At 40.4% G+C, this 44,000-nt stretch carries 40 protein-coding genes; 22 read left to right on the top strand and 18 right to left on the bottom strand.

Annotation, left to right across the window (positions count from 1 at the left end; genetic code table 11):
• The 3 genes from LV83_RS21560 to LV83_RS20450 form a co-directional block, all read right to left on the bottom strand.
• A partial coding sequence (locus LV83_RS21560) for an IS1/IS1595 family N-terminal zinc-binding domain-containing protein (RefSeq protein WP_449353829.1) occupies positions 1–195 on the bottom strand: 195 nt, incomplete at its 3' end.
• Positions 196–497: 302 nt separating this feature from the next.
• Entirely contained in the window at positions 498–1,772 is a 1,275-nt protein-coding gene (gene serS / locus LV83_RS20455; protein ID WP_111613429.1) for a serine--tRNA ligase, read from the bottom strand.
• A gap of 39 nt (positions 1,773–1,811) precedes the next feature.
• Positions 1,812–2,579: a hypothetical protein gene (locus LV83_RS20450; protein ID WP_111613428.1), complete on the bottom strand. Its 768-nt coding sequence runs from the start codon at positions 2,577–2,579 to the stop codon at positions 1,812–1,814.
• Between the two features lie 74 nt (positions 2,580–2,653).
• Between LV83_RS20450 and LV83_RS20445 the strand changes: the two genes are divergently transcribed.
• The 10 genes from LV83_RS20445 to trxA all read left to right on the top strand — a co-directional run bounded on the left by LV83_RS20445 (position 2,654) and on the right by trxA (position 12,405).
• The gene (locus tag LV83_RS20445; RefSeq protein WP_111613427.1) at positions 2,654–3,631 is read left to right on the top strand and encodes an isopenicillin N synthase family dioxygenase; all 978 of its coding nucleotides are present in this window, start codon (positions 2,654–2,656) and stop codon (positions 3,629–3,631) included.
• A gap of 3 nt (positions 3,632–3,634) precedes the next feature.
• Complete coding sequence (chrA, locus tag LV83_RS20440) at positions 3,635–4,834, top strand: chromate efflux transporter (RefSeq protein ID WP_111613426.1); 1,200 nt, start codon at positions 3,635–3,637, stop codon at positions 4,832–4,834.
• A gap of 92 nt (positions 4,835–4,926) precedes the next feature.
• On the top strand, positions 4,927–5,592 hold the full coding sequence (locus LV83_RS20435; protein WP_111613425.1) for a CBS domain-containing protein: 666 nt from the start codon (positions 4,927–4,929) through the stop codon (positions 5,590–5,592).
• 3 nt (positions 5,593–5,595) lie between these two features.
• Positions 5,596–6,471, top strand: coding sequence for an NAD kinase (locus LV83_RS20430; protein WP_111613424.1), 876 nt, complete (start codon positions 5,596–5,598; stop codon positions 6,469–6,471).
• 104 nt (positions 6,472–6,575) lie between these two features.
• Complete coding sequence (gene porG / locus LV83_RS20425) at positions 6,576–7,325, top strand: type IX secretion system protein PorG (protein ID WP_111613423.1); 750 nt, start codon at positions 6,576–6,578, stop codon at positions 7,323–7,325.
• A gap of 35 nt (positions 7,326–7,360) precedes the next feature.
• Entirely contained in the window at positions 7,361–8,146 is a 786-nt protein-coding gene (locus LV83_RS20420; RefSeq protein ID WP_111613422.1) for an isoprenyl transferase, read from the top strand.
• Positions 8,147–8,153: 7 nt separating this feature from the next.
• Complete coding sequence (locus LV83_RS20415) at positions 8,154–10,850, top strand: BamA/OMP85 family outer membrane protein (RefSeq protein WP_111613421.1); 2,697 nt, start codon at positions 8,154–8,156, stop codon at positions 10,848–10,850.
• A gap of 92 nt (positions 10,851–10,942) precedes the next feature.
• The gene (locus LV83_RS20410) at positions 10,943–11,473 is read left to right on the top strand and encodes an OmpH family outer membrane protein (protein WP_111613420.1); all 531 of its coding nucleotides are present in this window, start codon (positions 10,943–10,945) and stop codon (positions 11,471–11,473) included.
• Positions 11,474–11,487: 14 nt separating this feature from the next.
• Positions 11,488–12,033, top strand: coding sequence for an OmpH family outer membrane protein (locus LV83_RS20405; protein WP_111613419.1), 546 nt, complete (start codon positions 11,488–11,490; stop codon positions 12,031–12,033).
• 66 nt (positions 12,034–12,099) lie between these two features.
• Complete coding sequence (gene trxA, locus LV83_RS20400) at positions 12,100–12,405, top strand: thioredoxin (protein WP_111613418.1); 306 nt, start codon at positions 12,100–12,102, stop codon at positions 12,403–12,405.
• 140 nt (positions 12,406–12,545) lie between these two features.
• On the opposite strand, the gene LV83_RS20395 is transcribed toward trxA, so the two are convergent.
• The 7 genes from LV83_RS20395 to accD all read right to left on the bottom strand — a co-directional run bounded on the left by LV83_RS20395 (position 12,546) and on the right by accD (position 19,469).
• The gene (locus tag LV83_RS20395) at positions 12,546–13,874 is read right to left on the bottom strand and encodes a pseudouridine synthase (protein ID WP_111613417.1); all 1,329 of its coding nucleotides are present in this window, start codon (positions 13,872–13,874) and stop codon (positions 12,546–12,548) included.
• A gap of 155 nt (positions 13,875–14,029) precedes the next feature.
• The gene (gene murQ, locus LV83_RS20390) at positions 14,030–14,842 is read right to left on the bottom strand and encodes an N-acetylmuramic acid 6-phosphate etherase (RefSeq protein WP_111613416.1); all 813 of its coding nucleotides are present in this window, start codon (positions 14,840–14,842) and stop codon (positions 14,030–14,032) included.
• Between the two features lie 45 nt (positions 14,843–14,887).
• Positions 14,888–15,730: an N-acetylglucosamine kinase gene (locus tag LV83_RS20385; protein WP_111613415.1), complete on the bottom strand. Its 843-nt coding sequence runs from the start codon at positions 15,728–15,730 to the stop codon at positions 14,888–14,890.
• Positions 15,731–15,958 (bottom strand): cytochrome b5 domain-containing protein, encoded by a 228-nt coding sequence (locus LV83_RS20380; protein WP_111613414.1) that lies wholly within the window; start codon positions 15,956–15,958, stop codon positions 15,731–15,733. It lies immediately after the preceding gene.
• On the bottom strand, positions 15,958–17,109 hold the full coding sequence (locus LV83_RS20375) for a formimidoylglutamase (RefSeq protein WP_111613413.1): 1,152 nt from the start codon (positions 17,107–17,109) through the stop codon (positions 15,958–15,960). Before LV83_RS20375 ends, LV83_RS20380 begins: the two co-directional genes overlap by 1 nt.
• A gap of 83 nt (positions 17,110–17,192) precedes the next feature.
• Complete coding sequence (nqrF, locus tag LV83_RS20370) at positions 17,193–18,494, bottom strand: NADH:ubiquinone reductase (Na(+)-transporting) subunit F (protein WP_111613412.1); 1,302 nt, start codon at positions 18,492–18,494, stop codon at positions 17,193–17,195.
• 132 nt (positions 18,495–18,626) lie between these two features.
• Positions 18,627–19,469: an acetyl-CoA carboxylase, carboxyltransferase subunit beta gene (accD, locus tag LV83_RS20365; RefSeq protein ID WP_111613411.1), complete on the bottom strand. Its 843-nt coding sequence runs from the start codon at positions 19,467–19,469 to the stop codon at positions 18,627–18,629.
• A gap of 225 nt (positions 19,470–19,694) precedes the next feature.
• Here accD and LV83_RS20360 point away from each other — a divergent pair, with 225 nt between their 5' ends.
• A complete protein-coding gene (locus LV83_RS20360) occupies positions 19,695–21,329 on the top strand; it encodes a carbon starvation CstA family protein (RefSeq protein WP_111613410.1) in 1,635 nt (544 codons plus the stop codon).
• Between the two features lie 10 nt (positions 21,330–21,339).
• On the opposite strand, the gene LV83_RS20355 is transcribed toward LV83_RS20360, so the two are convergent.
• From LV83_RS20355 to LV83_RS20330, 5 genes are all read right to left on the bottom strand, one after another.
• Positions 21,340–22,446, bottom strand: a complete 1,107-nt coding sequence (locus LV83_RS20355; RefSeq protein ID WP_111613409.1) for a hypothetical protein — start codon at positions 22,444–22,446, stop codon at positions 21,340–21,342.
• 142 nt (positions 22,447–22,588) lie between these two features.
• Positions 22,589–23,134 (bottom strand): hypothetical protein, encoded by a 546-nt coding sequence (locus tag LV83_RS20350; protein ID WP_245947117.1) that lies wholly within the window; start codon positions 23,132–23,134, stop codon positions 22,589–22,591.
• Positions 23,135–23,519: 385 nt separating this feature from the next.
• Complete coding sequence (gene infB / locus LV83_RS20340) at positions 23,520–26,402, bottom strand: translation initiation factor IF-2 (RefSeq protein ID WP_111613406.1); 2,883 nt, start codon at positions 26,400–26,402, stop codon at positions 23,520–23,522.
• Between the two features lie 62 nt (positions 26,403–26,464).
• A complete protein-coding gene (gene nusA / locus LV83_RS20335) occupies positions 26,465–27,709 on the bottom strand; it encodes a transcription termination factor NusA (RefSeq protein ID WP_111613405.1) in 1,245 nt (414 codons plus the stop codon).
• Between the two features lie 5 nt (positions 27,710–27,714).
• Complete coding sequence (locus tag LV83_RS20330) at positions 27,715–28,191, bottom strand: ribosome maturation factor RimP (RefSeq protein WP_111613404.1); 477 nt, start codon at positions 28,189–28,191, stop codon at positions 27,715–27,717.
• A gap of 318 nt (positions 28,192–28,509) precedes the next feature.
• Between LV83_RS20330 and LV83_RS20325 the strand changes: the two genes are divergently transcribed.
• Genes LV83_RS20325 through rodA form a run of 5 tightly spaced genes read left to right on the top strand, consistent with a single transcriptional unit; the run spans position 28,510 to position 33,969 of the window.
• Positions 28,510–29,538 (top strand): rod shape-determining protein, encoded by a 1,029-nt coding sequence (locus LV83_RS20325; RefSeq protein WP_111613403.1) that lies wholly within the window; start codon positions 28,510–28,512, stop codon positions 29,536–29,538.
• A 7-nt stretch (positions 29,539–29,545) separates the two neighbouring features.
• The gene (mreC, locus tag LV83_RS20320; RefSeq protein ID WP_111613402.1) at positions 29,546–30,382 is read left to right on the top strand and encodes a rod shape-determining protein MreC; all 837 of its coding nucleotides are present in this window, start codon (positions 29,546–29,548) and stop codon (positions 30,380–30,382) included.
• Complete coding sequence (locus LV83_RS20315) at positions 30,372–30,893, top strand: rod shape-determining protein MreD (RefSeq protein ID WP_111613401.1); 522 nt, start codon at positions 30,372–30,374, stop codon at positions 30,891–30,893. The genes mreC and LV83_RS20315 overlap by 11 nt, the downstream gene beginning before the upstream one ends.
• A complete protein-coding gene (gene mrdA, locus LV83_RS20310; RefSeq protein ID WP_111613400.1) occupies positions 30,893–32,695 on the top strand; it encodes a penicillin-binding protein 2 in 1,803 nt (600 codons plus the stop codon). Before LV83_RS20315 ends, mrdA begins: the two co-directional genes overlap by 1 nt.
• Positions 32,695–33,969 carry a rod shape-determining protein RodA gene (rodA, locus tag LV83_RS20305; protein ID WP_111613399.1) on the top strand — a complete coding sequence of 425 codons (1,275 nt, stop codon included), beginning with the start codon at positions 32,695–32,697 and terminating at the stop codon, positions 33,967–33,969. The genes mrdA and rodA overlap by 1 nt, the downstream gene beginning before the upstream one ends.
• Here rodA and LV83_RS20300 read toward each other — a convergent pair.
• The 3 genes from LV83_RS20300 to LV83_RS20290 all read right to left on the bottom strand — a co-directional run bounded on the left by LV83_RS20300 (position 33,966) and on the right by LV83_RS20290 (position 36,392).
• A complete protein-coding gene (locus LV83_RS20300) occupies positions 33,966–34,541 on the bottom strand; it encodes an HD domain-containing protein (RefSeq protein ID WP_111613398.1) in 576 nt (191 codons plus the stop codon). The genes rodA and LV83_RS20300 overlap by 4 nt on opposite strands.
• A gap of 20 nt (positions 34,542–34,561) precedes the next feature.
• Entirely contained in the window at positions 34,562–35,122 is a 561-nt protein-coding gene (locus LV83_RS20295) for a Pycsar system effector family protein (RefSeq protein WP_111613397.1), read from the bottom strand.
• A 151-nt stretch (positions 35,123–35,273) separates the two neighbouring features.
• Positions 35,274–36,392 (bottom strand): hypothetical protein, encoded by a 1,119-nt coding sequence (locus tag LV83_RS20290; RefSeq protein ID WP_111613396.1) that lies wholly within the window; start codon positions 36,390–36,392, stop codon positions 35,274–35,276.
• 33 nt (positions 36,393–36,425) lie between these two features.
• Here LV83_RS20290 and LV83_RS20285 point away from each other — a divergent pair, with 33 nt between their 5' ends.
• The 6 genes from LV83_RS20285 to LV83_RS20260 form a co-directional block, all read left to right on the top strand.
• On the top strand, positions 36,426–36,752 hold the full coding sequence (locus tag LV83_RS20285; protein ID WP_111613430.1) for a 2Fe-2S iron-sulfur cluster-binding protein: 327 nt from the start codon (positions 36,426–36,428) through the stop codon (positions 36,750–36,752).
• 8 nt (positions 36,753–36,760) lie between these two features.
• On the top strand, positions 36,761–37,345 hold the full coding sequence (locus tag LV83_RS20280; protein WP_111613395.1) for a thymidine kinase: 585 nt from the start codon (positions 36,761–36,763) through the stop codon (positions 37,343–37,345).
• A 97-nt stretch (positions 37,346–37,442) separates the two neighbouring features.
• Complete coding sequence (recO, locus tag LV83_RS20275) at positions 37,443–38,132, top strand: DNA repair protein RecO (RefSeq protein WP_111613394.1); 690 nt, start codon at positions 37,443–37,445, stop codon at positions 38,130–38,132.
• Positions 38,133–38,473: 341 nt separating this feature from the next.
• Entirely contained in the window at positions 38,474–40,267 is a 1,794-nt protein-coding gene (gene rho, locus LV83_RS20270; protein ID WP_111613393.1) for a transcription termination factor Rho, read from the top strand.
• A gap of 512 nt (positions 40,268–40,779) precedes the next feature.
• The gene (locus LV83_RS20265) at positions 40,780–42,408 is read left to right on the top strand and encodes an LVIVD repeat-containing protein (protein ID WP_111613392.1); all 1,629 of its coding nucleotides are present in this window, start codon (positions 40,780–40,782) and stop codon (positions 42,406–42,408) included.
• A 243-nt stretch (positions 42,409–42,651) separates the two neighbouring features.
• Positions 42,652–44,000: glycine-rich domain-containing protein (locus LV83_RS20260; RefSeq protein ID WP_449353835.1), on the top strand; the 1,349-nt coding region annotated here is incomplete at its 3' end.

The following is a 44,000-nucleotide window of genomic DNA, read 5'->3' as shown; positions in this document are numbered from 1 at the left end:
TTGAAGAGTATCTTTTGAAAGACCACTTTCACGACATAGAATCTTAAAAGTCTGCCGCTCAAGAACCCATTTTTTAAACCATACAAAACGGTTCCGAAGTGTCTGTTCTTTAGAGTTACGGGTGAAGAAAAGACCACAGTTTTTACATTTAAATCGCTGTTTTCCTGCCTGCTTCCCCCAGCGAATAACCTCCAAATTCCCGCAAGCCCAACATCTGTTTTTTTTGAGTTTTCATAGTACAAAAAAAGTTTACTGAAACCAGTTTCAGTAAACCTCTTGTATTTACCTGATAATCATTGATGTTATAAGGTTTTTACCAACTATTTTTCAGTATTATGCCTTTTTTATCATGGTTTATATTCTAAAAACGAAAAATAAGCTGGATAAGCGTTTGAGCCAGTCTCCATTAAATTCACAACTTTCTATAACAAATATGCAGTCGGGAGACTGCATTTAGAATGGTCCAAGTCGAAAGACTTGAACCAGCCATGCATTACTTACGAAATCTTATCAAATCCCAAATAAGGATGCAACACTTTCGGCATATTGATTCCTTCTGAAGTTTGATTATTTTCCAAGATGGAAGCTACAATTCTAGGTAACGCCAAAGCAGATCCATTTAAAGAGTGTGCTAACTGAGTTTTCTTATCGGCTCCTTTGAATCTCAGCTTCAGACGATTAGACTGATAAGTTTCAAAGTTAGAAACAGAACTTACTTCCAACCATCGCTCCTGCGCCGCAGAATATACTTCCATATCATAGGTAAGCGCAGAAGTGAAACCCATATCACCTCCACAAAGTCTCAAAACGCGATACGGCAATTCCAGCTTTTGCAAAAGACCTTGCACATACCTGCTCATATCTTCCAATGTCTCATAGGATTTATCAGGATGTGTGATCTGCACGATCTCCACTTTGTCAAACTGATGAAGTCTATTCAAGCCTCTCACATGAGCTCCCCAGCTACCAGCTTCTCTTCTGAAACACGGTGAATGCCCCACATTTTTGATTGGCAATTCGCTTTCAGAAAGAATCACATCACGGTAAATATTCGTGATTGGAACCTCTCCCGTCGGGATCAAATACAAATTATCAGCATCGGCAAAATACATCTGCCCTTCCTTATCCGGAAGCTGACCCGTACCAAAGCCTGAGTCTTCATTGACCAAAATCGGCGGCTGAATCTCCTCATATCCCTGTGCCAATGCTTCATCCAAAAAGAAATTGATCAGCGCTCGTTGAAGTCTTGCCCCTTTGCCTTTGTAGACAGGAAAACCTGCTCCAGTTATCTTGTTGCCGAGATCAAAATCAATGATGTCGTACTTTTTGATCAAGTCCCAGTGAGGAAGCCTGCCTTCATAAAGCGTAGGAATTGCTCCATTCTCCAATACAACTTCATTGTCCTCAGCTGATTTCCCAGCAGGAACTGAAGTATGAGGAACATTAGGAACGGTATAAAGTAAAGCGATCAAATCAGCTTCAGCTTTTGAATTTTGATCTTCAAGATCTTTGATCTGAATCTTCAGCTCAGCAGTTTTCTCTTTGATTTTAACTGCTTCTTCAGCTTTTCCCTCACGCATCAATGCCCCAATTTCTTTCGAAATCGCATTGGATTCGCTTTGTATCTGATCACGCTCTGCTTGGGTGGACTTTCTCAATTCATCCAACTCAACTGCCTGATTCAGTACAGCTTCTGCATTTGGGAAATTTCTTTTTTGAAGACCGGCTAGAACACCGGCATAGTTTTCTCGAATTTGATTAACTAAAAGCATCTTAAAATCTTTGAAATTGAAGCTTCAAAGATAAGCATGTTAGCGAACAATGATGTCTTTACTCACACTTGAAAATGGCCCATCAAGCTCTTTTCCATTTGAGCGAAGTAATTGCACTTTCACCTGATAAGTACCTGAAGGGAGATTTTCTATTCTTACAGGAGCCATGTGATCAATCTCATAGCTTAGGTCATTTAACTGAATAGCGACCTTCAGTCCGTCAAGTTTCATATCTCCACCAATAACCAGAAAATCAATAACTACTTCACTACCAGCCTGGTAAACCTGATCTGATCTAGGGTAATTCAATGCCAAATAAGGCTCAGCTGAATATGGAAAAGGTCTAGAGTCTCCAACTTGAAAATCTCTATCTACATAATTCCCGAAATTTTTCAATGCAAGACCTTCTTCATCCACCAAGTATGCGACCACACGGTAACTTCCTTCTGTAAGATCTCTTTGAAAAATAGGAGAATAAAACCCAACGGGATCGCCTCCATTTAAAATATTGAACAACTTAAACTCCTTCGTTTCATTTAAATCAAAAGGGAAGTTTTTGACATTAAATTCGAAAGGCACTTTTCCAGGCTTAAAAATCTGATTTCCTAAAGGTGTGTATAATTCAAGAATGGCATCTGGATAGGCCGCTTGGTCTTCGTATTGAAAGAATTTTACCTGAGGAGTAGTCACCTCGTCAGCACCTTGGCTTGTCGGCAGTTCTACTACTTCCTCATTAACTCTCTCTTTCTCGGAAGAACAAGCTGAGAAAAGACAAATGAATGAGAGTAAAGTCAGGATTTTATTCATACAGCGTGTAAATTGAGATTAAAGATATTTAATTTTGAAGATAAATTAGACGTTGAACTATAATACATAAGCATATGGACATCCTATTTGATGAGATACCAAGTTTAGATTTAGCTGATTTTACGACTGGCACGCCAGCTCAAAAAGCGGCATTTGTACAAAAGCTCGGTGAAGCTTACCAAAACATTGGCTTTGTAGCTATTAAGAACCATGGCTTATCTCAAGATCTACAAGATAGACTTTACGGATCTATCAAAGACTTCTTCAAACTTCCAGACGACATTAAAGCCAAGTATGAGAAACCGGAAATCGGATTTCAACGAGGCTATACAGGTAAGGGAAAAGAGCACGCTAAAGGCAGAAATACCGGAGACTTAAAGGAATTTTACCATGTAGGGCAAGAACTCAGCCGAATTCCTGACACCGACCCTATCAAATCTGAATATCCTCCAAACATCTGGCCTAGCGAGCTTCCTGAGTTTCAAAATGATGCAAATGAAGCCTATCGCACGCTTGAAAGTGCTGGAAAATCCATGCTTCAGGCAATTGCACTTTCATTGGACTTAGACGAAAATTACTTTGAAGACAAAGTCGCTTACGGAAATTCAATTCTGAGGCAAATCCATTATTTCCCTATTGAAAACCCTGATGAAGTACCAGCTGATGCTGTACGAGCAGCCGAACATGGAGACATCAACTTGATCACTTTATTGATGGGAGCAAGTGCGGATGGGCTTCAGGTGAAGCGTATGGATGGCAAGTGGATTCCAATCACAGCACTGCCTGACCAACTAGTAGTAAACGTTGGAGATATGCTGGAGCGGTTGACCAACAAGAAATTGAAATCTACCATCCACCGAGTAGTTAATCCACCACGAGAAAAAATGAATACAAGCAGGTATTCCATACCATTCTTTATGCACCCGCGATCAGAAATGGATCTTACTTGTTTGGAAAGCTGCGTAAATGCCGAACGTCCAAAACAGTTTGATGACGCGACTGCCGGAGAATTCTTGGAAGAAAGACTGCGCGAACTTGGACTGAGAAAATAAGGGATGTCGGTAAAGAAAGTTCGATACTATTTATTTTTGAAAGATACTATCACGCTTTCTCTTACGGCCTTTGGTGGACCTCAGGCTTTTCTTGCGATGCTACTTGAGCGTATGGTCAAGCGAAGAGCCTACATTCTGGAAGATGAGCTTTGGGAGCTAAACGCCTTGTGCAATATGCTGCCTGGCCCATCTTCCACTCAGTTGGTTTGTGCGATTGCCTACCGTGTTGGCGGTCCCAATCTAGCCTATCTAGCGCTGCTGGTTTGGATTTTACCGGCCACCCTTCTCATGATTTTTGCAGCAATGCTTATATATTTTCTTCAGGAAAATACCCCTGGGGCATTGAATTTTGCACGGTTTATTCAGCCTATGGCAATAGGGTTTATCATTTTTGCTGCGCAAAAAATAATTGGAAAAACAATAAAGACTACCGAAGCAATGGTGCTGGTTCTGATTTCAGCTTTCGTTTCATTCTTCTATAGTTCTCCCTACATTTTCCCTGTTCTGTTAATTATTGGAGGTCTAAGCACTTCTATAAAGTATAAGCAACAACCCAAGTTGGAGAAAGACGCTCCACTGAAAATTGAATGGGCTAATTTCTACCTGTGGGCTGGAGTCTTAATTGTTGCCGCTGGACTAGGTGCTATCACAAAATATCAACCCTTGATACTTTTCGAGAATTTCTATAGAAATGGAAGTTTGATCTTTGGAGGAGGCCAAGTGCTTGTACCTTATTTATACACAGAATTTGTTGATTTCAAACACTTCCTTAGTTCCGAGGAATTCCTTACAGGGTATGCCATTTCCCAAGGAATACCAGGACCGACGTTCAGTATTTCATCTTATGTCGGTGCTTTGTCAATGAAGGAATTTGGGACTCCTGGCTTTTTTATGGGAGGATTTATTGCGGCCGCTGGAATTTTCCTTCCGGGGATTTTCCTCATATTCTTTGTCATCAGATTTTGGGACCAGTTGAAAAAATACCGTCCAGTAAGAGCAGCACTGGAGGGAATAAACGCTGTTTCATGTGGAATGCTGATCGCAGCAGCCTACTTACTTTTTGAGCCTCTGGAGGCAAATGGACTGAATATTATTTTTATTCTTGCCACATATGTTTTGCTTCAATTCACTAAAATCTCATCGCCAGTTATCATTGCTGGAGGGGTTTTATTAGGGATTATTTACAATTATTTTCTTCTGTAACAGTGGAGAAAAGACTGGTTATTTCCTCAAAAAGGAACAAGAATAGGTGTTCGGTCGTTTTATAATCTAAATTCATTCCCTATCTTTCTTCTATGCACGCCTACGAATACATCAACAATCTGATCCCACCATTGAAGCTTTCTGACAAAACAGGAATGGCATTAGCATGGATGGAAGAAATCAGAACTGACGTACTTCCCATTATAGATAAAGGGATTTTTCTGGGCCTGATAAAAGAAGAAACCATTTTTGAAGTTAATAACCCGGAAACCTTAATCGCTGACATTCAGCCTTCCAATCCGCATTGCTGGGTTTATTCTGATAAACACATTTATGATGTACTGCGTGTCAGCTCAGAGCAAAACTCAAATATTGTAGCCGTTTTAGACAGAGAGTCAAATTACTTGGGAATTGTAACTATGGAAGATTCTATTTCTGCATTCGCAGATAGCCTTTCCATCAAATCACAAGGAAGTGTAGTAATCCTGTCACTTGCAATGACTGATTATAGTCTTGCTGAGATTTCTCGAATTATCGAATCTGAAAACACGAAAATCCTGAGTTCTTTTATCACGACTGATCCTTTAGATGATAGCAAAATTAAGCTCACGTTGAAACTAGATCAAACAGAGCTGAGACATATTAAGGCAACGCTTGAGCGATTTGGATATAAAATTATCGATCATTATCAGGAAGAATCTGGCGTAAGCAGCGAAGAAGACAGAATCGGTAACTTGTTAAGATTTTTAGATATTTAGGACATGAAAGTCGCCCTTCATGGCTTAGCTCTGAAAGCAGAATTATTTTCAGACGTTCAGTCACTTTTCAACGAACTCACCAAGCATCAATTCGAAATATTCGCCACCGAGCAATTTGACCGGCAACTGCGCATGCATGGTAATAAAGCATTGAATTATTGGGTCCTTGAAAGCCGCGAAGATATTGCGGCTATGGATTTTATGATTTCAATAGGTGGAGACGGCACTTTGCTTGATGCTGTTACCCAAGTTGGAGATCTTGAAGTCCCTATTTTAGGATTGAATACTGGCAGACTTGGCTTTTTGGCAACCGTAGCAACAGAGAAAATCTCTGATGCCATAGCAGATTTAGCTGCAGATAATTTCCAGTTGGAAACCAGAACCTTGATCTCCCTTGAGAGTCATCGGAAGTTATTTAATGGCTTAAATTTTGGCTTAAATGAATTTACCATTCATAAGCGGGACACCTCATCCATGATTACAGTTCATACGTATATTGATGGGAAGTATTTGAACAGTTATTGGGCGGATGGTCTGATAGTCTCTACTCCTACAGGATCTACTGGCTACTCACTAAGTTGCGGAGGGCCATTAATTTCACCTGAAGCAAAAAACCTAGTCATTACTCCAGTGAGTCCTCATAATCTAAATGTACGCCCCATCATTGTTTCTGATGAAAGTGAGATCAGTTTTGAAATAGAGGGAAGGGCCGAAAAATTCTTAATATCTTTGGACTCACGATCAACGTCAATCTCCTCGGAAGTGAAGCTTAGTGTGAAGAAGGAAAAGTTTTCAGCAAAATTGGTAAAGTTGCCTCATTATCATTTCTTTGACACATTAAGACAAAAGCTCAATTGGGGTTTTGACATGAGAAATTGAATCATTGTCTTTAAGACTTAGCCAATTTGAGCTTAACAATTATTAACCCGCTAAATACTGAGATGCGTTTTTTAAACGTTAGGTACTTCATATCTTGCAGCGTCTTGAAAAAAGTCAATTTTCAGATTATCAGTTACTTAGTTTTGTTTCTGCTATTTTCTTTTGGTTTTTCCCAAAAATCTATAGCTCAGAAATACGATATAGGTGGTGGAATTGGAGTAGCCGCATATAGTGGTGATATCATTCGGAAAATAGACCCAGGTCAATTAGGACTTCAAGGCACGTTGTTTGGCAAGAGAAATTTTGACAATGTGTGGTCATTGAGAGTTGCAGCGAGCGCGGCATTTCTTAATGCTGCAGATAGTATCAAACCTATTGATCGATTGGCAGAGGTCAGAGATGGAAGGTTTAGAGCTGGAGTATTGGAAGCTTCTGCAGTTTTGGAATTTAATTTCCTCGACTACTTAAGAACCAATTCAGAATTCCGCTTTTCTCCCTACGCCTTCTTTGGTATCGGATATGCTTACGCTTTCGCAAAAGGCAACACATATGCCTTTAATGTCTCATCAAAATATAATGTCGGAACTGTGGTTATCCCTTTTGGAGGGGGAATCAAATACAAATTAAATGACCGATGGACATTAGCAGCGGAATTAGGCTTTCGGCCAACTTTAACAGATTACTTAGACAAAATAGATAGTACAGAGCCAGTAATTCCTAGGTTTCCGGATCCCAATAATCCTGATGGCCCTTACGGAATCAATTTTGGCAATGCCTATGATAAGGATTGGTACTACTTCTTAGGCGTAACAATTAGCTATACTATCACGACTACCAAATGCTACGCATATTAATAAATCGCGCCCTAGGGCTAATATTTGGAAAAGAAATGGCATTTTTGTACCTCCAAAAAAGTAAGGAACCGGAGACGGCTGGAATGAAGGAAGTATCTGAAAATAACAACATCCCAAAGCATATTGCTATTATCATGGACGGCAATGGACGCTGGGCCACGAAAAAGGGCGCTATGCGGATATTTGGGCATAAAAATGCCACTAAGGCAGTTCGGGAAGCAATAGAAGGAGCAGATAGTTTGGGGGTTAAATACCTGACTTTATTCTCATTCTCTACAGAGAATTGGTCCAGACCAAAAGCTGAAGTCGATGGACTGATGGAGCTATTGGTAAAGACCATGTCCGATGAGATCCCTATGCTGATGAATGGCAACTTCAAATTAGAAAGTATTGGAGATGTAGATAGTTTACCACCATCAGCACATAAAACGCTGATGAGAGTAAAGGAAATCACCTCTAAAAATACGGGTCTCAAAGTGATCTTGGCATTAAGCTATAGTGGTCACTGGGAGCTCACTCATGCAGCCAAACACATTGCTCAAAAAGTCTCAGAAGGAAAATTGAATGTCGAGGACATTACTCAAAAAGTAATGGCTGAGCATTTGGAAACAACCGCCTATCCTGATCCAGAATTAATGATCAGAACTAGCGGGGAATACCGAATAAGCAATTTTCTACTTTGGCAATTGGCCTATACGGAGTTATACTTCACTCCTGTACTATGGCCGGATTTTAGAAGAGAGCATCTATTTGCTGCAGTCTCCGATTTCCAATCACGGGAAAGGAGATTTGGCAAAACGGGTGAGCAAGTTAAATCTTAAGTAATTCATGAAAAAAAGTTTACTGATTCTGTTTTGTCTGGTTTGGGCAAGTTCAGCAATGGCGCAAATACGTTTGGGCCAAAGTCGCTATGCCACAAGCAAGCCAATCGATATTTTGGAGCTGAATTACGCTAAGCCTCAAACCTATAGAATCGCAGAAATAAAAGCTGTGGGTCTTACCACTTTGGACGAGATCGCCATTCTTTCCTTATCCGGACTGAAAGTAGACGATGAAATCGAGGTGCCTGGAGACGCAATTTCTAATGCTCTTAAAAAGCTCTGGGGTCAAGGGATCATTGGAGATGTTAAAATCTTGGTGACCAAAATAGAAGGTGATGATATTTCATTACTCCTTGATTTGACTGAGCGCCCAAGATTCTCTAGAGTGGAGTTCACGGGGATGAACAAAACTCAGGAAAGTGAATTACGTGACAAAGTAAATATACGAGGTCGAGTAGTTAGAGACGATGTGTTGAATAACGCCAAAAGAAATATTGAAAAATATTATCTGGATAAAGGTTTCATGAATGCGGATGTTAAAATCAAGCAAGAGCGGGACACTACGCTACCCAATTCAGTAAAGTTAATATTTGATGTTGAGCAAAATTCTAAAGTTAGAATCAATGCAATTGAATTCTATGGTAATGAGGAACTGAATGATACTAAACTCAAAAAGAAGCTTAAGAAAACCAAGGAACACGCACGAGTAAGTGTCTTCAAAGATGGATATTCCCGATTAACAAATGCTTCAGCAGAAGACATTAAGAATACTATCCTTTACACAGATTCTGTGTCTCAAGACGATGTAAAAGAGTACATCAACAAAAACTTCAAACTCAACTTTTTTAACGGATCAAAGTACATCCCTAAGGAATACAGAAACGATAAAGATAATGTCATTAATTTCTATCAAAGTAGAGGATATCGAGATGCTAAAATCGTAGCAGATTCCATTTATAACTTTGGGGAAGATAAAATCAACATTGACATCGCATTAGAAGAAGGTAAAAAATACTACTACAGAAATATCACATTTAACGGCAACTTCATTCACCCAGACCCAGTCCTTTTAGCTAAGCTAGGCATTCAAAAAGGTGATGTTTACGATAAGGAAAAGCTTGATAAAAGACTGAATTACGATCCAACTAAAGGTGATGACGTAAGTTCACTCTACCAAAATGACGGTTATCTTTTCTTCCAGATTGACCCAGTTGAAGTGAATGTTTTTGAAGACTCCATTGATTTGGAAATGAGAATCTTTGAGGGACCTCAAGTAACTGTAAATTCTGTAAACATCAGTGGAAATGAGCGAACGTCTGATCACGTAGTTATGCGTGAAATTAGAATTCTCCCGGGTCAAAAATTCAATAGAGAGCTTTTAGTACGTACGATTCGTGAACTTTCTACCCTAGGTTATTTTGACCCAGAGAAAATCAATCCGGATCTAAGACCTAATTTCGAAGCGGCTACGGTTGATATTACTTTTGAACTAGAAGAAAGACCAAATGACCAGATTGAGCTTTCAGGTGGATGGGGCGGCTTCTACGGTTTCGTAGGTACGGTAGGACTTTCGTTTAACAACTTCTCGATTAGAAACATAAAAGATTTCTCAAAGTGGGATCCGCTTCCAGTAGGCGACGGTCAAAAGCTATCGCTAAGAGTGCAAGCAAACGGTCGTTCTTTCCAGAATTACTCAGTTTCTTTGACTGAACCTTGGTTTGGAGGTAAAAAGCCGAATGCATTAAGTTTCTCATTCAACCACTCCGTTCAGCGCCAAGTTGATTTCTTCAATCAGGCAAGCTTTGGGGACGAATTAGGCTTCTTTAAAATCACGGGTGTAACGTTGGGACTTGCTAAGCGAGTGACATGGCCTGATGATAACTTTAGTATAAGTAATTCCTTGCAGTTCCAAGTTTATGAATTTGATCAGTTCGGTACATCATTCGGCTTGAGCTATCCTACTGGTACGTCTAACAGTATCACCTGGAATACTACCATAGCAAGGTATAACTTAGATAATCCAACTTATCCTAGATTCGGATCTAATATTATCCTTTCGACTGCTTTCACCCCTCCGTATTCTTCTTTAAACAAGAATGTAGATGAAGAATCTACAGACCAGGAAAAATATAAATGGCTGGAATATCACAAATGGATGTTTGATGCTTCTGTCTATACGCCTCTATTTGGTTCAAACAAATTAGTAGCAAGTGCAAGAGCTCACATGGGCTTTCTCGGATCATACAGCCAAAAGATTGGAGTTATTCCACTGGAAAGATTCGTGATGGGTGGAAATGGTATGTCTATGAACAACTTTGCATTGGGACAAGAAATCATCGGTCTACGTGGCTATGAGGATCAATCAATCACTCCAGGTAGAGATAGTAGAGGGACAGCTAATCCAGAACCTTACGGAGGAATTGTATATAATAAATATGTGATGGAAGTCAGATACTTGATCTCACCTAACCCATCAGCTACCATTTTCGTTCTTGGATTTGCTGAGGCAGGAAATAACTGGGGTTCATATAAGGACTTCAATCCATACGATCTGAAGAAATCGGCAGGTATAGGTGCAAGAATCTTTATGCCAGCGTTTGGTCTATTAGGTATTGACTGGGGATACGGCTTCGATGCCATTCCAGGAACTACTGAGAGAAGTGGCTCACAATTCCACTTTACAATTGGTCAGCAGATTAGATAAGTATGGATTTAGGGAGGGGAATAGTTAATTTATGTAAAAATTGACGCTCTTAGGATTTGATAAATTTAGGTCATTGTAAATTTCCCAAACTCATGAATAAACCACTGAAAATTGTATTTTTGCTGCTTCTAATGCTTCAAGCAGCTCCTTTAGTAGCACAAAAGCTTGGATACATTGATACGGAATATATTCTAAACAAGCATCCTGATTACAAAGTAATCCAGCAAGAGCTTGAAAACATCAGTGCTGAATGGAAGAAAGAGGCACAAAATTTGGATAAAGAGATCAAAGAACTTTCTGTACAGCTCAAAGCTGAGGAAGTTTTACTCACAGAAGAAATGTACCAGCAACGGCTGGAAGACATAAAGTTGAAACAAAAAGAATCCCAAGAATTCAATAGTAGAATTTTCGGTATTGATGGTCAATACTTCCAAAAGCAAGCGGAATTAATGCAACCACTACAATCCAAAATTTATGATGCTATAGAACGGGTTTCTAGAAGAAACAATCTGGGAATGTTATACGATAAAGCAGCTGCACCATCGGCTATTATCTGGACAGATCCTAGACATGATTATTCGGAATTCGTTTTAGAAGAATTGGGAATAGAAGACAACAAATAAATAGAAACACAGAAATGATGAAAGTAAAAGTTATCCTTTCCGCAGTAGCATTGCTTTGCGTAGGATTCGCAGCTCAGGCTCAAGAAGTAAAGATTGGTTATACCAACGTAGAATTTATTATGGATTTGATGCCGGAAATGGAGCAGATTGCTGCTGATATCAAAGACTATGAAACTCAGCTTCAAACCACAATGCAGTTAAAAGGTGAAGATTTCCAGCGCCAAGTCGCTGCTTATCAGCAAGCAGCTCAATCAATGACTGAAGAAGCGAGAGCTGCTAAGGAAAAAGAATTAACAGATTTACAAGGCACTTTGCAGAAAATGGAATCTGATTCTCAAATCAGCTACCAGAGAAAATTAGGTGAGCTTCTTTCCCCTGTTCAGACTAAGGTAGTCAATGCAATCAATGCTGTTGCCGCTGAAAATAATTACACGCATATTTTCGCTGAATCAGCTGGACAAGCTCCTATCCTTCTTTACACTAAAGAAGAAGATAAATTCACAGAGCTAGTTTTGACTAAATTAGGTCTTGAAATGCCAGCAGCTCCAGCAGCAAATTAATTAACCACTAGTAAATTAGAAGCCGCTAACTCGAAAACGAGTTAGCGGCTTCTTCGTTTTTAAGCTATGCCAAAAAAGAATCCTAAGGATATCATCATTAAAAGCCAAGAAGCTGTTCTTGTAGATTTCTATGCGGACTGGTGCGGTCCATGTCAGACGATGGATCCAATCATTGACGAAGTCTTAACTGACTTTGGAGGGAAAATCAAGTTGCTAAAAATCAACATTGATAAAAGCCCTCAGCTAGCTCAACAGTTCGCTGTGCGATCTATTCCTAATTACATTCTCTTCAAAAAAGGAAAGATCCTTTGGAGAAAGGGTGGCTTGATTACCAAGAGGGATTTGCTTCAGGGGTTAAAAGGGTTTGTATGAAATAAAGTAATGCTGGCTTCTGGAAAAATTGAACGGCCTTTTTACCTGAGAATCGCGATTGCTAAAGTGGTACGATCACCTTGAGGATTAAAAAGAGAGCGCGAAATGAAAAAAGCTCCCAAATTGGGAGCTTTTAATGCTTATATGAAGAACTTCAATCGAATCACTTCCTGCTCGGAGAGGAATCGATAATGGCCACGTTTCAAGTCTTTCTTATCTAAACCCGCATAAACCACACGATCAAGCGCAGTCACCTCGTAGCCTAAATGAGCAAAGATTCTACGTACGATTCTATTTCTTCCCACGTGAATCTCCAAACCAAGGATAGTACGATCCAATGACAATACTTGCATATCATCTACCTCGACTTTACCATCTTCCAATGTCAAACCTTCGATAATTGCTTCCTCGTCTTTCTTGGTGAGCGCCTTATCCAAGGTCACCTGATAGATCTTCTTAATCTCATTGGAAGGGTGAGAAAGCTTAGCTGCCAATTCACCGTCATTCGTAAATAGCAAAAGACCTGTAGTATTCCTATCCAAACGTCCAACAGGGAAAATACGCTCTTCACAGGCATTTCCCACTAGGTTCATAACTGTCTTGCGATCCATGGGATCATCAGTCGTAGTGATGAAATCCTTAGGCTTATTAAGCAAAACGTAAGTAGGCTTCTCAGGATTAATCTTTCTTCCTTGGTAAACCACCCGGTCAGTTTTCTTCACTTTGCGACCTAGTTCAGTACAAACCTCACCATTTAGCGTCACCAGACCACTAGAGATAAGATTGTCAGCTTCTCGTCTACTGCAAATTCCAGAATTAGCGATGTATTTATTTAGACGAATAAGGTTTTCCTCATTCTCTAATTTTTTCTTTTTCTGTGGCAGAGAGTCAAAATTATAATCAGGTCTCTCCACGTTAGTATCTTGATCTACAAAACGCTTCTTTCCAAAACCTTTGCTTTCTTTCTTATCAGACTTGTAAGTCGGTCTACCTGCAGCGAAAACTGGCTTCTGATCCTTACCGCGACCCTTATAAATAAGTCCTTCCGGCTTTTCAGAAGATTGTGGCTTACCTCCTTTAGAATCTCTAGTATAAGGCTTTGGCCCTGAGGATTCTTCTTTTTTTGCGAAAAATGGCTTCTTGCTTTGACCAAAATCTTTCTTTTCAGTCAAGTCAGCTTCTGGGTCTTTCTTAGGTCCAAAATTAGATTTAGAACCAAATTTCTTCTCTCCTAGGGTTTTGAACCCTGATTTTTTATTTGTTCTTGGCTTTTTGCTGAAATCAGAAAAGTCATCCTCACTTTTTTTGAAGGGCTTTTTCCCTGCCCCTGACTTGGAGAATCCTGAATCTTTGGATTTATTGAATCCATCTGATTTTCCTTTGTAACCTCCTCTTTGTCCTGATTTAGAAGAGTTGGAATCTTTTTTTCCTTCGCCGAAAAACGGCTTTTTTGAATTGTTATCTCTCATAGATGTGCAGCATCACTGCTGGATAAAATTGTGAAGATTAAGCGATTGGCATTCAACCCCTTAATCGGGGTGCAAAGATACAGCCTCTTTTGAGAAATCTAATCATCACATACAAAAATATTCCTAACTCATAAACCAGGAACGTTATCTGAAATCTAGCTCAGATTTTTATAAAAATACTCTGTCGCTTTTCTCACTGACCCCTCACTAAGCAATAGTTTATAAGCGGTTTCCTCTTCTAATCCAGTCGCCTCCATGATCATTTTGGTGCCACGCTGTACCAGCTTGGCATTGGAAAGCTGCATATCGACCATTTTATTCCCTTTTACTTTTCCCAACTTGATCATCACAGTCGTGGAGATCATATTGAGAATCAGCTTTTGTGCTGTACCGGATTTCATACGTGTACTTCCGGTGATAAACTCCGGGCCTACCACTGCTTCTATCGGATGCTCTACTTCTTTAGATAATGGTGAATCCGGATTACAAGTAATACTTCCTGTCAAAAGACCTTTTTCTCGTGCTGTTTTCACCCCTCCAATTACATAGGGTGTCGTGCCTGATGCAGCGATTCCGATGACCGTATCATTTTCATTAAAGCCATATTCAAGAATATCATTCCAGGCTTGCTCAGGATTATCCTCAGCATTTTCCACAGCTTTCCGGATAGCTTTATCTCCTCCAGCAATTATTCCCAGCACCATATCAAAAGGAACTCCATAGGTTGGCGGACACTCAGATGCATCGAGAACACCAAGCCTACCACTTGTCCCCGCACCTATATAGATCAATCTTCCGCCTTTCTCCATCCTAGGTACAATCTGCTGAATCAATCCATTGATATTCGGAATAACTTTCTCAACTGCAAGGGCTACTTTTTTATCTTCTCGGTTAATATTTTGAAGAATGGAAGTGACATCCATCTGCTCCAGGTTATCATAAAGAGAAGTGCTTTCGGTTACTTTCATCGTTCTAAATTTTTACTGAGCATCTTTCCAAAACTGGATTCCATTTTACAAAGCTTCTTGATGGTAAAGTGTCAAGCCTGCTATCGGACTTTCAATTATTAAATTTACATTTATCTGGACATCTGCGGCAGCTTTGCGCAGGATATCACTATTATAATATGCGATAGAACCTACAAAATTCACAGGCTTTTCCCTGTAATCCTTATACTTCATCACATGCTGTTTGAAGAAATCCTGAAAGGAATTATAATAAAGCATGTAGCAATAAGGGTTGGATTTATGCTCGGAGATAAATCTGCAAAAGCTCGCCATGTACCGATTTGGAAAAGGCTTTTGATAAACATGCTCTTGTATTACAGTATTGGTCAAATGAAAATTATCAATAAGCTCTTTTTTGATCTCTTCAGGCATCTCATCGTTGATGAAATCTTTCAGAAGTTTCCTGCCAACATATCCTCCGCCTCCTTCATCCCCGAAAATATAACCTGGAGCCGGACGAGAATCTACGATTTGAACACCATCGTAATCACAACTATTTGAACCAGTACCTAAGATACATGCTATCCCAGATTGATGGCCGCAGGTTGATCTGGCGGCTGCGGCGAGGTCATGATCTATAATTATTTTAGCTTTTGGAAAAACTGTCTTTAATGCAGATGAAACTTCATTTTTCCGATCTGGGCTTGAGCAACCGGCACCGTAGAAAAATATTTCTTCTATTTCGCTCTCCAGATTGACCAAAAAGTCACTTTGCATTTGAATAGCCATTTCTTCAGAAGTCTGGTAATATGGATTAAACCCAATTCCCCGATGCTGACTGATCTTGCGATCAGAATGAATTACTCTCCAGTCCGTTTTGCTGGAACCACTATCTGCGATTAAAATCATTTATGCTAGTTGCCCAATGGCTTGAAATTTCTCAAATACTTTTTCTGTATGGGGGGCGTCTGGCAATTCCTCGGTCAGATCTTGCCCTGCCCAATGCTCGTAATGCATGCCTTTCTTCCAAAGTCTAGAACTACTCACATCATATATCACACCTTGAAACGCTACCCAAATCTCAGGTTTATCCTGCCCATTTCGCAAAGCGAGTTGCTGCTTCGTATAAATCTTCATCAAAGCAGCTTGATTTGAGCATTGATCCAACGCTCCGGTATCTCTCCTTTTTGAGCCATCTGATAGTCTGCATAGCTGCATGGAACAGTACTCACTCGATCAAATTTCTCTGTTTCGTTATGTGGAATCTCCATCCACCATTTGCCACTTCGCTTACTTTTATAGAAAACCAGCGTATTTGGCTTCGTATCCAGGGAAACGGTGTACTTGGTATAATCACTGCTTTTAAAAGAAAGGCTATCTTTCCGGGAATAGAACCCTTCCAAGAAGTACCAAATCATCACAGAAACGACTTTAGCAGTCTTATTTGCAGCATCGTCATAATAAGGCTCGTAGCCATAAATTCCGATTGAACTCAGCTTTTCATTTGTTCCTGCAAACCAGCAAATCTGACACGCCTCCTCAGCTGTCAGCCCAAATGGTTCAGCATTCACCGCTCCTGGAGCATCTGCAGACTGAATAGCACATAAGTCAAAGCTTAACAAATCCGCATTTCGAATCAAAGGCTCAACTTCTTTGAACTCGCTTCGCAATTCTCCTAATCGCACGTGCTCGAAATACAACTTTTCCACCACATTGATAAGTGATGGATCTACCAAGAAACTCTGATAGGCCAAATGGGCTGAAGAAAAGAGAAAATTAGGCTGATGAAGTATGATTTCCTGCGTATGCTGATCGGCTAGTGGTCCCTCTTCTTCCATATCCAATTTGGCATCCACTGTTAACAAGCTGACCAACTTTTTCATTTTCTGGTAAGACAAATACTGCCCGTAATCCAAGTCGTGCGAACCTCCAAAGTAAATTGGGAGAATCTGATGTTTCATCAGGTAGTCTCCTACTTCTTGTATTCGTTGGTATGTATCGCTTAGCTTTTCTCCAGAAATCAAATCACCCAAATCAGCTACTCTATATGCCCCAAAGCCTTTTTTCAACTCATAAAGTTTCTCGCGAATCTCACTACTTCCTCTATCCGCACTTTCCACTTTGCCCAAACCTCTATTTTCTTTGATTCCGACAAGGGCTATTTGAACTCCCTTGAGATCGGGAAATTCCTCACCGAAAAAATGGATTTGCTTAAAAAATGAATTGTTTTGATACTTTTTCTGCCAAAGGTATTCGGCTACTGGGTCAAAATAAGATTGGATATTCATAAGGGGTGATAGTCTAAGGTAAAAATAATCAAAAATGGTTCTTAAATAAAAAATCCCGCCGAAGCGGGATCTTTTGTTTTTGATTAACCTCCGAAGTCATCAAATCGGATATTTTCCTGAGGAATTCCCAGATCATCCAGCAACTTCAATACTGCTGAGTTCATCAAAGGAGGGCCACATAGGTAATATTCTACCTCATCTGGCTCAGGGTGATTTTTCAGATAGTTGTCATATAATACTTGGTGAATGAAACCAACGTAACCGTCACCTTCATCTTCCGGAGTTTTCTTGATTTTCCAATTATCTTCTGGAAGTGGCTCAGAGAGTCCAATGTTAAATTGGAAGTTAGGGAAGTCCTTCTCTATATCTCTAAATTGAGGTACATAGAACAATTCTTTCTTTGACCTACCACCATACCAGTAAGACACTTTTCTGCTAGTCTTCTCTGTATGGAAAAGGTGAAAAATCTGCGCTCTCAATGGAGCCATACCTGCACCACCACCGATGTAAACCATCTCACGCTGTGTAGGATTGATGTGGAATTCTCCGTAAGGTCCAGAAATAGTTACTTTATCACCAGGAACTCTTGAGAATACATAAGATGAACAAACCCCAGGATTAACATCCATCCATTTGTTATTTGCTCTATCCCACGGCGGAGTAGCGATACGGATGGTTAGCATCACAATGTTGCCTTCTGCTGGGTGATTTGCCATAGAGTAAGCTCTGAAAAGCTCCTCGTCATTCTTCATGGTCAAGTCCCAAAGACCGAACTTATCCCAATCGCTTTGGTACACATCATCTGGGTGGCCTAGATCAGGATGCGGAGCGATATCCATTCCTTTGAAGTTCACTGTGATGATAGGAACGTCAATCTGAATGTATCCACCTGCTTCAAAATCAAGGGTTTCACCTTCAGGAAGTTTCACCTTGAATTCTTTGATGAAAGTAGAAACGTTGTAGTTAGAGATAACCTCACACTCCCACTTTTTGATACCAAAGATCTCTTCAGGCACTCGGATCTTCATGTCATTTTTCACTTTCACCTGACATGCCAGACGGACGTTACTTTGCTGCTCTGCTCTGCTCAAGTGACCTACTTCGGTAGGAAGAACTTCCCCTCCACCTTCTTCGACCACGCATTTACACATAGCGCAAGTTCCGCCACCACCGCAAGCGGATGGAAGGAAGATTTTTTGGCCTCCCAAAGTAGAGAGCAGGGTAGTTCCCGCTGCAGTTACAATTGGAGAGCTAGTGTCACCATTGATTACAATGTTGACGTCTCCTGAATTGACCAGTTTTGACTGAGCAAAAAGGAGAATAAATACCAGTAGCAGTATAATTACTGTAAAAGCTACGATGGATGTGATAATTACTGAACCCATGAAATTTTGGTTTAATTTTTCTTATGGATTGGCCCAATACGGGAGCACAAATATATTTATTAATCACTAAAAGAGACCAAATCGATGTTCAAATTTGGCTCGAATAATCAAATCCTTTTAGAAGTAACTCTTTTAGTTATTTAAAAGGTTTAGCAGGGTGGTCAATCGACCTTTCAATTGACGACGGTCTACGATGAAATCAAGAAATCCATGCTCCAAGACAAACTCAGAACTTTGGAAACCTTTAGGTAAATCCTTACCAATTGTCTCACGGATTACTCTAGGGCCAGCAAAACCTATCAATGCTTCAGGCTCGGCGATATTAAAATCACCCAACATTGCATAAGAAGCTGTAACCCCACCAGTAGTCGGATCTGTAAGCATAGATATGTATGGAATACCTGCTTGATGTAACAACGCAAGCTTGGCAGATGTTTTAGCCATTTGCATCAAAGAAAATCCAGCCTCCATCATTCGTGCACCTCCAGACTTGGAAATCATCAAGAATGGGATCTTATTTTTCAGAGAATGATCAATAGCTCTGGCTATTTTCTCTCCTACTACCGAACCCATGGATCCCCCAATGAAATTAAAGTCCATACATGAAATCACGATGTCCAAGCCATTCATTTTACCCACGGCAGAACGAACAGCGTCATTCAACTCTGTTTTCTTGATGGTAGCCTCTATGCGGGAAACGTAAGGTTTGGTGTCCGTGAATTTCAAAGGATCACCGGAGGTCATATTGGCATCCAGCTCCTTGAATTTATTGTTATCAAAAAGGATTTCGAAATATTCCTTCGAACCAATTTTTACATGAAAATCATCATCTGGGCATACGTAAGCGTTATTCTTAAGCTCTCTCGTATGAATGATATTTCCGTTTGGGGTCTTAAACCAAAGGCCATCAGGTGCATCTTTCTTCTCAGCTGTAGATGTTTTGATGCCTTTGTCAGTTCTTTTAAACCAAGCCATATTGAGTTTTTAGGTTGTTTTTTGACGAGTCAAAGGTCACAAATTTAATCGTTAAATCCCGTAAATAAAACCTCCTTGGAAATTGGTTGGGAATTCCATTGCTTAAAGGAAAACGAAGCATTATAGAAAATCGCTTTTTCAATGATTAATATTTACCTTATTTTGAAATCAAACAACTAGAATAGGTTTTTCCTCGAATTCCCTTTCAATTCCAAATATCTACTCATGAACCTAGCCGTTCTTCTTCTTATTTCCGCTAGTATTTTATTCTTGGCTTATAAAGTTTACGGCAGGTTTGTATACCGTAAATTTGGTTTGAATGACACAAATCCAGCTCCTTCACACACCCATAGAGATGGAGTGGACTATGAACCAAGCAAGCCAATCGTTGTTTTGGGGCATCATTTTGCATCTATTGCTGGAGCTGGCCCTATCGTGGGACCAATCATCGCAGTGACTTTTGGATGGATCCCTGCAGTGATCTGGATTTTGGTTGGTGGGATATTTTTTGGTGCTGTGCATGATCTTGGAAGTATGGCTACTTCTTTGAAAACCGAAGGAAAATCAATCGGTGTGATCATCCGAAATCAAATTGGTATGAAGGGAAAGCAGCTATTTGTAATCTTTAGCTTTTCTACTCTGATCTTAGTAATTGGTGTTTTTGCAGATATCATTGCAAAAACTTTCGTCACCAATCCGGGTGTTGCTTCAGCATCCATTCTCTTTATTTTACTGGCAATCATTTTTGGGATAGTCAATAAAATGATTGGAGACAAGAAGACTGCATTTATTATCATCTCTGTCATTGGTGTAATTCTAATGTACTTCTTTGTGTATTTGGGAATGAAACTTCCTTTTGTGCTAGACTATAAAATCTGGATTTTGGCACTTTTGGCGTATGCATTTCTAGCTTCAGTGACTCCAGTTAGCATGCTCCTGCAGCCACGTGATTACCTGAATAGCTTTTTGCTTTATGGATTGATTGTCGCAGCGGTTCTAGGAGTTTTCATAGCCAATCCTGAAATACAAATGAGCAATGAAATCCATGTGTCAGACGAAAATCTAGGTTACATTTTCCCAGTGCTCTTTGTAACTATAGCCTGTGGTGCAATCAGTGGATTCCACTCTCTGGTAGCTTCTGGTACGACTTCCAAGCAATTGAATAAGGAGTCTGATGCCAAACTAGTAGGTTTTGGGGGAATGTTGATAGAGTCATTTCTGGCAATAATTTCAGTCGGCGCAGTAGTGATTTTGTCGAGGTCCGAATATGCGGCCAGACTTACGGGAGAAGGGCCGGTAGCACTTTTCTCAACTGGTTTAGGAGGCATGATTGCCTCGCTAGGAATTTCGGAAGAGTTTGCTGTTGGGTTTGTAGCGCTGACTGTTTCAGCTTTTGCTCTCACCACATTGGACACTTGTACTCGATTGGCTCGATTTACCTTGCAGGAATACTTCGAAGACGTACCTCAGGCTGCAGGTCAGTTTTTGGCTAAAAATCGATACGTCTCTACAGGAATCGTAGTTATCTTCTCCATTCTCTTATTGCTTTCTGGAGAATTCACTACGCTCTGGCCAATCTTCGGTTCAGCAAATCAATTATTGGCCGCACTAGCTCTTTTGACTATCGCTGTTTGGTTAATTAAGAAAAATATCAATGCGCTATTCGTGACCATCCCCATGTTTTTCATGTTTACCGTCACCTTATCTTCATTGGGGCTTTTCGCATGGAAAAACTTCAAAGACGAAGTATATGTCCTTTCCATTATCGCAGCACTGCTATTCGTATTAGCGATTTCTTTAATGATTTTGGCTACAAAAAGCCTAAAAAAAGAAGTCAAAGAACCCGCAAAGGCTCTTTGACTTTCTGAAATTATAGTGAGTTAAAAACCTCTTTAACTTTCTTAGGAATTCTCACAGCTACAGTGAAATTGATCAGATAATCTGCGAATGCCGCATCTCCATGTACCTCATTATCTGGAGTGGAATTCTCCATATCTGTCACACTTTGAGTTCTATTTCTGAACAAAGCTATTGGCACATTCATCGTTCCAGTTACATTTCCAAACATGTAGCTAACGCCAGGCTCCACAGAAATAATGTAACCAGGTCTTCTGAATCCTTCACTGCCCCCAAAAGCATCGTGGACAGGAATCCCTTCAATTCTACCCCCAACTGAAGCACCCAAACCATGGATTTTTTCAAAAGAGTGAAAAACACCAGTTCTCAAGGCAAATTGATCAGGAACGCTCATGATTGCTTCATTTGGACGGCTTCTATTGGTAGGAGTACCATTGGTTTCTTTTGGATTAAACATATAAAATCCATCGTAGTACCAGAAGTTGGTACTACCGATATTCCATAGTCCTTGAAAATCCACGATCAAACCAGTACCACCATCACCTAATTGTATGGACTGATCAACTGTCTGCTCGGTAGGCACACTTTCTGGGCCTTTATAAAAAGTACTTGTGGCAGCATAATCTCCTGTAGGGAATTTGATTCCAAGGCCAATGGCTGTGTTTCCTTTCTTAGCCTTTTCTCCAGATAGCAACCAGTATCCAGCACCGATTCTCATATCGCCAAAGCCTTTGGAATAGGTCGTATGTCTCTCAGTTCTGTTATGTTCATAAAGCGAACTTCTTTCATTGTATTGAAAAGGCAGAGAAATGAGACCATAAAGTCGCTCAGAAAAGGCATAACTGATATTTATATCGAGCCCATGTTGATAATTGATCACTTCGGTTCCATCTTGGATCCGATTTGGTTCCTCATGGTTACCTCGAAAATGCCTGAATGACTTGAAATAGCGATAATTGGCACTAATATTCCATTCTCCTTTATTCAATATGTTACCTTGTCCGACCGCATTTCCTAGTCCTGAAAACTGGCGAATGGCGACGCAGCCTTGAGCGAATGATTCAGAAGGGGCAAAGTGAAGAATAGCTAGTATGATTAAGAGTATAGCGTGTTTTTTCATGATAAATTAATTGATTTCTTGACAAAATTTAGGTTTGATTAAATGCTTTATGAATGCTAAATCTTCTGCTTTTGGAAATAGCAGATAGCATCAAACGTCCTCGAAAATCTTCGAGAAAGGTCATAAAGCAGAGTAAAAAAAATTAAGCTATACGAGGTGGTGGGGTAATTAGCTGGAAAAATGGATTTGTATGAGAATAAAAAATAAATCCAGCGAAAACGACACTTGGGGTGATAAAGGGGTTTTGTATTAGATGATTAACTGGTTGCAAATAATCTTTCACCAAAAGCTTAGTGACAGTCTTGCCATTTTGATCTTGTGGAATTTCATCCTCCGTTAGGAAAGAAATCCACTTTTTCACAGTATTATCGAGCACCCCTCGAGCGGTATCTGGCACGACTACCACTTGCAACGTATCATTTTGATATCGTTGCTTTATGGCCCGATAGAATTGCCCATCTTTTTCAAAAGAGGTATTTGTAGGATGAAACTCTTCTTGATTAGCCAAGTAGGGTGCAGAAAGTGGGATTTCCACAAGAGTTTCTTCAACTTCTATGGAGTTTTCACTATAAATAATTGCCTCCCACTTACTCTCCAAATGTGAATCATAGGAGAAATAGAATGCGTAGTAACCAAAGTGGTACATCGCAAAACATAGTAAAAGAAATATGGAGAGGGAATTTTTCAATTCTGGGTTTATTACAAGATGAAAAGTAAAACTATTCAATTTGCAAAACCAACGTTGTGCTAAAAAATTGAGAATAAATTTCCTTATAAACCAATAATCAAAACTTATTAGCTAACATAAAGAGTTACCCAAAATAATATTTCAAAAAAATCAAAATCACTAAAAGTAATAAAGAAGATAATCCGTAAACTTTTAGGACTTTTAACCGATTCATTCGGTCCAAAAACCACAGAACTAAAACTGGACGAATTAAGCCGGCGATTAGGCTCAGCAAACTAAAAAAGAACAAACTCCATAAAAGAATTGAGACAGCTTCAATCATTTTGTAAAACTAAAAAAGGAACAGCTTCGCTGTTCCTTTTGCTATGATAAATCTAAGCGAAACTTATTTCTTACGCTTGATTTCTTTCATTTCGTAGCCTTCAATGGTGTCATCAATCTCGATGTTATTGAAGCCTTTGATAGAAATACCACATTCGTACCCGGCTTTCACTTCAGCCACATCGTCCTTGAATCGCTTCAATTGATCGATCTCGCCTTCGTGAATTACGATTCCGTCTCTGATCACGCGAATCTTGTTCTTTCTGGTGATGAAACCATCTGTAACATATGAACCTGCAACGGTACCAACTTTAGTGATTTTGAATACCTCACGAACCTGGATGTTACCAGTGATCACTTCTTCAAATTCTGGCTCAAGCATACCCTCGATAGCATCTTTGATTTGGTTGATCGCATCATAGATGATTGAGTAATGTCTGATTTCAATCTCTTCCTGCTCTGCCAATTTCTTAGCATTGGAAGAAGGTCTTACCTGGAATCCAAGAATAATCGCATCAGAAGCAGAAGCTAGCAAGACATCAGATTCAGAGATCTGACCCACACCTTTATGGATAATGCTCACTTTGACTTCATCTTTCGATAGTTTCAATAGGGAATCAGAAAGTGCTTCTACCGATCCATCCACGTCACCTTTGATGATAATATTCAATTCTTTAAATGATCCGATAGCCAAGCGACGACCGATTTCATCCAAAGTGATATGTTTCTTAGTTCTTAAGCTTTGCTCTCTCTGGATTTGCTCTCTTGAGTTCGCAATATCTCTAGCTTCACGCTCAGTGTCGTAAACTTTGATGATATCTCCTGCCTGAGGTGCTCCACCAAGACCTAATACCTGAACAGGCGTAGATGGGCCAGCTTCTTTCAGCTTTTTACCTTTGTGATCAAACATCGCTTTCACACGTCCATGATGCTGACCTGCAAGGATGATATCCCCGATTTTCAAAGTTCCAGCCTGAACCATGATGGTGGATACATAACCACGGCCTTTATCCAAGGATGCTTCAATCACTGTACCTGCGGCATTCTTATCAGGATTAGCTGTAAGCTCCAATACTTCAGATTCAAGGAGAACTTTCTCCAACAAATCATCCACACCTTCACCTGTCTTAGCTGAAATGTCCTGAGACTGATATTTACCACCCCACTCCTCAATTAAGAGATTCATGTTTGCAAGCTCTTCTTTGATCTTGGCAGGGTTAGCATTTGGTCTATCTATTTTGTTGATAGCGAAAATCATCGGGACACCAGCTACTTGCGCGTGGTTGATCGCTTCCTTAGTCTGAGGCATGATGCTATCATCTGCCGCAATTACGATTATCGCAACATCTGTTATTTTGGCACCACGTGCTCTCATCGCTGTAAATGCTTCGTGACCTGGCGTATCTAGGAATGCAATTTTATGACCTGTTTTAGTCATTACGTCATAAGCACCGATATGCTGAGTGATTCCTCCAGCCTCATCTGCAGTTACTTTTGACATACGGATGTAATCGAGCAAGGAAGTCTTACCGTGATCGACGTGTCCCATGATGGTCACGATCGGTGCTCTTTCCACCAATTCTTCAGGAGAATCTTCTTCTTCTACCTCGATTTCGTCTTCTATAGACTTGGTGAATTCTACTTCGTAACCAAATTCGTCAGCAATAATAGTAATCGCCTCAGCATCCAAACGTTGGTTGATCGAAACGAACATACCAAGTGACATACAAGCGGAAATAATCTGATTAACAGTTAAGTCCATCAATGCTGCCAAATCGTTTGCTGAGATAAACTCAGTTACTTTTAAGATTTTTGTTTCTTCAGTTTCAAAATCTACATCTCTTTCTCTCTCGGCTTTTTTGTCTCTACGGCTTTTGCCTTTTCCTCCTCCTGTACTCTTACCTTGAAGACGAGCTAAAGTCTGTTTAATTTGATCCTGAATTTCCTTTTGTGTCGGCTCAGCTTTTTGAGCTCTCACCGGAGCCCCGCCTCTTTGGTTGCCAGCAGGACGGTTGCCTCCGCCTTGATTTGGACGGCCACCTGGACCTCCTCCTGGACGATTGCCTTGCCCCGGTCCTCCTGGTTTGTCAATACGCTTACGTGGACGTTTTTTATCTCTTCCTCTTTCATCAGAAGAAGCTACTGGACCTCCTTTTTTCTTAGGTCGATCTGCAGGCAGTTCTATTTTCCCTAAAACAGTAAGGCCTTTAAGTGAGTCAGCTTTCGCAGAAATCACTTGATCCTTTGCCACTGGCGGCACTGGCGTAGCAGGTTGCTGTGGAGCAGGTTTTGGTTGGTCCTTTTTCACCTGAGGAGCTTGAGGTGCAGTTGGTTTTTTAACCTCCTGGGCCGGTTTTGGCTGCGGCTTATTTTGCTGCGGAGCTTGTTGCGGCTTCCTAGAATCTCCATGCTTTTGACCGTGCTTATTTTGGCCATGCTGCTGTTTATGTCTAGGAACAGAACTTGTGTTTTTGCTTAGATCGATTTTACCCAAGACTTTAATGCCCTCTAATTTTGGGGCTTCGGTAGAAACTTTCTCCGTATCGGCTGGCGGAGTAGGTGCGGAAGAAGGCGCAGGCTTTGGCTCTTCGGCTGCTTTTGGAGCAGGCGCCGGAGTTGGAGCAGCTGGTTTTGGCGCTTCCTGAGCTTTTGGTTCAGGAGCTGGCGCGGGCGCAGCTGCCGGCTTTGGCTCCTCTTTTGGAGTTTCGGGCTCTATAGAAATAGGCTCATGGCGCTTCCCTATCGAGAGGTGCGAAGCCTCCTCCTTATCTAGGGCAGAAGATTTGAACTCCTTATTCAACATCTCAACTTGACTCATGTTGATTTTTGAATTCGGATTATTCTCCACCTCATAGCCCTTTTTAGCCAAAGACTCAACTATGGTTGCCGTTCCCACGTTGAGTTTTCTGGCTATTTGGCCTAAACGCATCATTTTTTCTTCTGACATAAGCAAAAACTTCTTTCGAAATCTTAAATAATTAGGGTATTACACGGGGATTATTTCCCGCTCTATTGATCAAATTCTTGTCCGAGTATCCTGAATATCTCATCAACAGTCTCATCTTCTAGCTCTGTTCTACGAGTCAGGTCCTCTTTAGTCAAGCTCAATACGCTTTTCGCAGTATCTAAACCTGTCTTCTTTAATTCGTCGATAATCCAGCCGTCGATTTCATCAACAAACTCCATTAAATCGACATCTTCTTCTTCGTATTCGTTCAATTCACGGAATACATCGATCTCATAACCAACCAATCTACTGGCAAGTTTAATGTTATATCCACCTTTACCTATGGCCAGAGATACCTGGTCAGGCTTAAGGAATACGGATAATCTTTTTGTCTCTTCGTTCGCAGTGATAGAAGAAACCTTAGCTGGACTCAATGCACGAGTGACATACAAATCCAGGTTTTCTGTGTAATTGATTACATCTATATTTTCATTCTGCAATTCTCTTACCACAGCATGAATTCTAGATCCTTTCATTCCCACACAAGCACCTACTGGATCGATACGATCATCGTAAGATTCCACAGCAACTTTTGCTCTTTCTCCTGGCTCTCTTACTATCTTAATAATAGTAATCAATCCATCGTAGACCTCAGGAACTTCATTCTCGAACAAACGCTCCAAGAATACAGGTGAAGTTCTAGATAGAATAATTTTTGGATTTCCATTAGACATATCCACTCTGTGAACGATTGCCTTCACGGTATCACCTTTTCTAAAGCGGTCTTTAGAAATCTGCTCAGCTTTAGGAAGAATAAGTTCGTTGCCTTCACCATCCATCAATAGAATTTCTCTTCCGAGAATCTGATAAACTTCAGCGCTTACGATCTCACCTACCAATTCCTCATATTTATTATAAAGTAAATCTTTTTCAAGATCCTTTATTCGCTGGATCAATGTCTGACGGGCCATCTGCACAGCACGTCTTCCAAAAGCTTGCAGTTCAATTTTCTCGTATACTTCTTCTCCTATCTCAAAATCAGGCTCTATTTTACGAGCCTCTGTAAAACTGATTTTGTCTAAATCCCATATATCCTCAGAATTGTCGTCGACAATTTCGCGAATACGGAATATCTCAAGATCACCTTGATCAGCGTTAATGGTCACATCGAAGTTCTCATCAGTTTCAAACTTCTTGCGAATCATAGCTCTGAACACATCTTCCAAGATACGGATCATGGTAGGTCGATCCACATTTTTAGATCTCGCAAATTCAGCGAAGGATTCTATTAAGACTTTGGCATCCATTTGATTTATTTAAAAGATACTTGTACAATTGATTTCTTCATCTCTTCGAAAGGAAGAGAAATTTCCTCTTCAGTGGCTTTCTTGCCTTTTTCCTTTTTCTTTTTCACTAGTAATTTCACACCAGCTTCTGAAACTTCTAATAGTTTACCTTGAATTTCCTCTCCCGAAGTCAAAGAAATCTTTAGCTCCCTGTTTATATTTTTCTCAAATTGTCTTCTACTACTCAACGGAAAATCTAATCCAGGTGAAGAAACCTCCAGAATATATGCTTCAGGCATCATTTCTTTTGCCTCAAGTTCTTCCGAAACCGCCCTGCTTAACTTTGCGCAAGCCTGGATAGTAACACCTTCATCAGCGTCCAAAAGAATGTTGAGAAGCGTTTTACCTGACTTCTCAGACAATTTCACTTCAACAACGAAATGATTTTCATCCGGAAGATGCTTCTCTACAATCTCTTCGATAGCTTGTTTCAATTCAGTCATAGTATGCATAATGAAAAAGGGGACCATATGGTGTCCCCTCCAGAAACTTTCGAATACGACGCAAAGGTAAAATAATTTTACTCTAAAAACAATGAGGTCTCTAAATCAAGATTTAGAGTTGCATAGGTTTTCTTTCAGAAAAAAAAATCGGACAAACTAAAGCTACCTTAGACTCATTTAATATTGTTACCAAAAAATATCCTGATTCTATCAAATTTGTCCCATTAAGATAATAATTTTGTCGACCCCCGTTTAATATGAATACTTCGCGTAGTATATTAAACTCTTAACTCCAGTAAATACAATCAATACCTAAAAATGGGATTATTTGACTTTTTCTCTAGTGATATTGCAATTGACCTTGGTACCGCAAATACCTTGATCATTCATAAAGATAAAATTGTAGTAGACGAACCTTCAATCATTGCAATTGACAAATCTACCAACCGTGTTTTGGCGGTAGGCCGTGAAGCAATGAACATGCATGAGAAAACGCATGAAAATATTAAAACTATCCGCCCGTTGAAGGATGGTGTGATCGCTGATTTCTATGCTGCAGAGCAAATGATCAGAGGTTTGATCAAAATGATTCCCGGTCAGAAAAAAGGCTTATTCCCTCAGTCCCATCGAATGGTAATCTGCATCCCTTCCGGAATCACTGAGGTAGAAAAGCGAGCTGTACGTGACTCTGCTGAGCATGCAGGAGCCAAGGAAGTTTATATGATTTTCGAGCCAATCGCCGCAGCAATCGGTATTGGTATCGACATAGAGAAACCAATGGGATCCATGATCGTGGATATTGGAGGAGGTACTACGGAGATTGCACTTATAGCTCTTTCCGGCATTGTAGCCGATCAATCTATCCGAGTAGCCGGAGATACATTTACCAAAGATATTCTGGACTACATGCGCCGTCAGCACAACTTGTTGATTGGTGAGCGTTCTGCAGAAAAAGTAAAAATTGCCATCGGATCAGCTTTGACGGAACTAGATGAGCCACCAGAGGATTACGAGATCAGAGGCCGTGACTTGATGACGGGTATTCCGAAGGTGATCAAAGTTTCCTATTCTGAAATCGCCTTCTCACTTGATAAATCTGTTTCGAAGATTGAAGAGGCAGTTTTGAAGGCTTTGGAGATTTCACCACCAGAACTTTCTGCGGATATCTATGACAATGGAATTCATCTTACAGGAGGTGGAGCACTTCTGAAAGGTTTGGACAAAAGGCTACATCAGAAAACGAAGTTACCTATTCACATCGCAGAAGATCCGCTGAGAGCTGTAGTGAGAGGAACAGGCACCGCCTTGAAAAACGTACAAAATTTCCGAACAGTATTGATGACTTAAATCCCGAATGCTACGCATCCTTCAATTCCTTTATAGCTTAAGGTCTTTTCTATTATTTGTTTTGCTTGAAGTATTGGCGATCAGTCTAATTGTCTCCAATAATTCACCTCAGGGTGCAGCTTTCTTCAATAGTTCCAATGCCGTAACCGGATCAATTCTCAAGACCCGATCAGACGTGGTGGATTTCTTTTCCCTGGCGGAAGACAATGAAGCACTCTTAAGTCAAAACGCTTTATTACTTGAACAACTTAAAACTATCAATGCTATCCCTGACAGCGTAACACTTGAGTTGGACTCTGCATTTGAGGCACAATACACCTTTAGAGGAGCACGAATAATTAGCAATTCACTACGCTTTTCACAAAATCATATTACCCTTAACAAAGGCTCCAAAGATGGAGTGAAGCCTGGAATGGGTGTATTTAACGAGCAAGGAGTTGTTGGAAGGGTGCAATCCGTATCTGATAATTATTCAGTAGCCTTTTCGCTGTTAAATACGGAAATGAGAATTTCTTCAAAACTCAAAAGCAATGGTTCATTTGGGTCAATAAATTGGGATGGTAAAGACTCAAAAAAAACAAAGTTACTCTATGTCCCTCGCCACGTAAAAGCTAGTCCCGGTGACACCATCGTAACTAATGGATTCAGTGCAGTTTTTCCGGAAGGAATTATGGTTGGCACCATAGAAAGTGTAGATCAAAGCTCCGACCCTAACTCATTGGATATTGTGGTAAATCTTAGTGTAGACTTCAGTAAAGTGCACTATGTCTATTTAGTAGAAAACAGTCGATTAGCCGAAATAGATTCTCTGCAAAAGCAATCAGAAATAGAAAATGAGTTTTAGAAACCTAATCACCTTTGTCTTCTTGGTGATTTGCCTGTGCACAGTACAGATTTTGCTATTGAAAAACGTAGCTCTTTTCGGTGTGGCATTCTGCTTCATTTACCTACTGGCTATATTGAGTTTCCCAATTAACATTCGAAGCTTTTCGTTAATCTTAATCAGCTTTGGAATAGGGCTATTAATTGACGTATTCTACGATACGCTCGGACTGAATGCGGCCGCAGCCACTCTCTTGGCATTTCTTCGTCCCTATTGGCTAAAAGCGATCAGCCCAAATGGCGGCTACGATGACAGCAACAATCCTACTTTAAGGGAGATGGGAATTGGTTGGTATATAAGCTACTCTTTACCTTTAGTTTTCGCATTTTCACTTATGTTTTTCACTGCAGATCAGTGGGGAACCGGGGGATTATTTGGCGTGCTAAACAAAAGCCTTTTCTCCTCGATTTTTACAGTCATTTTGGCTATAATTGTACAACTACTGTTCTTCAAACGCAGGAGAGGAATCTGATGAACGACCAAAGGCCCGTAGTAATTATCATCTTTGTTTTCTTGGTAGGCGCAGTCCTTTTGACCAAGCTATTTATGATACAGGTGATGGACGACAGCTTCATGAAAAGAGCTGAGCGGAATGCTATCCAACGAATAGTAGATCACCCCTATCGTGGATTAGTTTACGATCGAAATGGAAAGTTGCTAGTTTACAATAATCCGATTTTTGATTTGATGATTGTTCCAAAGGAATTTGAAGTGGGCGATACTACTCGTTTCCTTGAACTTTTTAAGATATCCAAAGAGGAATTGATTGAGTCGTATCAAACAGCGCGGAACTATTCCTCAGTCAAGCCATCCACCTTTATCAAGCAAATATCTACCAATGAATTTGCTAGAATCCAAGACTTCTTAATTGATTATCCAGGTCTATTCATAATGACTAGATCTGTACGTTCCTACCCAAATCCTATTGCATCGCATGCGCTAGGCTATATCGGTGAGATTAGCGGCAGGCAACTGGAACGAGACAGTTCTGGCTATTACGTGCAAGGTGACTACGTAGGCCTCAGCGGAATGGAGAGATTCTATGAGGACGAACTCCGTGGTGAAAAGGGAGTGAAGTACAAAATGGTCAATGTGAGAGGAATTGATAAAGGTCCTTTCAAGGATGGTGAGTTTGATACGGCGTCGGTTGCCGGTCATAACATCAACTCTTCCATCGATATGGAGTTGCAGAAGTATGGAGAGATGCTGATGATGGGAAAAACAGGTTCGGTGGTAGCGATTGAGCCAAAAACCGGCGAGATACTCTCCATGATTTCTGCACCGTTTTATGACCCAAATAGTCTTACCGGTTCCGATTTTGGCAAAAGCTACACAGCACTGAATAAACTAGAAACAAAGCCTCTTTTTAATCGCCCAATTATGGCGACTTACCCTCCGGGTTCAATTTTCAAAATTGTCCAGAGTTTAATCGGTTTACAGGAAGGCATCTTGACTCCAGAAACTACTTTTGCTTGTAACAAGTCTTTGGTGGCTTGTCACAATCACCCATCACCTGTCAACCTTTTCGGAGCAATCAGGAATTCTTGCAACCCTTATTACCATCAGGCTTTCCGCCAGATAATCAACCAAGAAGTTTCCAGTAATACTTTTAAGGATACAGAAATTGGTTTAGATGCTTGGCGTGAACGCGTCTTGAAATTCGGTCTTGGTGGCCAATTGGGCGTGGACATGCCAAATGAAAAAATTGGTGACGTCCCATCAAGTAGATATTACGATAGAGTTTATGGCGAAGGACGCTGGAAATATTCCACAATTTATTCTCTATCGATAGGCCAAGGAGAGTTGCTAGTCACACCGCTTCAAATGGCAAATTTGGCAGCTATTTTTGCAAATAAAGGATTTTACTATACTCCGCATTTGATTCGCGCAATTGACGGTGACAATACCAAAATCCCAAAAGAATATCAAACCAAACACATGGTAGGCGTTGATGCACATCATTTTGATATGGTTCAGGATGCTATGGTACAAGCGCTCTATGGTACTGCCACGCGTGCGATTATGAAGGATATCCAGATCGCAGGCAAAACTGGGACCGCCCAAAACCCTCATGGAGAAGACCACTCCGTATTCATTGCTTTTGCGCCAAAAGAGAATCCTCAAATCGCAATAGCTGTATATGTGGAAAATGCTGGCTGGGGAGGTCGAGCTGCTGCAAGTACAGCCTCTCTTATGATTGAGAAATATCTAAAGGACAGTATCTCCAGACCGGATCTTGAGAACTATGTAATCGCCGGAAATTTCATCTATTAATGCGCGAGACAGATATTAACATAAATCGGGTGGACTGGATCACCGTTATGATCTATTTCGTATTGGTGATGATAGGCTGGTTCAATATCTACGCAGCTGTCTATGACGGGCAAGTGGACAAAAGCATCTTCGATACTTCGATAAATTCCGGCATTCAACTCGTTTGGATCGGCACCGCTATAGCGATCATCATCGTCATCATGGCGGCAGATTATCGGTTGTTCGAAAATCTGGCTATTCCCATATACCTGGTTATGCTGGTCTTACTGCTTCTCACACCTTTCATAGGAAAAGAAGTAAATGGGCAAATTCTAACCATTGGCTTTGGCTCCTTTCGAATTCAGCCAGGGGAGTTTGCCAAATTTGCGACAGCCCTAGCGCTGGCCAAATTCATGGAAAGACCCACCTTTGATCTCTCCAAAACCAAATATCAGCTACAGGCATTTGGTGTGCTTTTATTGCCAATAATATTGATTATTCTTCAGCCAGATACCGGAACAGCCATGGTCTATTTTTCCATGCTAATCATGTTCTATAGAGAAGGACTACCGCAAAAATACTACATACTTGGCATCGGTATCATTGCAATAGCGCTATTGGCACTGGGTATAGAAAACAATCTCTATTTAGCTGGTGCGATAGTAGTGATCGTTGTGATACTCATCATTATGGGGAAAAAGACCCCACAGCAAATCATAGGATTTAGTGTTATTGGACTGGTATTAATTGCATTTACTTATAGTCTTGATTTGGTAGTTTCTAAACTGCCAGAACATCAACAGAACAGAATAATGGTCCTGTTTAACCCCGATCTAGACCCGCTAGGCGTTGGGTGGAATGTAACTCAATCTAAAATCGCCATTGGCTCAGGAGGACTTGCAGGAAAAGGCTATTTACAGGGTACTCAGACCAAGTTCGACTTTGTGCCAGAGCAACATACAGATTTCATCTTTTGTACACTAGGAGAAGAGTTTGGCTGGCTAGGCAGCTTTGTGGTTATTGCTCTATTTGTCACCTTGCTCACCAGGCTGGTTTTCATGGCTGAGCGACAAAAGAACAGATTCAATAGAATCTATGGCTATTGTGTCATCTCGATTCTGATGTTCCACTTCATGATTAACATTGCCATGACCATTGGACTATTTCCAGTGGTGGGTATTCCATTACCATTTTTTAGTTACGGAGGATCTTCGCTTTGGTCATTTACCATTTTGCTTTTTATTTTCATCAAAATGGATAGTGCCAGAGCACTTCAGCTAGGAAGAATGGGTTAAGAATCCAAGAGCTTTTTCAGCCATACTTGTTTCTTTGGTTCTCTATTCTTGATAGCAAATGGGGTATGAAAATGATGAGCTTTCAAAAAATTAATCTGTAGATCCTTCCATTGTTTAGCGGTAGAGATTACATTCATATTCTTTAATTCCTCAAATAATTTCTGGCTGATTTCCGGGTAATCATTTCTGCCTAAATAATCTAAGTCAGCATCGCAGATAATTCGTTGCAAATGATTTTGCGGGTTTTGAGGGATTTTAGTTGCCATGACCAACCCTTTGATCACGTCAATATCACGTTGGTCCACTCCTAAATCACTTAAAATATTCTCTGCCATCCCTGCCCCTACTTGCTCATGGTTTGCTGCACCTTTGAGAAATCCCATATCATGGACAATCGCTCCAACTTTCAACAAATACCTTTCTTTGTAGGGAATTTTTTCCCGCTTGATGTATTGATTGCAAACATTTAGCACATCTAGTGTATGTTCAAGCGCATGGTAAGTCAATGTCTTGGGCAAATTTGCTTCAAGATCTGATAAAACTAGGTTTCGAAGAGTACGATATCCTTTCATGGCAAGAACAGGGCTTTAGGCTAAAAGGCGGTCTTTAAAGCGTAATACAAAATAAAAACAAACACTAGGCCAATATTAAATGATAAGTATCGTACGGAAAGGTTCACATTTCTAAACTTAGTAGCAGTGATTTTAGCATTGATATAAACCTGCTCTCCCAACTGATCAAACAGCGGGCGCCTCTGGGTGCTTACCTTTTCCAACTCTTTCACGTAGTCTTTGATAGGACCATATGAAGAAATAATATTCCCAAAAAAGAAAACACTTTTGTCATAATTAGCCTCAATCTGTGGCATGAAGCATCTAAAACTATAATAAATAGAAATGACGCTGAATACAAACCAAGTTCCCATGAAGCCATAAGTCAAATAGTCAGAAGAGGCTAGTTCAATCAAATGTTCATAAAACTGGAAAAAAACGTTCATCAACAATCCATAAAAGGACAGAACCAAGCCCGCTTTGATCTCCGAAGCTTTGATTAAATCACGCAAATACATGATTAGGTACCAATAATTATCCACGGCATCTATGCCTGGATCAAATGGAGGAAGGTCTTTTAAGTCTTGGAGTTTCTTACGCATTGATTGAAAAAAGCTTACTCAATATTATCAATAGGTAAAAACAAGATAATCTGTGAATTAAGCAATTCCTATAAATTAAGGAGATTTCATTTTATAAAACTAAAAAAGAGCTGTAAACCAGCTCTTTGCACTTACATAGTTCAATTTTATATCAAACTTCAAACTTTCTATACACCAGCAAAAGAAACTCCTGCACTGGTTCAGTTTCAGGTTGCCATCCTAATTCTTCCACATAGCGGGAATTAACGAGCGTAATCGCTTCATCAAATGAGTCACATTTATCTATAGATTTTAACGCATGTTTGAGTAGATCTGCATTTCCGTCAAAAAGCTCCTTCGTAAACATGAACCGCTGATTGATTGCTAGACTTTCAGCTAGTTCACCCATTATCCCTTTCATGCCTTTATAAGAGAGTGTCTCAAATTTAGCTTTCAGGTTATATGAATCTAGGGTGCCAGCAGAACCATTTGTATAGCGCATTTGGACAGTCGCAACATGCTCTGCCTCAATTTCTTTCTCAGGTTCTGGAGCTACAGGCTTTCTAACTGGAGCCTCATTTTCCACCTCATCGAAAAATGAACTTGTTGATTCCTGCAACTTATTTACTTCAGGTGTTGGTTTAGAAGTAAGTTTTGTCTCCACATATTCCCGAACTAAATAAGCATCTAAATCAAATGGCTTGACATCTCCAAATGTTGCCAGGAGCAAGTTCACAGATTCTAACGACTCTTTGATTGCTTGATAATTTGCTGCCACGGCACGTAGATAAGCACTCTCATCATGACCAAAACCAGCCTTATCTATTAAAAAAGAAACAACCTGAGCATGCCACTTGTAATACTTTTTATTTTCCTTCAGAAATTCGTTGATATGCCCTGAAGGAGCATTGGATATTTCATTTTGATAGAATGAAACTGGATCCGTTGCGAGCTGAATCGCCTGACTCACCGCAGTTTCTAATAAGGGCTGAAGCTGCTCTTTCTCTACCTTGATTCTTCGCGAAAGCACGTTCATAAACTCTGTAAGTGCCTCATGAACCGTAATATCCCGGTAATCAAAATAAGGATTACTCTTGAGCTTTTCGAGCTCTCCCTGCCACAGCTCGAACAACCTTTTAATAATAAAGAAATTCACCTGAGCACTGTTGGTGAGCTGAACAATATCCTGTCCAGTCATGTATTGTTTGGAAGAGAAAAACTGACCACAAACAATTGCGGCATAGTCTTCGGCATATTTTTCTAAATAATTGCTGTTAATTTGAGTAGTCATTGTAGAGAGGTGTTTACAAAAGTCAACGAACAAATGCCCCAAATAGTCATAGAAAATCTATTTAATCTGAAGATTAATTCTGTTAGCGTTCCCCGTAAAGTTATCGAAATTATTCATGAAAATGGAATTGACTGGATGCACGCCTGCGGGAAAAAAGGACGATGTACCACCTGCAAAATCATTCTGAAATCAGGTGAAGAAAACCTCTCACCTCCTACCAAACCGGAACTTGATTTCCTACAGCAAGGAAGATTGAGAGCGGGAGAAAGACTAGCATGCCAGACGGAACTCCTATCAGGAGAAATTGTCGTCCGTGTCGGTAACATCAATAAATTCCCACATATAAAATATAGCGAATAGAATTAGGCATGTTTATAGAACCTTCAATTGGTAGGATGAAGTCCTCAGGAAATAAAGGTCAGATCGAGGTGATTTGTGGGTCCATGTTTTCTGGAAAAACGGAAGAATTGATTCGCCGGCTAAATCGTGCACGAATCGCAAAGCAAAAAGTGGAAATTTTCAAACCCTCTATCGACAAGCGCTACGATGAACATGATGTCGTTTCTCATAATGAAAATTCGATTCGTTCTACTCCGGTCAACTTTGCTGATGACATACTATTATTAAGCGGAGATTGTGATGTGGTGGGAATAGATGAGGTTCAGTTCTTCGATGAACAGATAGTAAGAGTTGCCCAAAAACTAGCTCTTCAGGGTAAGCGAGTGATATTGGCTGGACTTGATATGGATTTCGAAGGGAACCCCTTTGATCCTATGCCAAGGCTGATGGCAATCGCCGAATATGTAACAAAAGTAAATGCAATCTGCATGAAATGTGGCGACTTAGCGGCATTCTCATTCCGGCTTTCTGATGCTAAGGAAAAAGTGGTTCTTGGTGAGAAGGAAAGCTACGAAGCCAGATGTAGAAAGTGTTTTTATGAGGATAAAAAGTAAATCCAACTGACAGTCGCAGTATTCAGTCTCAGTTCGGATCTTAGGTCCATCCCCTTTCTTGATACTGAAAATCTTGGTTCTTGATTCTTAAACTCACATGCTCAAAAAAACCCAAGGGATAGTTCTCAGTGCCATACGCTACAAGGAGACGAGTATAATCGTAAAGATCTTTACCCGAGAACTAGGTCTGAAATCTTACTTGGTGAATGGAGTAAGGACTCAAGGTAACAAGTCAAAAATAGCATTATACCAACCGCTGACATTACTTGAACTTGTCGTATATGATAAAGACAACGGTGGACTCCAGCGAATTTCTGAAGCTCAACTCTACCGAGCACATCAGCTCATTCCTTTTGATTTTACCAGAACTGGAATAGCACTTTTCATTACCGAAGTAACGAGCAAGTCGATCTACGAGAATTACCAGAATGAACTACTCTTCGATTTTCTCCAAGAATGTATTATTGAATTGGATAATAAGCATGCCCAACTTGGCCAATTCCCATTGGTATTTTTAATTAAAAAAGCCAGTTTTCTCGGCTTTGCTCCAGAGGAAGCTCTTGGTTTTTTGTCAGAAAGTCGCTCCCAACCTTTTTCTCCTACCGAACTGTCGCAAGCAGAAAATTACCTGACTACTCTCATGAAAGATTCTTTTTCCAATCAATTCAAAATAAGTAAATCCCTACGCCAAAAGCTTTTGGATCACCTACTAGATTTTTATAGTCAGCACTTGGATAATCCTGGAAACTGGAAATCTTTGGCGATTTTGAGGCAGATCAATGAATAGATTATTGGAAAGTCTCCCGCCAAGCCGCTAAGGCGCAATCTTGGTGCTTGCTTTAAAAAAATCTCCATTCTCCAATTCTCCAATTCATATTCCCTTTGAATCTCAGCGTAACCCTCTGTGAATCTCTGTTGTTCAAGAAATTCCCCGCTTTCCAAATCACACAATTCCAAAACAATAATTTGTATTATCCAAACTCATACCTTAATATTGTGACATCACCGTGAATGAGCAAGTCAGCCCACTTTGACTTGAGTATTTCCTGCAGATCTTTTTTGCTCAGAAAATCATCCACGATCTCAAATACCGCATTTACTACATTTTATTTATTTCATCCCCTCTTTATGTACAACATAGAAGAACTCAGAGTCAGGTTATTATCTGAACTGAAGGAAATCGCTGAGGAGCTAGGTGTCAAAAACCGCAAAACTCTAAAGAAAGACGAACTCGTCTATGCTATCCTCGATCAGCAAGCCATCACCCCAGAGCAATCCTTGCCTAAAAAGAAACCTTCTGCTGCTGAAACCCCAGAAGCAGAAAAAGCCCCGGCATCACCCGCAGAGACCCCAAAACCTGCAGCTGCCGCAAAGCCAGTGGAAGAATCGGAATACAAGCCTAAGTTCAAAAGACAAAACGTAACGGCAATTCCTAAAACAGAAGAAACTCCGGCTGAAGAGCCTAAAAAAACACCTGAACCTAGAGCCAAAGAGCCAAGACCAGACTGGAAAGCTAAAAAAGAAGGACAACAAGAGCGCCCTGAAAGAAAACCACAGCCACAGGCTGAGTCAAGCAATGATGAGCCAAAGACGTTCAGACCGAGAAGAAAAGCTGTTGAAGAAGTAGAGTCTACTTCTGAAAACAAAGAAGAGAAAACTTCAAGTAAGCCGGTTCACACTAAGCCAGAGCAAGAAGTAGAACTTCCTAAAAGAAGAAATTTCAAGTCTCCAGATGAAGTAATGGCTCCTGCTGCCGAGACAACACCTCATTCAAACAGAAGACGCCCAGGAGTAAATCCACGTGATTTCGACGGTGTAATCGAAAATGAAGGAGTCCTTGAAATGATGCAAGAAGGTTATGGCTTTCTTCGTTCGCTGGACTACAACTACCTGGCATCTCCAGATGATATCTATGTATCTCCTAGCCAAGTGAAACTTTTCGGTTTGAAAACCGGAGACCATATTAAAGGATCTATTCGACCTCCAAAAGAAGGAGAAAAATATTTTGCTCTCTTGAAGATTGCCACAGTAAACGGCAAAACCACAGACGAAATTAGAGATCGAGTTCCTTTCGAATACCTTACTCCACTTTTCCCAGAGGAAAGATTAAATCTATCTACCACAGGAGAAAAGTTCTCCACTAGAGTAGTAGATCTTTTTGCTCCTATAGGTAAAGGTCAAAGAGGGATGATCGTAGCCCAGCCAAAAACCGGTAAAACGGTCTTGCTGCAGCAGATCGCAAATGCTATTACAAGAAATCACCCTGAAGTTCACCTGATGATCTTGCTGATCGATGAGCGTCCTGAAGAAGTGACTGATATGGCTCGTTCCGTAAATGCAGAGGTAATTTCCTCCACATTTGATGAGACGGCTGATAGACATGTGAAAGTATCGAATATCGTTTTGGAAAAAGCCAAGCGTATGGTGGAAGTAGGTCATGATGTAGTGATCCTATTAGACTCCATTACTAGACTTGCTCGAGCGCATAACACAGTTGTCCCAAGCTCAGGAAAAATCCTTTCCGGCGGTGTGGATGCCAACGCGTTACACAAGCCAAAGCGCTTCTTTGGTGCAGCGCGAAACGTGGAAAACGGCGGTTCATTAACCATCATCGCTACAGCGCTTGTAGAAACAGGTTCTAAAATGGATGAGGTGATTTTTGAAGAATTCAAAGGAACCGGTAATATGGAACTTGCTCTTGATCGTAAGCTTTCTAATAGACGTATATATCCTGCCATCGACGTACTTAACTCAGGTACTCGTCGTGAGGACCTACTCATGGACAAAGAAGAAATGCAGCGGGTATGGATCCTTCGTAAGCTAATGAGCGACATGAACTCTCAAGAATCTATGGAATTCCTACTTCAGCGAATGAAAGGAACTAGAGACAATGCTGAATTTTTGATCAGTATGAACGGGTAAATTTTCATTAGCCTACATTAAATAGCCAGACTCTTAGGGGTCTGGCTATTTTTTTTGTAAAAAAAACCATATCATTTTTTCAAGACCCAAATTCAATTTATTGATGCATAATTAGCTAGGTAATACTGTAACATCATAACTATTCAAAGGAATAGTATTCCATAAAATATATAAAACTGTATCTGTCTATCAAGAAAATGTATCTGTGATAATTACAGAAAATCCGAGTTAGCTAGGTCAATCCCTAATCATTTATTATGCATTGAATAATACCTATAAAGAATTAAACTGAGCCAATAAAGGCATACTACAACTACTTTATTAGAAATAAAATATATTTTTTACTTCCCCCTTTTATTTATGAAATTTTGTTTCATTTTTGTTCTGTAATTATCAAATATCCAATATAATTAACTGAAATAAGCAAATACACAAAACATAATTCTAAATACTATATACAAAACACAATTTTAAGTAGATGAAATAAGGTCTCACCCCCTATCTAAAACAATATGAAAAAATATCATTTAATCGGCTTGGTTACTGTCATAGCGTTTTATTCCTGCAATGACAGTTTGTCCCCTATTGACGAAGTTCCAACTATCGCAAAACACGTCACGATAGACACTGACAGCCAATCTCTTACGACCCGTGTAAAAAGAGATAATACAGGAGTAATGGCATTAATTGACCCAGACCTCCCTACTGGAAGACTGTTAGAAGTCGCATCTAATCTGCCTCTTATTATGGTATCTCAGGTGGAAGCACCTGTCTATGATGGGAAAACACTTAAAGCAACTCACGTAGATATTGATGGTGACTATGCCTATGTATCTTACAATACAGAAGGAGACACCTATCTGGGAGCAGTTGATATCTTTGACATCACCAATGTGTATAGCCCGGTTATCACAGAGCAGGCTATTTTCAAGGATTCGGATATCAGCTCTTTAGAATACAAAAACGGTAAACTTTATCTTGCTGCTGCAGTAAATATTGATGTAAACTCAGATGTGACTTCACCAGCGAATTTGATCACAGTATCAGTGGCTGGCGGGAAATTTATTTCAGACTTTGTATATACTTCCCTGCCTAGTTATGTTGCTACAGATGTTGCAAACACAAATTCAAGTACAGCTGTCACTAGTGGAAATGATGGGGTAATCGGCCTTTTTGATGCCTCCCAAAAATCTAAGTCTAGTACTCAAATGGGAGACCTAAGAGCGGTGGCTTTCGGAAATGATAAACTAGCAGTACTCAGCGGTACGTCAGGTGTGCATATTTTGGATCCAAACAATCTATCTGAAGTAATTAATATCCCTTTGCCAGCTGATGTGGCTGGTGCCAAAAGAACTTTGGACATAGACAATGGAAATTTATATGTAGCTGAAGGAACTAACGGAGCCGGTATATACAAAATGACTGACGGAGACTTGATTCAAAAACTGCCTATTCCAAACAATCCTGATGATGTAGCTGCAAGTGAAATTGTTACAAATGCTGTTTCGGTAGATAAAAACCTGCTGTTTATGGCAAATGGTGCGGCAGGAATTTCTGTATCAGACGTAGCTGACTTAGGAGGTATCAAAAGTTTAGGGGTGTTAGAACTGGAAGGGTCCTCAAACTTCTTACGAAATGAAGAAGAGTTTGTATTCATTGCTTCTGGCCATGGTGGCCTTCAGATTTTAAAAATCAATAAGAGTGAAGGGTCTACAGATCCGAGTTGCGCAGGATTGCCTAACTATAACGGTACTGCCTACTTAAATATCAATATGTTTGAGTCAGCTTCTTTTTCGGGCTCCAGCGTATTAAAGGCTGTAAATATTGGAGGTTCATTGTTATTCTGCGGATCCTTGGCAATAGAGCAAAACCTTAACATCAATAGTGATGCAATAATGACCGTAAACGGAACCTTCGTTTTTGGTCAGTACAAAAAGAACACAAGTTTAAATTTGGCTAGCTTTGCTACACTTAAACTTCAAGGTAACACCGTAATTTATGGTGATTTAAAATTACAAAGTGGATCTACGCTTGAATTCATAGGAGAAGACAGTTCCATTACGGTATATGGTTCGGTTACTGTTAACAGCGGTGCTCAAATTATAGGCAAGTTTAAAGACACAGAAGGGAAATTCAAATAACAATATCTATATAAAACCAATAATTGAACCGACTCAGAAATGAGTTGGTTTTTTTTTGCCTCAGTCCTGATCCATTCCTAGCCGGCAAACAGTATATAGTTATATGTTTCAAATGAAGATCCAACTTGAGAAGTCAATTATTTTCAACTGGTTAAACCCTAACCCATTGGTTTTAAATTAAATCCTATTAAATTTGAAATGCATTTTATTAGTAATGAAATAGTTTTTACAAATTAAATTTAAATGCTTCTGAAGCACTTTTTACCTAACTCCCTTTCTAGGTTCATCTTTCTATCAGGATTGGTGTGGTTTGCTGCATCTTCTAATTTTTTAGGAGCACAAACAGTGACTTACAGTTCACCTGGTCCAGGAACATTTCAAGTCCCAGATGGAGTAACCACTGTTAGTGTTTCCGTATGGGGAGCTGGTGGAGGTGGCGGTTATAATGCAGGAAACAAAGGAGCAGCAGGCGCAGGGGGCGGAGCATTCACCTTTGCAACGAGCTATTCTGTAACTGCTGGAACATTTATCACATATGTGGTTGGTAGTGGAGGTATTGGACAAGCCAACGGTTCTCCTTCGCCTATTACAAATGCAAATGGAAGGCCTTCATCATTTGGAGCAAGTGGACCATCTGATCCTCCACAAGTCTTTGCGAATGGAGGAGGTAGATCTGGTGGTAGTATTCCTGGCAATGGAGGTCTGGCAACTACCGGAACTCCCTATTTTTCTGTTGCAGGTGGATCTTCAGTATCTCCTGATGTACCCGTTAATCCCTCTGATCCTAGCAATGGTTCTGGCGGAGGTGCAGCAGGAAGTCCGTCTGGAGTTGGTGCAAATGGTACCAGTGCAGGAATTGGAGGCGTTGGTGTAAATGGAGCTGGAGATGGTGGAGCAGGCGGAACTTCTGTAAGCCAAGACGGAGAAGACGGAACTCGACCTGGAGGTGGAGGAGGGGGTGAAGGTCATAATGGAACACAAGGAGGAAATGGAGGGGACGGCCAGATAATCATCACATGGACTTGCTCAAATACCCTTACTTCCGCATCTAGCACAGAAAATCAGCCAGCTTGTGTTGGAACTCCAATTGATGAAATTACATATACTATTGTCGGCGCTTATGGAGCTACATTTTCAAATTTACCTCCAGGTGTGAACGGTACCTATGTAGGTGGTCTGGTAACTATTTCTGGAACACCAACAGCCTCGGGTACTTTTAATTATACAGTAACTCCCACTGGAAGTTGCACTAGTTCAATAGCTTCAGGAACGATCACTGTTACCCCGAACAATACTGTAACTGCAGCTCCAGCAATCCCCCCTGTTTGTATCAGCACAACTTTAACCAGCTTTACCCACACCACCACCGGGGCAACAGGAATTTCCAACAACGGGGTAGCAGGTGCTAACGGTTTGCCTGCGGGCGTTTCTGCTTCTTGGAATGCAAATACTATTACCATATCCGGTACCCCTACAGCTTCTGGAACTTTCAATTACTCTATTCCTTTGACTGGTGGATGTAATACTCCTGCTGTTAATGCAACAGGTACTATCACTGTAACTCCCAATAATACAGTAGCCCCTGCTTCTTC

The sequence above is a fragment of the Algoriphagus yeomjeoni genome, from assembly GCF_003259505.1.
Taxonomy (GTDB): domain Bacteria; phylum Bacteroidota; class Bacteroidia; order Cytophagales; family Cyclobacteriaceae; genus Algoriphagus; species Algoriphagus yeomjeoni.
This window is presented reverse-complemented; position numbering and strand designations above follow the sequence as displayed.

What these genes read in the sequence shown, in the direction of transcription:
- infB (WP_111613406.1), bottom strand. Translation starts at nt 26,402, where the DNA reads ATGTCAGAAGAAAAAATGATGCGTTTAGGCCAAATAGCCAGAAAACTC.
- LV83_RS20285 (WP_111613430.1), top strand. Translation starts at nt 36,426, where the DNA reads ATGCCCCAAATAGTCATAGAAAATCTATTTAATCTGAAGATTAATTCT.
- mreC (WP_111613402.1), top strand. Translation starts at nt 29,546, where the DNA reads ATGCTACGCATCCTTCAATTCCTTTATAGCTTAAGGTCTTTTCTATTA.
- recO (WP_111613394.1), top strand. Translation starts at nt 37,443, where the DNA reads ATGCTCAAAAAAACCCAAGGGATAGTTCTCAGTGCCATACGCTACAAG.
- nqrF (WP_111613412.1), bottom strand. Translation starts at nt 18,494, where the DNA reads ATGGGTTCAGTAATTATCACATCCATCGTAGCTTTTACAGTAATTATA.
- nusA (WP_111613405.1), bottom strand. Translation starts at nt 27,709, where the DNA reads ATGGATGCCAAAGTCTTAATAGAATCCTTCGCTGAATTTGCGAGATCT.
- murQ (WP_111613416.1), bottom strand. Translation starts at nt 14,842, where the DNA reads ATGAAAGTAACCGAAAGCACTTCTCTTTATGATAACCTGGAGCAGATG.
- LV83_RS20330 (WP_111613404.1), bottom strand. Translation starts at nt 28,191, where the DNA reads ATGACTGAATTGAAACAAGCTATCGAAGAGATTGTAGAGAAGCATCTT.
- LV83_RS20405 (WP_111613419.1), top strand. Translation starts at nt 11,488, where the DNA reads ATGATGAAAGTAAAAGTTATCCTTTCCGCAGTAGCATTGCTTTGCGTA.
- LV83_RS20360 (WP_111613410.1), top strand. Translation starts at nt 19,695, where the DNA reads ATGAACCTAGCCGTTCTTCTTCTTATTTCCGCTAGTATTTTATTCTTG.
- accD (WP_111613411.1), bottom strand. Translation starts at nt 19,469, where the DNA reads ATGGCTTGGTTTAAAAGAACTGACAAAGGCATCAAAACATCTACAGCT.
- LV83_RS20450 (WP_111613428.1), bottom strand. Translation starts at nt 2,579, where the DNA reads ATGAATAAAATCCTGACTTTACTCTCATTCATTTGTCTTTTCTCAGCT.
- LV83_RS20385 (WP_111613415.1), bottom strand. Translation starts at nt 15,730, where the DNA reads ATGATTTTAATCGCAGATAGTGGTTCCAGCAAAACGGACTGGAGAGTA.
- LV83_RS20410 (WP_111613420.1), top strand. Translation starts at nt 10,943, where the DNA reads ATGAATAAACCACTGAAAATTGTATTTTTGCTGCTTCTAATGCTTCAA.
- mrdA (WP_111613400.1), top strand. Translation starts at nt 30,893, where the DNA reads ATGAACGACCAAAGGCCCGTAGTAATTATCATCTTTGTTTTCTTGGTA.
- LV83_RS20395 (WP_111613417.1), bottom strand. Translation starts at nt 13,874, where the DNA reads ATGAGAGATAACAATTCAAAAAAGCCGTTTTTCGGCGAAGGAAAAAAA.
- rho (WP_111613393.1), top strand. Translation starts at nt 38,474, where the DNA reads ATGTACAACATAGAAGAACTCAGAGTCAGGTTATTATCTGAACTGAAG.
- LV83_RS20300 (WP_111613398.1), bottom strand. Translation starts at nt 34,541, where the DNA reads ATGAAAGGATATCGTACTCTTCGAAACCTAGTTTTATCAGATCTTGAA.
- LV83_RS20445 (WP_111613427.1), top strand. Translation starts at nt 2,654, where the DNA reads ATGGACATCCTATTTGATGAGATACCAAGTTTAGATTTAGCTGATTTT.
- LV83_RS20435 (WP_111613425.1), top strand. Translation starts at nt 4,927, where the DNA reads ATGCACGCCTACGAATACATCAACAATCTGATCCCACCATTGAAGCTT.
- LV83_RS20290 (WP_111613396.1), bottom strand. Translation starts at nt 36,392, where the DNA reads ATGACTACTCAAATTAACAGCAATTATTTAGAAAAATATGCCGAAGAC.
- serS (WP_111613429.1), bottom strand. Translation starts at nt 1,772, where the DNA reads ATGCTTTTAGTTAATCAAATTCGAGAAAACTATGCCGGTGTTCTAGCC.
- LV83_RS20265 (WP_111613392.1), top strand. Translation starts at nt 40,780, where the DNA reads ATGAAAAAATATCATTTAATCGGCTTGGTTACTGTCATAGCGTTTTAT.
- LV83_RS20375 (WP_111613413.1), bottom strand. Translation starts at nt 17,109, where the DNA reads ATGAATATCCAATCTTATTTTGACCCAGTAGCCGAATACCTTTGGCAG.
- LV83_RS20380 (WP_111613414.1), bottom strand. Translation starts at nt 15,958, where the DNA reads ATGAAGATTTATACGAAGCAGCAACTCGCTTTGCGAAATGGGCAGGAT.
- LV83_RS20325 (WP_111613403.1), top strand. Translation starts at nt 28,510, where the DNA reads ATGGGATTATTTGACTTTTTCTCTAGTGATATTGCAATTGACCTTGGT.
- LV83_RS20430 (WP_111613424.1), top strand. Translation starts at nt 5,596, where the DNA reads ATGAAAGTCGCCCTTCATGGCTTAGCTCTGAAAGCAGAATTATTTTCA.
- trxA (WP_111613418.1), top strand. Translation starts at nt 12,100, where the DNA reads ATGCCAAAAAAGAATCCTAAGGATATCATCATTAAAAGCCAAGAAGCT.
- LV83_RS20295 (WP_111613397.1), bottom strand. Translation starts at nt 35,122, where the DNA reads ATGCGTAAGAAACTCCAAGACTTAAAAGACCTTCCTCCATTTGATCCA.
- chrA (WP_111613426.1), top strand. Translation starts at nt 3,635, where the DNA reads ATGTCGGTAAAGAAAGTTCGATACTATTTATTTTTGAAAGATACTATC.
- LV83_RS20420 (WP_111613422.1), top strand. Translation starts at nt 7,361, where the DNA reads ATGGCATTTTTGTACCTCCAAAAAAGTAAGGAACCGGAGACGGCTGGA.
- LV83_RS20280 (WP_111613395.1), top strand. Translation starts at nt 36,761, where the DNA reads ATGTTTATAGAACCTTCAATTGGTAGGATGAAGTCCTCAGGAAATAAA.
- rodA (WP_111613399.1), top strand. Translation starts at nt 32,695, where the DNA reads ATGCGCGAGACAGATATTAACATAAATCGGGTGGACTGGATCACCGTT.
- LV83_RS20315 (WP_111613401.1), top strand. Translation starts at nt 30,372, where the DNA reads ATGAGTTTTAGAAACCTAATCACCTTTGTCTTCTTGGTGATTTGCCTG.
- LV83_RS20415 (WP_111613421.1), top strand. Translation starts at nt 8,154, where the DNA reads ATGAAAAAAAGTTTACTGATTCTGTTTTGTCTGGTTTGGGCAAGTTCA.
- LV83_RS20355 (WP_111613409.1), bottom strand. Translation starts at nt 22,446, where the DNA reads ATGAAAAAACACGCTATACTCTTAATCATACTAGCTATTCTTCACTTT.